The following is a 56,833-nucleotide window of genomic DNA, read 5'->3' as shown; positions in this document are numbered from 1 at the left end:
CCAGCTTGCGAGCGTGGTCTATTCCGACAAATGCGTAGGCACCAACCATACGCTGCCGACCATGGGGGCAGGGCGTTACACCGGCGGGCTTTGGGTCGGCGCCTATGCGAAGATCGCTACCCATCAGTGGCTCGACGAACGCGGGGTGAAGGCCGTGGCGCCGCCGGCGGCTCGGCAGAGCAAGTCCGAAACGCTGGAAGGGCACAGGCGGGCAGCCCAACTGCGGCTCGATCGGATGCAGGGGTAGGGGGGCAAGCTCTCGGGTGCAGTCGGCGAACCACCCCCAAGCGTGCGAGGTGCGCCGACTGCTACATCGAGCGACCTACTTAATTCCGTCCGCCTCGAGCCACGCCGCCTTGAGCTTCTCCACCGTGAACCCCGGCGCGCGCGCTGCCTTCAGGATCGGCTGTTCCTTGCGCACCACGATGTCGATGGCGGCAGGGATTCTCTCGATGTGCTGGCCGGGGATCACCACGGCACCGTGGCGGTCGGCGTGGATCAGGTCGTCCGGTTTCACCGCCATGCCGAACACCGTCACCGGGATGTCGAGCTCGGTGACATGGACGAAGGCGTGGCTGGGGCCGACGGAGCCGGCGATCACCTGGTAGCCGGCATCGAGCATGCCCAGGTCACGCAGCACGCCGTTCGTGAGGGTGCCGGCGACGCCGAGGCCCTTGTGCTGGGCCACCTGCATCTCGCCCCAGAAGCCGCCGATGCAGTGCGGCCAGTCAGTATCCTCGATGACGGCGACATTGGGGCCTTCGCCAGCCGACACATACTCGTAGTACCGCATGCGGAGCGCCCGCACTTCGGCGGCCGGTTTCTGCGCCGGCGAGCTGGCGCGGATCTTCGCGGTCCGCGCGAAACCGACGATCGGCGGCAGGGCAGGGTCGGCGCAGACCGTCGGGCACTTGGTGAAGCCCTCGGCGGTGCGCCCGCCCATGACATGCTCCAGGGCATTGCAGACGGTCGGCGTGTCGTTGCGGCGCAGCACCGCGAGCGTTTCGGCAGAAATGGCCGGCATGAAGTCCTCCCGGGAGTGAGAGGCGGGCACGCTGCGCCCGCCTAGTACTTATTCCGCAGCGACGCGGTTTTCGGCGAATACCGGGGCGGCGGGAGCAGCGGCGCCGCGGATGACGAAGGCGATGGCGTCGGCCGAGGCAGGGTTGCGATAGCCGTGCAGGAGGCCGATCGGCACGGTCAGCGTGTCGCCCGCGCCGAGGATCAGCTTGCCGCCATCCCAGTTGAACTCGAGCGTGCCGGACTGCACGAAGATCACTTCCTGCTCCGAGCGCGAGTGTGCGGGGATCGTCGCGCCCGTTTCAAGCTTCAGCCGGCGGAGGGCAAAATCGTGCTTCCAGTGGCCGATGATCGGACCGGCCTTGAAGCCGTCGTGGGCATCGACGTCGCCGATCAGCGCGTCTTCCTCGACCCCCGGGCCGGCTAGGGGCGAGTCCGGATTGGCCTTCATGTCGGCGGCCTTGATGGCATACTTGCGCAACTGGTCCATCGGCGGCGTTGCCAGTTCCTTGAGCTTGGTCGCATCAGGGGGCTGTTCCATCTCGGCGCCCTCGGGCACCTTTTCGCCGAGCGTGGTGTCGACCAGCTTACCGCCCTTGAGCAGCTTCAGCCCGAAATCCTCGGCCATCTTGAACACCGATGGAGCCCAGACCACCTTGCCCGGATCGTCGTGGCCAAGCACCACGAACAGGAAGCCCGTACCTTCGTCGCGCTTCTCGAAGCCGCGGAACATGTGCGTCGGCACGGTCGCCACGTCACCGGGCTCGACATCGATGTAGCCCTCGTCCTTGTTGGCTCCGAAGACGAAGCGCCACTTGCCGGTGTGCACCACGAAGGTTTCGGCGGTGAGATGGCTATGCTGGCTGTTGGTGCAACCGAACGGCTGGCGGGCAGCGCCGACATTGAAGCCGTGGGCTTCGGGAATGTGCACCACCTGTGCTGGGTTTTCGGACACGCCCGGTCCGATGATGGTGAAATTCTCCTTGCGGTCCGAACCCGGCGTGCGGGCGTCGATGAAGGCGTTCCGCAGGCCCTTCAGGTCGGCGTAACGGACGAGGCGCTTCCCCATCGCCTCCTGGGTCCAGTCGCTCATTGGAATTTCCTTTCCTTTTCAGATGCATTCGTATGCACAGCGCGCGCGATCTAAGCGGGGTTCATCCGGCGTTCTCGGGGCGGTAGACCCGTTGGCCATCGACCTGGACAATGCCGGCCTTGGGCAGGCGCGAGGAAGTGCGCACGATGAGTTCGCCGGACAGCACCTTGTGCTGCGGCTCGATCTCGCCGGAGTGGATCTGGTCCATCAGGATATCGACCGTGGCCTCGACCATCGAAGCGATGGGCTGAGTGACCGAGGTGATACCGTAGCTCGGCCAGCGGGCCGGACCGACATCGTCATAGCCGACGATCGACAGGTCCTCGGGGATCGAAAGCCCGAACTCGTAGCGGGCGACGTCCATCACCGCGACCGCCATATGGTCGTTGGCAACGAAGATCGCCTCCGGCCGGCGCGGCAGGGCGAGCAGCTCACGGGCCGCAGCCTCGGCCTCGATGCGGGAGTAGTTGCCGGTGCGGACCTCGATATCGGTGATGCCATGCGCAGCCAGCGCCTCGCGGAAGCCGCCGAAGCGGTCGCGGTTGGTCGAGGAGTTCTCGAGCCCGGCGATATAGCCAAAACTTGTGTGGCCGCCGGCGATCAGGAATTCGCCGAGCAGCCGCCCGCCTTCGCGGTTCCGCGTGGTGACCGAGGAGGTCTCGTCGCGCTCGGTGGTGCGGTTGAACAGCACCACCGGGATGCCGGCCACGGCGCATTCGGCGGCCAGTTCGGAGCTCAGCGAGGTCGACGCGAGGATGATACCGTCGACGCGATACTGCATTAGCTGGTCGAACACCGGGTCGCTGTCGCGGTCCTTGAAGCCGGTGAACAGCAGCATGTGGTAGTTCTCGGCCGAGAGCCTGCGGCCAAGTTCCTCGAGCACGTCGGGGTAGAACAGGTTCTCGAGATAGGCCATGACCACGGCGATGATGCGCGAGCGGTTGGTGATCAGCGAGCGGGCAATGGCATTGGGCCGATAGCCCAGTTCCTTGGCAGCGGCCAGCACCTTGGCGCGGGTTTTTGGCGAGATCGATGCGCCTGGCGTGAAGGTGCGCGACACGGCGGACTGGCTAACGCCCGCGTGCTCGGCCACCTGCGACGAGGTGACGGGGGCCTTCTTGGTTACTCCGCCGTCCATCCGCCATCCACCATCAATGCGGAACCCGTGATCATCGCCGCCCAGTCGGAGGCGAGAAACACCACCGGCCCCATGATGTCCTCGATCCGCCCCAGCCGCCCCAGCTTGATCTTGCCCAGTACCCAGCTGCGAAAATCCGGATCGCTCAGGTTTCTCGCCGTCATTTCGGTTTCGATGAAGGTCGGGCAGATCGTGTTGACGCGAATATTGTGTGCTCCCAGCTCGATGGCCATGCCCTTGCTGAGGCCTTCCACCGCAAACTTGGTGGCGGAATAGACGGCCCGGCGCGGCGCCGACACATGGCCCATCTGCGAGGAGATATGGATGATCGAGCCCGGCCGACCGGTTTCGACCAGCCGCCGCGCCACCGCCTGCGAGACGAACAGCAGCGCCTTGAGGTTGAGATCGACCACCGCGTTGTAGTCGGATTCCGAGACAGCGAGGAAATCGCCGTGGCGCGCGCCCCCGGCACTGTTCACCAGGATGTCGAATGGTGCTTCGCCGGCGACCAGCGCCTCGACCGCCGAAGTGTCGGTCACATCAAGCGCCGTGCCCGTCACGGCAAGGCCAGCGCTCCGCATCTCGGCCACGACCGCTTCGACGTCGGTTGCGGTGCGCGCGGTGATCGTCACTGCGGCGCCCGCTTCGGCCAGCGCCGCCGCCGCACCAAGCCCGATACCGCGCGTCCCGCCGGTCACCAGGGCGCGCTTGCCGTCGAGCCGGATGCTGGGGGTGCGCGGCACGCTCATGTCACTCGGCGGCCGCCTTGGGGCTGGCAGCCGTGCCGTAGGGGACGTTCCGCCCGCCATAACGGCGGACGCGGATGTTGCCCTGCTCGGCGTGGCCGGCAAAGCCTTCGAGCATTGACAGGCGCGACGCGTATTCGCCGACCATGGCCGAGGCTTCGTCGGTCTCGACGATCTGCCAGGTGCAGGTCTTGAGGAACTTGCCGACCCACAGCCCCCCCGTGTATCGGGCGGCTTTCATGGTGGGCAGCGTATGGTTGGTGCCGATGACCTTGTCGCCATAGGCGACATTGGTACGCGGCCCGAGGAACAGCGCGCCATAGTTCTGTAGCGTGTCGCGGAACCACAGGTCGCGGTCGGTCATCACCTGCACGTGCTCGGAGGCGATGCGATCGGCGACCTGGACCATCTCCTCATAGCTGTCGCTGACGATGACCTCACCGAAATCCAGCCAGGACTGCCGCGCCACTTCGCCGGTCGGCAGGATCTTCAGCAGCCGCTCGACATAGTCCATCGTCTCGCGCGCCAGCTTTTCGGAGTTGGTGAGCAGGATTGCCGGGCTGGTGGGGCCGTGCTCGGCCTGGCCGAGCAGGTCCGTGGCGCAGAGTTCACCATCGACGGTCTCGTCGGCGATCACCAGCGTCTCGGTGGGGCCGGCGAACAAGTCGATGCCGACGCGGCCGAACAGCTGGCGCTTGGCTTCGGCCACATAGGCATTGCCGGGGCCGACCAGCATGTCGACCGGCTCGATGCTTTCGGTGCCGATCGCCATGGCGCCGACGGCCTGAATGCCACCGAGCACGTAGATCTCATCGGCGCCGGCCATGTGCTGGGCCGCGACGATGGCCGGCGCGGCCTTGCCGTTGAATGGCGGGGCTGAGGTTATGACGCGGCCGCAGCCGGCGACCTTGGCAGTCAGCACGGACATATGGGCCGAGGCGAGCAGGGGATACTTGCCGCCAGGCACGTAGCAGCCCACGGCGGAGATCGGCACGTGCTTGTGGCCGAGCGTGACGCCGGGCAGCGTCTCCACCTGCAGCGGCAGCATGGTGTCCTTCTGCTTTTGCGCGAAGTTGCGCACCTGGGTCTGGGCGAAGCTGATATCGGCAAGGTCCTGGTCGCTCAGCTGCGCGATGCAGGCGTCGATCTCGGCCTTGCTCAGCCGATAGTCCGGCCGGTCCCAGCCGTCGAACTTTCGACTGAGTTCGCGCACCGCCTCGTCACCACGCTTCTCGATGTCGGCGAGGATGGTCTCAACCGTCAGGCGAACCTGCTTGTTGGCCTCGGCGCGCTCCTCGACCGTCTTGCTTTGCTTCAACCAACGCGCCATTGCCCGCTCCCAGACTGCTTCTTGAGTTGTTACGTCATCGTTGCATACGTATGCAATGAAGTAAAGGTGCAGCTTACGTCAGGCAGGCTGTAAACTGAATTCAGACGTTAGGGGAGGGCGTTGCACCGAGTAGTCGGTAGCCCGCTCGAACGCGTGACCGATGGCGCAGACTCCAGCCTCGTCCCCCAGCCGGCCGACGACCTGCATGCCGAGCGGCAGGCCCGAGGCAAAGCCGATGGGTAGCGCCAGCACCGGGTTTCGCGTCAGGTTGAACGGCAGGGTCCGCATATGCGTCCATATCGCGGTCTCGCCGTCAAAGGCCGAGAAGGGCAGCGCGGGAGTGAGCGTGTTGGCGGTCACCAGCGCATCGAAGCGCCCGAACACCTCGGCCTGCAGCCGGCGTGCCAGCTCCTCTGCGGCCTGCCGGGCGAGCGCGACGTCCTGTGCGCTCAGCGTCAGGCCGGTGAGCAGGTTGCGCCGGGCGACCACACCGTACTCGTCCTGTCGGGTTCGCAGCAGCTCGGTGTGCAACGCCAGTGCCTCGGCTTGGATGATCACCGCGCCCGCCGCCTCGTAGAGCGCGTAATCGGGTAGCTTCACCTCCTCGATCCGGGCGCCGAGCAGGGATAGCGCCGACGCCGCATCGTCCATCGCCGCGATCACCGCCGGGTTGGTTTCGGGGTCGCCGGCGAACCAATCCCGCGCATAGGCAATCCGCCGGCCCTCGATGCTTTCGCCGATCCGCGATGCCGCACCCGTGCCGGCAGCGATCGCATCAAGCGTTAGGGCCGCCTCGGCGACCGTTGCGCTGATCGGCCCGACATGGTCGAGCGTCGAGGATAGCGGGAAGATGCCGGCGCGAGACACGCGGTCGTATGTGGGTTTCAGGCCCACCACGCCGCAATAGCTCGCGGGGCTGCGAATCGAGCCCCCGGTATCGGTGCCGATGCTGGTGCGCAGCAGGCCGCCGGCCACGGCGGCTGCCGAGCCTGAGGACGACCCCCCGGTGATGTGATCGGTGTTCCACGGGTTGCGCGAGGCTGGAAAAGGCAGGTCGAAGCTTGGGCCCACCAGCGCGAACTCGTAGGTCATCAGCTTGCCGATCAGGACCGCGCCGGCCTCTTGGAGCCGCGCGGCCACGGCGGCGTCCTTCGCCGGGATGTGCGTCTCGAACAGCAGCGATCCGGCGGTGGTGCGAATGCCTGCCGTGTCGATCAGGTCCTTCAGGCCGATAGGGATGCCATGCAGCGGGCCGCGATCGACGCCCTCGCTCAACTCGCGATCGGCGCGCGCTGCATCCTCGAGCGCCCGGTCAGCCGCCACGGTGATGAACGCGTTGTACAGCGGGTCGCGCGCCTTGATCCGCGCCAGGTACGCCTCGGCCAGCGCCAGCGCGCTCAGCGAGCCGTCGCGCAGGCGTGCGCCGGCAACATCGATCGAACAGTCAGCAGCACTCAACGCACGAGGTCCGATTTCCGCAACAGGGCCACGCAATCCGCCAGCCAGCGCGCTCCGGCAAGCACAGCCGGTTGCGCATCGGCAGCAATGGTGATGCCCAGCTTCTTAGCAGCTTCTGCGAGTTCGGCAGCGGTCGGCTTGTCGCCCATCAGGCGGCCGCCTCGATGCGCTCACCGCTGGTGCGGTCGAACAGGTGGCAAGCGCCCGGCGCGATGTTGGCTCGCACCACGTCGCCGATCTGGGCGCGATAGTCCTTGGCGGTCTTGATCGACACCAACTCGCCGCCGGCCCGCATCGAAATCATCGTGGCTTCGCCCAGCAGCTCTACCGAGTAGATCGGCGTCGCGACGTTGCCGCCTTCGCTCGCGAGCGTCGCATCTTCGGCACGAAAGCCCAGCGTCACTGGTCCCTTTGCCGCGCGGGGCAGGCCGGCGACCTCGATGTTCTCGCCACGGAACACGCCGTCGGCGATGTCGCCCTGCACAAGGTTCATCGCCGGCGAGCCGATGAAGCCGGCAACGAAAGTATTGGCCGGCCGATCGTAGATCTGCATGGGCGTTCCCACCTGCTGCACCACGCCGCGGCTCATCACCACGACACGGTCGGCCAGGGTCATCGCTTCGATCTGGTCGTGCGTCACGTAAATGGTGGTGGTCTTCAGCGTGTGGTGCAGGTTCTTGATCTGCGCCCGGGTCGAGACACGCAGCTTGGCGTCGAGGTTGCTGAGCGGTTCATCCATCAGGAAAGCGTTAGGTTCGCGCACGATGGCGCGAGCCAGCGCCACGCGCTGCCGCTGCCCGCCCGAGAGGGCGGCGGGGCGGCGCTCGAGGAACTCGTCGAGCTCGACCATCTTCGAGGCCCGCATCACCCGCTCGTGGTGCTGCTCCTGCGGCACCTTCCGTACCTTCAGCGGGAAGCGGATGTTCTCATACACCGTCATGTTGGGGTAGAGCCCGTAGCTCTGGAACACCATCGAGATGTCGCGATCCTTGGGTTCCAGCTTGTTGACCAGCCGATCGCCGATCCAGATCTCGCCGTCGCTGACGTCCTCGAGCCCGGCGATCATTCGCATAGTGGTGGTCTTGCCGCAGCCGGATGGGCCGAGCAGCACCAGGAACTCCTGGTCGGGGATATCGAGGCTGAACTCCTTGACGCCGACGAAATTGGTCCAGCGCTTCGACACGTTCTTGAGTTGGATCCGGGCCATCGGGGATCAGCCTTTCACTGCGCCGGCGGTCAGGCCGCTGACGATCTGGCGTTGGAAGAAGAGTACGAGGATGAACAGCGGCACCGTGGCCGACACCACGGCCGCGACGGCGTACATGACGTTGCCCTGTTCCTGCACCGAGCCGAGGAAGCTGGAGATCTTGGGCACCATGGTCTGGTTGTCGGCGCTAAGCAGCATCGAGGTGGTGGCGAAGTCGTTGTAGGCGAGGAGGAAGCTGAACAGCCCCGTCGTCACTACGCCCGGCCACATCACGGGAATGATGACGCGGCGGAACGCCTCGAAGCGCGAACAGCCGTCGACCATGGCGCTCTCGTCGAGATCCTTGGGGATCGAGAGGAAGAACGAGTGCAGCATCCACAGCGTGAAGGGCTGGTTGATCGCGACCAGCACGATGATCGAGGTCGGCAGTACGCCCCAGATGTTGAGCTGGAAGAACGGCAGCAGGTAGCCGGAGACCAGCGTGATGTGCGGCATGGCGCGAAACACCAGCGCCGCGATCAGGATCCAGAAGGCGTAGCGCTGGCCGGAGCGGGCGAGCGCATAACCGCCCAGCGTACCGAGCGTCAGCGAGATGACGGTCACCGACACGGTGACGATCGCGGTGTTGAAGACCGCGCGCCAGAACTCACGCGTCACCCAGGCGCCGTAATAGCCGTCACCGGTAAAGGCCGAGCCGGTCTGCTTGATGGTGTTGGTGCCGAAGATGGCGTTCCACCAACTCTCGCGGGAGAAGAAGTCGACCTCGACCTTGAACGATCCCCACACCGTCCAGAGGAACGGAAAGGCGGCAAGGATCACCCACAGCAGGATGAAGGCGGAGATGATGATCTTGAGTGGCAGCGGCCGCTTGAGGGCGATGGAGTCCGACATCGTCACACCACCTTGTGGTTGAATTCGCGCCAGGTGCGCACCAGCACCGGCATGAGAAGGATGACCACACCGATGATGGTCAGGACCGAAGTCGCACCGGCCGAGCCGAACAGCTGCGCATCGCCCGACAGGTCGTTGAAGATCATCCAGCTCAGCGAGGTGGCGTTGGCCTCGGCCGAGAAGCCGACGATCGGCTCGAAGACGCGGAAATTGTCCATCAGCTGTACCAGCGCCACGAACGTGGCGAGCGGCGCGAGGTGGGGCATGATGACATAGCGGATGCGCTCCCAGCGCGAGGCGCCGTCAATCATCGCGGATTCAAGCGTATCCGCAGGCACCGTTTGCAGCCCGGCGTAGAACACCACGAATGAGAACGGTGCGTTGGTCCACACCCCGTAGAACAGCAGCGATAGCCAGGTCAGCACCGGCGAGGCGCGCAATGAGAGCCGCGGGTCGTTGAAGATGTCCTGGATGGTGGCGCCGATGATGCCCTGGGGGTGGATCATCCAGTAGAGGATCAGCGAACCGATCAGCGGGGTGATGATCATCGGGAGCAGCGAGAAGAAGATCACCGGTCCCTTAATCAGCCGGGGAATGGTGTTGACCGCCAGCGCGATCAGGAACCCCAGCGCCATGGCGAGCGGCGTCACCACGAAGCAAAACACCAGCGTGAAGGCCAGCGCCTTGTAGAAGGGCAGGTTGTAGATGCGAGTGAGGACGTCGGCGATGCCGCGATTGTCGGCAAGGATCGCGCCCACCTCCTCGACCGCGAGGTGGCCGCGGTTGAGGTAGGTGCCCAGCCCGTTGAACTGGCCGAGCGGCTGCTCCTTCTCGAGCCTGGCCGTGGCCGCGGCGTCGACCCGCACTTCCTTGGTGCAGCCGCCGAACGGCTGGCAGTTCTCGACTTCGACGAGGATGCGCCCGTGCTCGACATAGAACGATTGCACCACCACCGAGACGATCGGCAGGGCAATGAACAGCACCATCGCGATCAGCGAAGGCAGGATGAAGGCGAAGAATGTCTTGTGCGGCATCGAGCGCCTCCAGGTCGGCTGACAGAAGTCGGGAGAGGCCCGAGAACAGGCCCCTCCCGGCAAACCGGGCTTAGAGGAAGCCGCCTTCCTTGGCGGCAGTGTCGTAGGCTGCCTTCACGTCGGCAAGGGCCTGCTTGGCATCCTCCTGGCCGGACATGAACTCGGCAAGTTCGGACGACAATGCCGTATGCAGCAGGCCCATATAGGGCTGCATCGGGTAAGCGCGGGCCCCGCCCGTGGCGTTGGCGATCACGCCGACTGCTGCCGGGCCGGGAGTGTAGCCCTTGACCAGCCAGGTGGCGACGGCGGCGTTCTTGGCCACCATTTCGGGGTTGATCCCGTGCACCATGGAGCGGAACGAAGCCTCGGCGTCTTCGTCCGAGATGTTCTTGGCGATGGTGAAGCCGTCCCACCACAGCGCCGCGCCCGGGATGGACTGGCCGGCAATGGTCGGTGCGGCGGCGAGTACGGTGTTGGCGACGACGCCGTCGGCGGCGCCTTCATCGTCGAGCGTGGCGCCGGCGAGCGAACCCCACTCGTTCATGATCGCGACCTTGCCCGCCTCGTATTCCGCCTTGATCGCATTGGCATCGAAGGTCAGGTAGTCGGGGTCCATGTACTCGGTCATCGCCTTCATGACCTCCAGCACCTTGGCCCCGTTCTCGTTATCGATGGCGAGTTCGGCGCTGCCGGGGGCAAAGAACTCGGCCCCGGTACCGAGATATGCGTTGACGAATTCGGCCGCGAGGTCCCAGCCCGGCTTCACGCTGGCGGCGAGCGGGGTTTCCATCAAGCCGGCATCCTTGATCGCCTTGGCGGCGGCGAGCACGTCGTCCCAGGACTTGGGCTCGGCCACGCCGGCCTTGTCGAGGATGTCCTTGCGGTAGAACAGGTGCTGGCCGTTGCCCATGAAGGCGATCGCCATGACCTTGCCGTCGATCTTGATCAACTGGTTGGGCTGCAGGTCCTGGCCATACTTGGCGACCAGGTCGTCGAGCGGGCGGATCAGGTTGTCGTTGAGCAGCGGCACGATCGAGTTGTTGGCGACGACGGCCACCGTGTACTCGGCCGGATTGATCGAGAGGGCAGGGACCTGCAGGTTCTTGTGCTCGGCGGTGGCGTTGGCGGTAACCTTCACCGCATCGGTGGCGCACTCCTGGGCCGTGCTGTTGACGAGGCGCAGCGCCTCGAAGTCGTTCGACAATATGCGGACCGAACCTGCGGCAATCCCGCAATCGGCCAAGGCCGCGCCCGTTCCGAGGCAGAGCGCCGCGATGGACACGCCGGCCGCCAGAAAATGCTTCATCTCGTCTCTCCTGTGTTCACCGGGCCTGTTCCTCGCGCCCAAGGTGATATTCTCCCACGCAGCAACTGTGACGGGCCCGAGTGACGAAGGAGCGTTTCGGCGTCGCTGTGCCTGCGATAAGCAAACGCTATGACAATTTTGCATACGAATGCAAACTGATTCTGCATGCGTATGCATCACCCTACGGGAATGGCCATTTTTGCGCCTTGCGTCAGCGGCTTAGCGGAAGGGCCGCGGCGCCGTGGCAAGTAGGCGCCGGCCCGGTGACAGAGCCGATCTATCGGCCAGCCTCTTGCCGGCGGGGACAGTCCGATCCTGTTCGCCATGCCCGAAGAGGTCGCGGGCACGACCGCAGCAATGTGGAGCGCATTGTTGGCGCGCCGCGCTCGCGACGTCGATCAATGCCATCGACCGCTGACACATAGTACACTAAAATTATGGACTAGATGCAAAAATAGCATGGCGTTCTCAATCGGGCTCGCTCTCGCGGCACAATTTGTAAGGACTTCACCACATTAGCAACGGCTGCTCTCGCGCCAGAGCGGCCTGTCGTGGTGCAATTCGCTCAATGTCGAGAACTACGCCGCATCGCCGCTCAAGCCTGCCACAGCCAGTGTGGTTGCAGCGCGATCGTCGTTTTCGCTCGGTTGCGCCTCGTCGCTATTTGCTGACCCACGGAGTTGCGTGATGAATTTGCTTGAACCCAATGTGGCCGCCGCGGCCCCGCAAGATGCATTGGCCCGGGATGCACTTGCCGACCCGGCCGCATTCAAGCGTGCGATGCGTCACCTTGCCGGGGCGGTGAGCGTCATCACCACGGGACGTGGCGAGCAGCGCACCGGCTTCACCGCGACGTCGGTCTCGTCCTTCTCCATGGACCCGCCGGCGATGATCGTCTGCCTCAACCGCTCGTCCTCGTCCTGGCCGGCGGTGCAGGAACTTCAGGGTTTTTGCATCAACGTGCTGGCGCATGACCAGCTGCATGTCGCCGACCGCTTTACCGGCCGTGGTGGCGTCAAGGGCGTCGCCCGCTATGAGGGGGCGGTGTGGCAAGAACTGGTCACTGGCGCGCTGGGCCTTTCTGATGCCCTGACGGTCATCGACTGCGAACTCGACGAAGCGATCGAGCGTCATTCGCACGCCATCCTGATTGGCCGGGTCCGCGCCATTCGTACGCGCGAGACGGCCGAGCCGCTGCTCTACTGGCATGGCGCCTATCGTCATATCTCGAATCTGGACCGCGTACTGACCTCGGCCTGAGGTAGGGCAGGACGGTCGCCAGAGGTTGGAAACCGAGCGTATCGAGGAGCGCATCAGCGCTCATTCCGTCAATTACAGTTGAGTATCGCAAAGCGACACGTTCACGTAACGCCCACTTAACACACAATATAGGAACCTAGCCGCCAATAGGAGTGCATTGGATGGGCGCGACCGTGCTGGCTGCCTTGCTTGCCAGCGGACTAGGCCTGATAGCCGGAGGGTACTACTCAACGGTCGGTTGGATCGTGGTGGGGAACCTGTTGCTGGTGACCACCGCGACGGCGTCGTTCGCGGCACACGCCGACTTCGTCACGGCTCTGGGTTGGACTGCGCTCTCGATCGTCGCGTTCAATATTGGCCTGATGCTCGGTCTGATCATCCGGCGTCCGGTGGTCCTAAGTCCCGCGTGATTGCGTAAAGTTTTACTCAAACGCTGAACCGGGCAGCAAAGTACGGCTGTCATGGTGTTCCCAATGAACGCGCGCCAGTTGCGCCATAGGGGGATTGCATGAGCGCCCAAACAGCTACGGGTTCGAACAGGAAGATCGCAGCCGTCATCGTGGCGGCCATGGTGTCGCTGGCCGCCGGCGCAATATCCACGGCAGCGAGCGCAGGCAGTGTGCATGCGCCCCTCGGCTACCAGGTAATGTGCCTCAAGAACCCCGCCGAATGCAAAGGCGGCGGCAAGGCTAAAGTCGATCTCACCGCCGACGTCATGTCGACGCTGAAGCGCGTCAATGGCCATGTCAACCGTACCATCAAGCCGCGCTACGACAGCGGCGCCGATGTGTGGTCGGCGAGCACCAGCTCGGGCGATTGCGAAGACTATGTGCTGGCCAAGCGCAAGGCCCTGATCAAAGCGGGCATCCCGGCAAGTTCGCTCCGCATCGCCTACGTCAAGACCCGCAGGGGCGAGGGGCATGCGATCCTCGTGGTCAAGACCAGCGGCAAGGACCTGGTGCTGGACAACCTGACCGCAAGCATCAAGCCGCTCAGCCAGTCGGGCTACCGCATCATCTCGATGTCGGGCGCCAACCCGCGCAGCTGGAGCTGATCGGCAAGCCGGCTCAGGTCGGCGTGCCGCGCTTGAGCTTGTTGATGACCTTGTCGAGCAACGCCTCATGCTCTGCAAACACCCCAAAATCGTCCGGCGCGCTGGCATGGCCTTCCGTCAGCGCGCGGATACGTTCGGCTTCAACCAGCACCGGCAGCACGTCGCCACCGGTCTCGATCGCCTCGAACAACTGCCGGCGCAGATCGTCGAGCTTCGAAAGCGTGTCGTTGGCATAGACCATCTCGGCACGATCGGCGGGGAACGCCGCGCCGCCCACCTGCACCAGATAGCTGAGCGATACCAGGTAGTAGCTCGCCTCGCTGAGCAACTGCTGGTCGAGCTCGGCCAATGCCTCGGCCGGCGGGGCCGCCTTGCTCCAGCGCCGCGCCTGCTGCTCCAATGCTGCTCCCAGTTCATCGCGCGGCACGACGTCGAATGTCGTGCGGATCATCTCCAGCGACAGATAACGTGACAGCGCCTCGCGCAGCGTGAACGCGGTCGGCGCCACCTCCTCGGATGGCGTGGGGCCCAGGTCCGCCGCCTGCAGCGGCACTGCGGTTACCGGCAGGCTCAGCAGCAGGACGCCGGCCAGCGGCAATAATCTCGACGCGAAACGCAACTTCAACCTCACGCGATACAATAGCCGCATCCCTATCAGCTACCGGCCTCGAGGTGGTCGGTAACCGTTTGGTAAGGATAATTTCTGCGGCGATGCCGTCCGGTGGGGCCACCAGTTGGGCCGGCGCGGCCGATCGGACCGGTTGTCGATCGCCTCTATCTGGCAGGGCTGACGGATGCTATCGCGTTCATGGTACAGTTCTCTACCACGCCGCAACAGGACACCAGGACGGCCATCGCATCGTCGCTTCGCGCCAAGGCCGACGGCGTGCCAACCCTGTTAGATCACCAACCAACCACCTCGCATCACTTCGCGGCAAGCATGCGAGCTATTACGCCGAGGCCTAGAACCGATGACTGAAGCCAACTTGATCGTACCGGTGATCCTTGCAGGCGGGCAGGGGACCCGGCTCTGGCCGATGTCGCGTGCGGCTCGCCCCAAGCAGTTCCTGCCACTTACCGGCCCGACCTCGCTCTATCAGCAGACGTTGCTGCGTGTCGCCGACCCCTCGCGCTACCATCCTGCCGTCATCGTCACCAATGCCGAATATCGCTTCCTGGTGGCCGAGCAGGCGCAGGAGGCTGGTGTCGCGACCTCCGCCGTGTTGCTCGAACCGGTGGCCCGCAACACTGCCGCGGCCATCGCGGCGGCGGCGCTGCATGCGCAGCAGGCTTTCGGCGACAATGCGGTGATCCACGTCCTCGCCTCCGATCACGCTGTCGAGGCCGATGACAATTACTGGTGGAGCGTCGACACTGCGGCCGAGGCCGCTCGGGCCGGCCGGCTCGTCACCTTCGGCATCACCCCAACAGCGCCCGAAACCGGCTATGGTTACATCGAGGCCGGCGCCGAACTCGGCAACGGTGTTCGCTCGGTGGCGCGCTTCGTCGAAAAGCCCGACCGAGCCACCGCCGAAAGGATGCTGGCAGCCGGCGGCTACTACTGGAACTCCGGCACCTTCATGCTCGGCGTCGCAAGCTTCCTCAGCGAGGTGGAGGCCCTGGCGCCCGAAACGTTCGCTGCCGCCGCCACTGCCGTTTCGGCAGCGCGGGCCGACCTCGATTTCATCCGCCTTGATGAAGCCGGCTTCAGCACGGCGCCCAACATCTCGGTGGACTACGCCATCTTCGAAAAGTCGAAGCAGGTGGCGCTGGTGCCGGTGACCTTTCCCTGGTCGGACCTTGGCGCCTGGGATGCGGTGTGGAAGGTGTCCGGCAAGGACGCCGCCGGCAACGTCGTCAGCAACGGCAACGCCACCCTCTCCAACACCCGCAACTCGCTGATCGTGTCGGAGCGGGCGCATATTGCCGTCGAAGGGCTGGAGGATGTCGCCATCATCGCGTCGGAAGACGCCATCTATGTCGGCCGCCTGTCGGACGCGCAGCGGGTTGGGCCGATGGTCAAGGCTTTGCGGGCCAACCCCGCTACCCAGGGTCTCACCGAGATCCATCGTACCGCCTACCGTCCCTGGGGCGGCTATTCCTCGGTGCTCAACGGCGACCGCTTCCAGGTGAAGCGCCTGTTCGTGAAGCCCGGCAAGAAGCTCAGCCTGCAAAAGCACCACCATCGGGCCGAGCATTGGGTCGTGGTCAGCGGCACCGCCGAAGTGACCGTCGACGGCAAGGTGACGATGCTCACCGAGAACGAGTCCATTTACCTGCCGCTCGGCTGCGTGCACCGGCTCGCCAACCCCGGCAAGATCCTGCTCGAGTTGATCGAGGTGCAAACCGGCTCCTACCTGGGCGAAGACGATATCATCCGCATCGAGGACGAGTTCGGTCGCGCCTGACCGGACCTCTGCTTGGTTGCAGATGCGCCGGCGCGCATCGGTCAGGTGGTTGCTAGGTACCGACATTGCCGCGCATATAGGCTGCGCGTGTTCTCTTCGGGGCTGTGAATGAAAGTAACAGTGTTCGGCTCGGGTTATGTCGGACTCGTCACCGGTGCTTGCCTCGCCGATGCGGGCAACCAGGTGGTCTGCGTCGATATCGACGCAGCGAAGGTGGCGCTGCTCAACAGCGGCCACATTCCGATCTACGAGCCCGGACTCGAGGCGATCGTCGCCGGTAGCCGCGCCGCGGGGCGGCTCTCCTTCACCACCGACATCGCGGCCGGCGTCGCGCATGGCGAGGCGCTGTTCATCGCCGTCGGCACGCCACCTGATGAGACCGGGTCGGCCGATCTCAGATATGTGCTCGCCGTGGCGCGCAGTATCGGCGAGCACTTCACCGGCTTCAAAGTGGTGGCCGACAAGTCCACTGTACCGGTTGGAACCGGCGATCGCGTTGCCACAGCCATCACCGCCGAACTGGTGAAACGCGGCTTTGCCGCCGATGCGGAGGAACGGTCACGCGTCGGGCAGCCCGGTTTCACCGTCATCTCCAACCCTGAGTTTCTCAAGGAAGGCGCGGCGGTCACCGATTTCAACCGTCCGGACCGCATCATCATCGGGGCGGACGACACGCCGGCCGGCCGGCGTGGCCTCGAGCTGATGCGCCAGCTCTACGCGCCGTTCACCCTCAACCACGATCGCACCATGGTGATGGACGTCCGTTCAGCCGAGCTCACCAAGTATGCCGCCAACGCCATGCTGGCGACCCGCATCTCGTTCATGAACGAACTCGCCAATCTGGCCGAAGATCTGGGCGCCGATATCGAGCTGGTCCGCCGCGGCATCGGCTCCGATCCGCGCATCGGCTACAGTTTCCTCTATGCCGGCACCGGCTATGGCGGCAGTTGCTTCCCCAAGGATGTGCGCGCGCTCCGTCACAGTGCGGCGGAGCAGGGGCGCGAGTTGCGTGTCCTCGCCGCCGTCGAGGCGGCGAACACGGCGCAGAAGGATGTACTCGGCGCCAAGATCCGGGCTCGTTTTGGCGAAGACCTCACCGGCCTGACCTTCGCCGTCTGGGGCCTGTCGTTCAAGCCGAATACCGACGACATGCGTGATGCGCCCAGCCGCGTGCTGATCGCCGATCTCCTCCGCCGCGGCGCTGCGATCCGGGCCTACGATCCCGTGGCGGTGGAAGAGGCGAAGCGCGTCCTGTCGCTCGATCTTGATGGCGACCTCGAGGGGGTCGAGTTCGCGGCGTCTGCCATGGCGGCCGTCGCCGGCGCCGATGCGCTGGTGATCGTCACCGAGTGGAAGGTGTTCCGGAACCCGGATTTTGCCGCCCTGGCCAATAGTCTCGGGCGAAAGGCGATCTTCGACGGGCGCAACCTCTACGAACCGTCTATGGTCGAGGACGCTGGGCTCGCCTATTTCCCCATCGGGCGGCGGCAGGTGTCCTGACCTTCCACCGATACGACGACGCAAAGCTCTACTTGTATAGCTAGTCGCTGGAAATTATATCTCGTGCGCTTTTGCTGCCCGGGATGATTTTCGGCGATGCTGACTGCCAAGGGAAAATACGGCCTCAAAGCTTTGGTGCATCTGGCGCAGTTCCCCCCGGGGGAGTTGGCGCTGGTGGCCGACATTGCGTCGTCGAACAAGATTCCGAAGAAGTTCCTCGACGCCATCCTTGGCGATCTGCGCAATGCCGGCATCGTGCAGAGCCGCAAGGGCAAGGGCGGCGGCTATCGCCTGGCCCGGCCGCCCGAGGAGATCAAGGTCGGTTCCATCGTTCGCGTGCTCGATGGGCCGCTGGCGCCGATCCCCTGCGCCAGCCATACGCGCTACGAAGCGTGCGACGACTGCGATGTGGCGACCTGCCAGGTCCGCCACACCATGCTCAACGTTCGCAACGCCATCGCCGAAGTGCTCGATCGCACGACGCTTGCGCAAATGCGCGATGCGAGCGGTGAAGTCCTGCCGCTCGAGCTGCAGACCGCCTAAGGTCTAGTGCAGCTCGGCCAGCCGTTTCTCGCCCGCCTCGATGCGGAACGGCAGCACGTTTTCCGGCGGCGGCAGCGGGCACACCGCGAACTCGGTGAAGGCGCAGGGCGGGTTGATCGCCTTGTTGAAGTCGAGAACGATGCTGTTCGCCGTGACCTCTTCACCATAGAGGAAGCGTGAGGCCGGGTAGGTCGAATCCCGCGAGGTCGGGTCGCGAATCACGAATTGCGGCGCCTCCGGCGTGCCGTGCGTGGCGATCAGCTCGTAGGTCTTGCCCTCGTGGGTGAACACCGCCTTGTGCGTCACCGCGACACCGGTGCGGATATTGCCGGTGGTATCGACATCCATCTCCAGGGGGGACTCGAACGGCACCCACTGGGCGGTGATCCGCCAGTGCTGCTGTGCCGGGAAATACTCAATCCCTGGGAACGCGTCCGGCGCCGCTGAAGCGGTGTCGCGGATGCGCAGCGCGTTGTCACCGTTCACCGTGGTGATCTCGCACAGCAGGTTGCCCAACTGGAACTTCGGTGGGTGCTTCTTGTTCGGCGTGATGTGGATCGCCTCGCCATCGGTCGGCTTGAACGTCACCTTGCCGTCTGGCTCCTGCGTCACTGTCCCCAGATGCGCCGGGCCGGCGGAGAGGACGATGTCGTTGTCCTCGGCGGTCCCGACACTGGCGGTGCCGGGGTCGAGCACAAAGCGGCCGATAATGTTGAGCCAGCCGTTCGGCGCCTTGAGGTTGTCGAGGCGCTTCGCCTTCCAGGCTTCGAGCGCGGCAAGATAGTCGGCAGTCGTGGTCATTGGAGTCGTCCTTGAGTCAGGCAGGCATGCGCGGCACGCTGCCGAGCAGCTTTCGGGTGTACTGATGTTGGGGGTCGGCGAGAATTTTGCGAGTGGCGCCGGCCTCGACGATCCGGCCCCTTTCGAGGATCACCATCTCGTCGCAAAGCGCGGCCACCACGCCGAGATCGTGCGATACGAAGACCAGCGTCATGTCGGCCGCCAGCCGCTGCAGCAGTTCGACGATACGGATGCGGGTCGAGAGATCGAGCGCACTCACCGCCTCGTCGGCCAGCAGCAGTCTCGGCTTGGCGACGATGGCGCGGGCAATGGCAATGCGCTGCCGCTGCCCGCCCGAGAACTCGTGCGGGTAGCGCCCGAGGATGCCCGGCTCCAGCCCGACCGAAACCAGTGCTGCCTCGACCAGCTCGCGCCGGTTGCCTGGAATGCCCAGCGAGCGCAATGGCTCCGAGACGATGCCGAGCACATTCTGGCGCGGATCGAGCGAGGAGTAGGGGTCCTGAAACACTGCCTGAACTTGCCGGCGATAGTTGCGCATGAAGCCGCCGCTGCGCACATCGAGCGTCGCACCGTCGAAGCGGATCTGCCCCGAGCTCGGCCGGGTCAAGCCCAGCAGCAGCCGGAGCAGGGTGGTCTTGCCCGATCCGGATTCTCCCACCAGCCCGACGCTGGCGCCTGGACGGATCGCGAGCGACACGCCATCGAGCACCAGCCGGTCGCGGCTGTAGCCGAAGCTGACATTTTCGACGCTGATCAGGTTCACGGCGTGCCCTCCAGCGCGTCGTCGAACGCCTTGGCGGCCGCCACCAGGGAGCGGGTGTAGTCGTGTTGTGGCGTGCCGAACACCTCACGTACTGGCCCGGCTTCCACTGCGACCCCCGTCTTCATCACCACCACCCGCTCGACCACCTCGGCCACCACCGGCAGGTCGTGGCTGATGAACAGCAGCGCCATGCCGCGCTCCCGCACCAACCCGTCGAGCAGCTTCAGGATCTCCGCCTGCGTCGTCACATCTAGGGCCGTCGTCGGCTCGTCGGCGATCAGCAATTGCGGCCGGCATGCCAGCGCCATGGCAATCGCCACCCGCTGCCGTTGCCCGCCCGAGATCTCATGCGGATAGGAGCGGGCGATCCGTTCCGGCTGGGGCAGGGCCACCTGCTCGAGCAGCGCCAGCACCTCACGCTTGAGCGCCGCACCATCGAGCGCGCGCCCATCGCGCCGGGCCCGCCGCCGCAGCGGCTCAGCCACCTGCTGCGCCACCCGCAGCAACGGGTCGAGCGCCGTCAGCGGCTCCTGGAACACGAACGCCGCCACCGTGCCGCGCAAGCCGTTCAGTATCCGGTCCGGCGCTCCGATCACCTGTTGCCCGCCGAGCGTCACCGAGCCTCTTGCCTTGATGGTCCGCGGCAACAGCCCGGTCGCCGCCATCGCGGTGAGCGACTTGCCTGAGCCGCTCTCGCCGATCAGCCCCAACCGCTCGCCTGGCGCGATCGAGAAGGACAGGTCCGTGACCAGCGGCTTGCCGTCGACGGTTAGGTTGAGATCCTGAATTCGCAGAAGTGGTTGCATCTATGCCCCACCCACCGACGTCATCCCCGCGAAGGCGGGGACCCAGTTGCGATCCATCCGCTTCACCACTTGTTGCAGCAACCCACCAGGTTCCCGCCTTCGCGGGACTGATGGCGGTGCAAGGCGGCACAGGGTAGACGGAGCGCACCTCATCGCGAAGCCCTCCGTGTCGGATCGCCGATGTCGCGCAACCCATCGGCAAGGAGGTTCACCCCGATCACCAGCGAGACCAGCGCGATGCCCGGCGCGATCGCGCCGATAGGCGCGGTGTAGACGGTGCCTTGCGCTTCCTGCAGCAGCCGGCCCCACGAGGCGTTCGGCGGTGGGGCGCCCAGCCCGAGATAGCTGAGCGACGCCTCGGCGATCACCGCCAACCCGAACTGCAGCGCGAAATTCACCGAAAGTGTCGGCCAGATATTGGGCAGCACATGCTGGAACACGATGCCAGGCCACGAGGTGCCCGACGTGCGCGCCGCCGTGATGTAGTCCATCAGCAGCACGCGTTTGGCGAGGATGCGCGTCAGGCGGGCGACGATCGCCGACAGTGCGATGCCGAGCGCCAGGACCGCGGTACCGAGGCTCGCCGTGTCGCTTGCCGCTACCACCAGCATGGCGATCAGCAGTGTCGGGAAGGCGATGAGGATGTCGAGCGTCGCCGCCAGCGCATCGTCCAGCAGCCGCGTCGCGAACGCCGCAAGGACGCCGAGCGTCACCCCGATCAGCCCGCCGATCGCCACGGCCGAGATGCCGACGATCAGCGCGATGCGCGATCCGATCATGATCTGGGTGAAGAAATCCCGCCCCAGCCGGTCGGTCCCCGCCCAGTGCTCCCACGACGGCGGCGCCAGCCGCCCGCCGGTCAGCGCTGTCGGATCATACGGCGTCCACACCAGCGTCAGCAGCGCCACTGCGACGTGGAGGCACACCAGCAGCAGACCAAGCCACAGCGTCAGCGAACCGCGTTTGCGCGGCCCGCTTGCCACTACCGCGTTCATGGGGCACCAGCCCGACCGCGCAGCCGCGGATCGATGAAGCGCTGCAAGAGGTCAGCGGCAAAGCCGATCAGCAGCACCAGCAGCGTTGAAATGAACAGCACGCCCTGCACATTGGGGTAGTCGCGCTGCTGGATGGCGAGCAGCAGCATCGAGCCGAGCCCCGGCAGCGCGAACACTTTCTCCACCACCACTGCGCCGAGGAATGTCGTCGCGAGTTCAATGCCGAGGATCGAGATCACCGGCACCGCGCCATTGCGCACGCCGTGCCGGACCAGGGCTTCGACAAAGCCCGAACCCAGCGCCCGCGCTGTGCGGATATAGTCGCTGCCCAGGACGTCCTGGGTGGCCGAGCGCACATAGCGCAGCAGCGATGCGGCAATCACCAGCGCCACCGTCAGCACCGGCAGGGCCAGCGCCACCGCGGCTTCCCCGAAACTCGTCCATCCCTTCAGCGGGAAGCCGCCCGAGGGGAATAGCCTGAGGTTGATGGCGAAGATCGTGACGATGAGGATGCCCAGCCAGAACACCGGAATGGCGATCCCCAACTGGCTGACGATCGAGATCGCCGCCCCGTACCAGCGGTCCGCCTTCACCGCTGCGACAATCCCGAGCGGCAGCGCGATGACGATGGCGAGCAGGAACCCGAGAACGGTCAGCGGCACCGTGACGCTCAGACGGTTGCCGATCTCGCCCAGAACGCTCGCCTTGCTGACGAACGAGGTGCCGAGGTCGAAGCGCGCCAGGTTGCCGACAAAGCTGACGAACTGCGTCAGCAGCGGCTGGTCGGAACCGACCTGTGTCCGTGCCGCCGCGATCTGCGCTTCGGTCGCGCCGACGCCGAGCAGCGCATTTGCCGGGTCGCCCGGCAGCAGCCTGAGCAGCACGAACAGCACGATTGCCGCGATCAGCAGCGACAGCAGCAGGATGGCAAGGCGTCGGAGGAGGTAGGTGAGAATGGGAGTGTGGCCTTCAGTCTTGTGATTTGCCTACCATACCGTGCCCCACCCACCGGGTCATTCCCGCGCAAGCGGGAAACTCCGTCAGCTATGCCGGGCTCGCTTTGCGATGCCGCAGCAGAAAACAGAGATCCCCGCTTTCGCGGGGATGACATCGAGGTTGATGGCAGGCAGGAGGAGGGCGGTGACGTGCACCGCCCCGTTTTCTTACTTCGCCTTCTGGATTCCGTAGGCGAAGAACTGCGAGTTCAGCCCGTTCACCGGATAGCCGGTGACATTGGCAGCGGACACCACGATCTGCGGGTAGAGGTAGAGCCAGTTGCTGGCCGCGTCTTCGGCGATCAGCTTGTTGGCTTCCGTCAGCTTCGCGGTCTGCTCGTCGATCGTCGCCGCGGCTTCCGAGTCGGCGATCAGCTTCACCACTTCAGGGTTGTTGTAGCCCCAGTAGAAGTCCGGGTTGCCGTAGAACACGATATCGCGGTGGTTGACGTGCTCCTGCAGCGTCGCCTGGAAGTCGTGCGCCTTGTAGATCTTTTCGTACCACTCGTTGGCGGTGATGACGTTGATGTTCACCTTCACGCCGACCTTGGCATATTCGGCCTGCAGGAACTGCGCGACGATCGGGTGCGGGTCGTAGTCGGGCGTATCGAGCGTGAACTCGAAGCCATCGGGGTAGCCGGCTTCCGCCAGCAGGGCCTTGGCGGCATCGACATCATAGGCGTCGACGCCGGTCAGGTCGACATACCACGGGTCGGTCGGCGGCACGAACGAGCCGATCAGCGTGCCATAGTCGCCCCAGATCGAGTTGAGTAGCTTCGCCTTGTCGGTGGCCTTGGCCAGGGCCTTGCGCACCTTCACATTGTCGAACGGTGCGACGCGATCGTTCCAGGCCAGCAGTTCCTTGGTGGTCGAGGCGCCTTCGGTCACCTTGTAAGCCGGGTTACCGCTGAACTGGGCCAGGGAATCCGGGCTCTGCACCGAGGTAATCACGTCCACAGCATTGGTCAGCAGCGCGTTATTCAGCGCCGTCGCATCGGTGAAATAAGTGTAGATCACTTCGCCATTGGTCGGCGCGGTGCCCCAGTACTTGTCGTTACGGGCAAGCGCCAGCGCCGAACCGCGGCGCCACTCGCCCAGCGTGTAGGGGCCGGTGCCGTCCTCGCTCGCGGTGATGTCGGTCGCCTTGTCGTTGACGATCCACACATAGCTCAGGTTGTAGGGCAGCGAGATCGAGCGGGCCGACAGCGTGATCACCACGGTCTGATCGTCAGGCGTTTCGATGCCGGTAATGGTCGACAAGCTCTTCTTGCGCGAGCTCTTTGAGGCTTCGGCGGTGACGCGCTCGATCGAGTACTTCACATCGGCGGCCGTCAGCGGGTCGCCCGAATGGAAGGTCACGCCCGGCTTCAGCTTGAAGGTATAGGTCAGTCCGTCTTCGCTGGCGCTGTAGCTGTCGACGAGCTTGGGCTCCACTGCGCCTGCATCGGTCAACTGGAACAGCGCCTCATAGACGTTGCCGTTGAACGCCTCGTTGATGCCCTGGCCGGCGCCCGCGGTGTTGTCGAGATTCTGCGGTTCATAGAGCGAACCGATGCGGATCGTCGCATTGGCATCGTAGTCCTGCGCCATGGCGAGCGGTGCCACGGCAACACTGCCCAGCAGCGCAGCGGCGACCAGCGCGCGGCGGATGGAAATCTGGTTCATTCGGTGAACTCCTTGTTCATGGTCGGTGCCGGCGGTGGAAACCGCTTTCACTGGCCGCATAAATACCTTGCGGCGGCAAAGAAGCCTAGGATTCCAGTGTACTAATAATGCTGCGCGGCCGCGGCCGCAGCGAACGGACTTTGCTGTGTCGGCGCATAACACGAAACGGCGTTCCGCGAGCCGGGAGAATGGGCGCGATAGAGTAGGTCGAGATGTAGATGCCGGCCGGCACTCCTGAAGGTTAACCAGAGTCGTAGCAATTCCAGCAGTTTGTCGACTGACCTGCGCTAGTGCGCTATGATACTTGCAGTCGCTTGCGCATCACCGCAAGTGTTCTGGTGGTGCGGATCGAAGTCGATCTGAGGAGGTATTGGGTGAAGGGGTCACCGCGTGTTGCGCAAGGCGCCATGCTGTTTGTGACCTTGGCGCTCGCAACCTCGGGAGCCGCGGTCGCCTACGTCGAGGCCAAGGCGTACCTGTCCGCGGGCATCGTGCCGCGGGAGCGCTTCGACGCCCTCGTCGCCGACGATATCGATATCGGCCTGTCGAGTGCGTCGCACACGCTCATCCTTCGCAACTGCTACGAGGCGATAACTTCTGTTTCTTCCCGCCTTCAGCCCACAGCCCGCCGGAGCGCTGTCGCCGCAAATTGCCTGGTGACAGCTGATCGGATCAGCGCCGAAGAGCCGGCTAACTCCTTCGCCTGGTACATTGCCGCGCTGGCGGCAGCGGAAACCGGCGATATCCCGGGTATGACTCAACGCCTGCGCATGTCGCAGCTCTCCGGGCCCAGCGAGCAGTGGATCGTCGAGCTCAGGGTCAACCTTGCCGAGGATCATCTGGCTGCCCTGTCTCCTGACGCTGTGGCCGGCCATGACGGCGACCTGACACTGCTGGCCCAGAGCCAGCGCGGCGTCTCATCGATCGCGCAGCGCTACGTTCGGCAGGCAGGCTTCCGCGAACGCATCACCGCACTGGTGGAAAAACTCCCGGCCTGGCAGCAGGAGCGCTTCCTCGATTACGTCCGCGGCGCGGCAAATCAGGCAACGGGGGGCTGATATGTCGGGAATTGAAGTCACCGCCACACGCCCGTCCTCCCGTGGCGCACGCCTCGAAGCCGGTGTGAGAACCAGTCGGCAGTCGGGGCTCAACGACCTGCTTGCCCGGGTGATCCTGGTTATTGCGGCGCTGGCGCCGATTCCACTGGGGAGCAACCGGCCTTTCTTCTGGGCAGTCAATGCGCTGGTCATCGGATTGGTCGGCCTCGTCTACGTCGCGACCCTGCGGGGCGCCCGCGAACCATTCCGCATCGGCCTTGGCCGCCTGTGGCCCTCGGCTGCCCTCTATGCGGCGGTGGCGATCTACCTCGTCCTCCAGGCGCTGCCGCTCGGCCAACTGGCGCCTGGCGGTTTCGCGGTGTCGGAGCTGCCGGCTGTTCCTACCGGCGCCGGCATCCCCCTGGCCGCCGATGCGATCAGCCTCTCGCCCAACTCGACTTGGCTGATGCTGATGCGCTGGGTGACGTGTGGCGTGCTGTTTCTGCTCGTCCTGCAGGTCGGAACGCGGGCGCACCGTCGGGATTTGATGCTGAACGTCATTGTCGCGATCGTCGCCAGCTATGCGATTTTCGGCCTCGCCTCACTGCTGCAGTTCGGCGACACGCTCCTGAGCATGCCGAAATGGGCTTATGAGGGCAGCGCCACAGGCACCTTCGTCAATCGCAACTCCTTTGCGACCTTCCTCAGCTTCGGTGCAGTGGTGACCGTCACGATGCTGGCGGGCAGTTTTGTGCGTCAGGACGAGGGCGATGAGGTCGGGGACGATCGGCGGCTGCGGGTCGACCCGATTGTGTTTGTCTACCTTCTGGCGCTGGCTGCAATCGTCGCCGCACTGCTCGCCACCGAGTCTCGCATGGGCGCATTTGCCGGTGCCATGGGATGCCTGAGCGTCGTGCTCCTTACCCAGCGACGCCTGCGTTGGCGCCGCGGCTGGTACCTGCTCTGGGTCCCGGCGGCGCTGGCTGTCCTCGGCGCCGCGGTCTACTTCTACGGACAGGGCCTGGTGGAGCGCCTCGGCTCCCAGGCGGAGGCGGCCGACGTTCGTCTCGATCTCTATGTTCAGGTGATCGAGATGATCCGTGCCCGGCCGTTGTTGGGGTATGGGGGAGGGGCGTTTGAGCAGGCCTTCCAATTGTTCCACCACCTGCCGGTAAGCCCGGATCTGGTGTGGGATCGCGCCCACAACACGTACCTCGCCCTCTGGGCCGAGCTGGGCCTGGTAGTCGGGTCTATCCCAATTCTGCTGGTTGGCACGGCCGCAGTCCGGCTGGCCTGGAACAGTTCCCGTGCCGGCTCGGGTTGGACGGGGCGGGTCGCCGCGACTGGCGCAGTCGTCGTAGCCGCAACCCACTCGCTTGCTGACTTCAGCCTCGAGATTCAGGCCAACACCATTCTGTTCGTTATTCTGCTCGGCGTCGGCACCGCCGCCAGGATGAGCAGACGGAACGCGCATTCATGATGCGCGCCATGGCTGCCCTGTTTGGCAACCGCCAACCTCCGCATTCGGGGGGTAGGCAACGGCTGAGTGCCGACATCCGCCCGGCCGTCGTCTACGCGATCGGCGACGTGCACGGTTGCCTCCGTGAGTTGCGCCAGCTCGAGCAGTTGATTCAAGCCGATGCCGCTGCGGTCGAAGGCGAGAGGTGGATCGTGCTGCTCGGCGATTACATCGACCGCGGGCCCGAGTCGGCGCGGGTGATTGACCACCTGCTTGCGCCACCGCCGGATGGTTTCCGCCGCTTCACGCTGGCCGGAAACCACGAGCAGATGCTGCTCGACTTTCTTGCGTCGCCTCGCCGTCACACCGACTGGCTTGCCTATGGAGGGCTGGAGACCCTGGCATCCTACGGCATCGATGCGCGGGATGGCTTGATAGGAGCCGCAGCGGCGGCAACGGCGCTCGAAGCGCGCATGCCGCGATCGCATCTCGAGTGGTTGCGCCAGTTGCCGGTCAGCCTTGAGCTCCCCGGCTTTGTATTCGTCCACGCCGGCCTTCGGCCGGGGCAGCCATTGGCTGAGCAGGACGAGAACGACCTGCTGTGGATCCGCGAACCCTTTCTTGATGTTCCCGGTGCTCCCGGCATCGTCGTTGTGCACGGCCACACTCCGGAAACCGAGCCAGTGCTAAGATCGTGGCGCGTCGGGATCGACACTGCCGCGTTTGCGACCGGCAGGCTGACGTCTGCCCGCATAGATGCCGGGGGCAGGATCAGTTTTCTTGCCAGCCGCCCTGCTAACCCATTGGCCGCCCCGATAGCGCCAGGAACCGACTGAGGATATCGCCAGGCGATGGAAGAGACCGATTTCGAACTTCGCCGAGTGGTCGGGTTGCTGCAACGGCAGCTGCGCCTGATCCTCATCACGCTCGTCGTGGGCCTTGGTGGCACGGCGCTCGTGGTGTTTTCGCTTACCCCGATCTACCAGGCCTCGGCGTTGGTCGAGGTGAAGCCGCGCGATCGCAACCTGCTTGATCCGAGCGGCGATTTCGACACCGGTGCCAGTGATATGACCCGCATCGCCAGCGAGCTCGAAATCATGCGCTCCGACGCCATGATGCTTGGCGTCATCAAGAAGGAGGCACTGGTCTCAGACGCCGAGTTCGGGCCCCGGATCGGGTTGCTTGATCGCATTATGGCCTTCCTGCAGATCCGCCAACCCACGCTGCCCGACGGCGACGCAGCCCTGCGCCGCGTGCTGCAAAACTTCGAGCGCGCCTCTGGCGTCAGTCAGGTGGGATTGTCGAGTATCGTTTCCATGTCGGTCAGATCCGCCGATCGCAACCGTGCCGCGCAGATCGCCAACTCCTGGGCTCAGACCTACATCGACGCGCAGGTTTCCGCCAAGATCGACAGCACTCTCAACGCCCGCAACATCCTGCAGGCGCGACTCGGGCAGGCACGCGCCGCTATGGTTGCCGCCGAACAGTCGCTGGACACCTACATCGACAGCAACCTCGCCCGCATCGTTGGCGAGACAGGTCGAGCCGATGTGGCCGACCTCGGCGGCAACCTGCATGATCTGCTCGCCGAAAAGAACGTGCTGTCCGGCCGCTTCAGTCAGGCCGAGGTCGGCCTGCGCCAGAAGAACTGGGAGCTGTTGACCAACACCCTCCAATCAGACGCGCTGCGCGAACTCGAGCGGCAGCGCGAACAGGTGGCGGCAACTCTCGAGAAAGCTGCCGAGGGCCCTGCAGTCAACCTGCGCGCCGAGCTGGCCGGCATCGAGGAACGGTTGGGGCGAGTTGCCGACGAGGCGGTCGCGGACCTTCGTCGTGCTGTTTCCGACAATCAATCGCGCGAAACCGACCTTCGTCAGCGCCTGCGTACGGCGGTGTTGTCGAGTTCGCTGCCGGCCGACATGTTGGGTGAGATCTTCGAGATGCAGCAGGGCGCCGAGCTTGGTCGGCAGCAGTACCAGACGCTGATGTCGCGCACCCAGGACCTCGATGCACAGGCAACGCTGCAGATCGCCGACAGCCGCATCATCTCGCCTGCGCTGGCGCCGGAACAACCGGCGTTCCCCAATACATTGCTCTCCCTCGCCGGCGCCGGCATCATTTCGCTGGCCTTAGGGATTGGCTTGGCCTTCCTCCGTGAAAACCTCGTCGGCGGGCTCCTGACCGAGGACCAGACTGAAGCCGTGCTGAAAATCCCTGTCGCGGCCGCGGCGCCACGGCTTCGCAGTCCAGCGCAGGGCTCGCTGGCCGACCTGATACTCACCTCGCCCCTATCCCAGCTGCCTGAGGCCATCCGCCGAATTCGTGTCACCATCGATCAGCGGCTGCGGCGTTTCGGCGTACAGGCGGAAGGGCAGACCGGCGCTATCGTCGTGATGGTGACCTCGTCCACCGCCAGCGAGGGCAAAAGCACCGTCGCCCTGTCATTGGCGCGTGCATATGGGGCCTCGCACAAGAATGTATGCCTCATCGACTGCGACCTGCGTCGCCCGAGCATCGAGGCCATGGCGGGGCTGCCGTCGTCGGACCGCCTCGTCAAGTACTTGTCGGAAGAACAGCCGGTCATTGGCACTGCCGAACTGGTGGTCCGTGACAAGCAACCGGGCGTGTACATTATCGGTGCGGGGGAGCGGGCGGACGTCCCGACGGATCACCTGATCGGTGGCCCCAACTTTGCCCGCCTGCTGACCCAGGCACGCGCCCGGTTCGACGTCGTCATCCTGGATACGCCGCCGGTGGGACCGGTCGCCGACGGCCTTTACCTGGTCGGCTATGCCGATCTCATCCTGTTTGTCGTGATGTCGGGTCGCACCTCCCAGACGGAGGCCCGCCTTGCGCTGGCCCACCTGCGAGCCGCCCGCCGCGGCGACGAACCGGTTCTGGCCGTACTCAATGGCCAGGAACGCGCCAGCGCCCGGTACAAGAGCAGCTACGGGTACTCGTACTACTCGGACGCCTCCTAGGCCCTTCAGCGCCTACCCGCACGCGCTGCCCCCACGATGGGCGGAGGTCCTCGCGCCTGGTATCTGCTGCCTATCAGTCGCAGTCGGCATAGGCCGTGTCAGCGCAAAGCCGCGCTAGGCGTTGCGCCTCCAGCAGTTCCTCCGAGGTCATCGAGGTTGCCACCAGGTCGCGTTTTCGCAGCGCTTCGGCTGCCCGTTCCGGCGACATGTGGGCGCCCGCCAAGTTGAGCCACTTGTGCGACTGAATCAGGTTCTGCTCAAGCCCGCGCCCGCCAAACAACATCCAACCGAGTGCGAGCTGCGCCTCGGCGTTGGCCTTGAGAGCCGATTGCCGATAGAGCGCCACCGCGCGGTTGAGATCGCGTTCGACACCCTTGCCGGTCGCCAACATGTCTGCCAACGCCAGCGCCGCGCCGGCATCTCCCTGGTCCGCCGCCGCCCCATACCAATACGCCGCCTGTTGCGGGTTCGCAGTAAGTCCGGTTCCCGATACGAAGGCATCGGCCAGCGCCACCTGCGCCTTGGCGTAGCCTGCGCGAGCTGCCTTCTCGTACCACGAGGCGGCGAGGGCCTTGTCCTGCTGGGTTCCTTTGCCCGCGCTATACAGGCTCGCCAATTCGTACTGGGCCGCCGGGTATCCCTGGTCGGCGGCGAGTTCGAACCATCTGAACGCTTCCCCTGGTTCGGCAGACCCATCACAACCGTCCACATAGAGCTTGCCGAGGCGGAACCGGGCTTCTGGAATGGCCTGAACAGCAGCAGCAAGGAGCCAACGCGTGGCTCCACTGCAGTCCTTGGCCACGCCATCGCCATCGGCGAGCAGCTTACCCAATTCGGTCTGCGCCAGGGCGAGTCCCGCCTCGGCAGCGCCTTGGTACCATTGCGCCGCAGCGGCATGGTCACGATCCACGCCCAGCCCATCTCGATAGAGGTTGCCTAGGTTGAACTGTGCCACGGGCAGCTTCGTAGCCGCACGCCGGAACAAGTCCGCCGCCGCGACATGGTCCGCAACGCCGAGACTGCCGTTCCGGTAGAGCACGCCGAGGTCGTTGGCGGCCTGGGGCATATCCTGGACGGCAGCTTTGCGGAACCAGTCGGCTGCGGTTTTTGGGTTGCGGTCAAGCCCGATGCCGTCGAGGTAGCGCTTGCCCATCTCATATTGAGCCCCAGCGTCGCCCTGTTCCGCGGCCGCCAGATACCAGCGGGCGGCCAACTGATCGTCCCGGCTTACCATCTCACCGTCGGAATAGAGGCTGGCAAGTCGCAACTGGGCGCGCAGATCGCCGGCCTCCGCCCCTTGCTCGTAGTTGCCCACCGCCTTGTCGAGGTCCTGCAGCCCGCGTGCCGTCTCGAACATCTGGCCGACCTCGAAATACGCTCCCTTCTGGCCCTGCTGAGCCGCCGCCTCGAACAACTCGGCAGCCCTGCCGAAGTCCTGCGGCACGCCGACCCCGTCTCGATAGAGCCGGGCGAGCCCTAGCTTGGCGCCCGCATTATTGGCGTCAACCGCGCTGCGTAACCAGGCGGCCAACTGGGCTGGGTCTACATCGACGGTCGTCCCGTTGATCAGCAGGTCGCTCAAAGCAACCATCGCGCGAGCATCACCGCCTTCAGCCGCACGCCGATACCATAGCGCCGCCGCCTGCAGATCCTTGTCGACGCCACTACCTTTCTGGAGTGCAGCCCCGAGGAAGTACTGGCCTCCGACGTTTCCCTGCTCCGCAGCAAGCCTGTACCATTTGACAGCCGCGACAGGGTCGGCGACGGTCCCGGCGCCTGCCTCGAGCCGCCACCCAACACTAGCTTCGGCTACAGGGTCGCCGAGTTTTGCCGCTTGCATATACCACTTGAAGGCCTCTGCGGCGTCAGGAGCGACACCTTGGCCGGACTCGTACATCGAGCCCAGGGACAGCATGTGTGGCAAATACCCATTCTCGGCACCAGCGCGGATCCAAAGCACCGCCTCTGCGTGATCGGCAGGGACGCCCTCACCTTTCCAGTAGATCTCAGCAAGAGCAATCTGGGCGCTTAATACCTTCTGAGCAGCGGCGGCCTTGTACCAACGGATCGCCTCCTCGATAGACTGACTGACACCTTCTCCGTTCCGATAGCGATCGCCGAGAAAGGCCTGCGCTTCCGCATTGCCGGCATTTGCCGCCTCGATGGCGATGGCTACCGCGTTCGATACCGCTCCTGTTTCATATGCCTCAACGTAGTCAGCTGTGGCCGCCGTCGCTATGGGGGGCGCGAGCGTTGTCAGCGCGAAAGCAAGCAAGAGAGCATTGACGCCGCGGAGCGCAACGTTCGGAAAATGCGCATACGCTGATGAAGCGCTCATGACAGGACCGATTGGTAGGTGGCTAGGGTGATCGGATAGGCAAGCATAACCCTCAGGAGAATGGGAAGGCTCATCACCCACTTTGCTGTGAAAGGTATGTCGGGCTGGTTACGAATTGGGGCGACCCCGGTTGGTCCTTCGTTCGTAGTCTTCATCGAGCACCTCCGGTTCCTTTCCGGGTGCTTGCATCAGGGCGATCAACAGGACGAGCTGGGGCAGCATATACTGGTTCTCCAACCACGCATTGAAGGATAGACCGAAGGCGGCAACGATACCCAATACTGACACTATGGCTGTGTGTGTCGAGCGCATTGGACTCCAGAATACACCGATTGCGAACACCGCGGCACTTGGAATGCCAAGACGGAATGCAATATCGAATAGGGAATGATGGTTGGAAACGATATGGACCGCATCGAGGTCATTCAGGAGTGGGTGCCGGTAGAGGTAGGGGAAGTTGATGGGGCGGTAGGGGCCGCCAAACCCGAGTCCAAAGGCCGGCGACTGTTCAAGTAGGTGGCTTGCTCCGCGAACGAACTCGGCGCGAATGCCTGTGTTGTGATCGAACGCATAAACCTGGATCAACGTCTGGGGGTCGACCCAGAGGTAAAAGGCAATTGGCATTATCAGGATCAACGCCACCGCCAGGAGCGTGAGCCGCCGGGGCAGAGGTACCCAATATGCTACAAGGATGACGGCAAGCAGCATCGCGACGCTGGAGCGTCCGGTCGTGAATAGACCAACCGCGCCAAAACACGCGATGATCGCGTAATGCAGCAGCCGCGATCTGCGTTGGCCACGAAGAAACAGCCCTGCCAGCAACGCCAGCAGGGTGATACTGAGATCGTTCTGGTTTTCTCCCTCTCCGAGGCCGCTGAGATAACCGGAATAGACGACTGTGGCGATCCCTGCCGCAATCAGGAATGCCCGGGACGACAGGACACTCGCCCAGTTGCATCCCTGTGCGATCTTGATGAAGGCGTAGTAGTAGATCGTAAACTGGACGAGGTGATTGGATTGCGAGAGGACGAACCAGTTCAAGTCGCCGGCCAACAAGCGCAGTCCGAGCACCAAGCCGAACCAGCCGGAAAAGAACACAAGGAACGGGGAGAGCTTTGGCAGCTGGAGTGGGCGGTTGAGGAGAGCGACGATGCTCACAAGTCCAAGCGCCGCGAGCGTCACCTGCGTTGGTGCAAGTGCGTATGGCCAGAGGGTGAGGGTGAGAAGGCACGCAACATGCGTGCGCTCGCTGAGGCTCCTTGCCGCAAGCTTTGGATGGGTGCCCCTTGCCGAAGAGCTATCGCCGACAAGCTCGGTCACGGTACCTCTGCATTCGTTGCAGAACGCGGCAGGAGACCTTCAGGTGAAACAGTACGACGTCCATCGCCAAGCACGGCCGCGGCTGCCTTCTCCATGACGGCTTCGGCGAAAAAGACAGTTGTTGCCAAGGCCGACGTGAGGTGCTCCGACCCCGCGAGGCGCAGTGCAAAGTGCAAATGTGACATCGCACTTACGATGTCACGCGCTGACATGCGCGAGCTTTGGATGCGCAGATAAAGTTCTGCTACACCTTTGGCAAATATCCGTCGCTCGTCAGGTGGAAGAAAAGCCGGTGACTCGGGGTCGCGCGTTATGCTTAGGAAGAGCTCGCAGCTTCTTTGCAGTCGGTCGGTTCTTTCGGCGGCCTTTCCCGAGACGGAGTTGGGGTGAATGCGGTAGACCGCAAATGGCTCGGCGATTATGCAAGCGGCCGCGCCCTTAGTCGCACGAAGCAGAAACTCCCAGTCGGCATTCCAAATTCTTGCATCCGGCGCGGCGCTCTTTTCGACCAGGGAGCGGCGTAGCAGCATACCTGGGGTACGAAAGAATATCCTGGACAGCAGTCGCTTTCGAAATTTGCTTGCCGACATAATTTCATCGCGCACTGCAATCGGACGTAATTGCGCCAAGCCGCGCTCAATGCGGTAGTCATACACCGAGGTCACTGCAAATCCGATGTTGTTCGTGGTGGCCGCGTCCATGCGAGCGAAGTACCCCGGGAGCAGCCAGTCATCTGCATCGAGGTTGACAATGTACTCACCCGACGCCGCTGCCATTGCGCGCCCCCAAGTCGTGGGGTGACCCGAGTTGTCGGCGTTACGCATGTATCGGACGCGATCGCCGTAGCCGGCGGCGACCTCGGGCGTGTCATCGGTGCTCGCGTCGTCTAAAACTACTACCTCGACATCGTCCCGGTTCTGCAACAAAACACTGTCGATCGCGGTACCGAGCATGGCTCCATAGTTGTAGGCTGGGATCACCACACTATACCGGGGTCGGCCGCTCATCGATGTTGCTCCATTGTCCAGACCGCGTCTGTGCCGGCCGACGAAGGTGCGGGCCAGAGAGCGGCGGCAGTCAGTAGCGCCGCGGCAAGGGTGCCGCCGCCGACATCTTTTAGCTTGGCTGCGAATGCGTTCGCCATGCTGTGGCCCCTCAGGCCGATGTCTGAGTTGACGTGGCTGGACGCGTGTTGCTGGGCGACGGCAGACCGGAGCAGGCGATCGAATAGACTCGGCCAACGCGAGCCGACCAAGTTTGCTCCAGGGCCCATCGGCGAGCGGCCTTGCCCATCGCTATGCGGATGGACGCACTTGCTGTCAGATCCATGAGGCCCTGTGCCAGATCGCCGACCACCGCCGCCTCAGGGCGGTCGTTGGCCTCGACCACGATGCCGAAGCTCCGATCAACAAGTATGCCGGGAGCGCCCAACGCGAGGCAGACGATCGGTAGCCCGTTGGCTGCTGCCTCGTAGATCACGGTCGCACCGGCATCATGCAGGGAAGGGAACAGAAAGATGTCGTGGCTCGCGTACACGTCACCGATCTGCCGGTTGTCTACCCAATCAACCCAAAGGACGCTCTCCTCAATGCCGAGGTTTGTCGCCAGTTTCCTCCAGTGTCCCCGTTCAGGGCCACCGCCCACGATCGTCAGTCGTGCCTTCGGAAATCTCTCCGCAAGGTGAGCAAAGGCAGCTAGCCCCAGGTGCATTCCTTTCCAATAGAGATTCCTCCCGACATAAAGCACACGCGGCGCGTCGGGCGCCGGCAGGGTGCGCCCTGGTGCTTCATCCTCGCATTCGATACCGATCTCCCGCTCGAAGACGATCTTGGGGTGATACCGAAGCGGAACCAGCGCGGCGCACTCAGGAGTTCTCAGGACGACATACCGTGCCGTCGCGAAGGTGAGATGCATCAAGGGATCCAGTCGCACCATCCAATTGGACAGATCACGCAGACCATCGACGATCTTTCCGCGGATTGGGTAGCCTTTCCGCAGGAGCATGGGAGCACTTTCCCCGCCGCCGACTGGGCCAAAGACCAGCGGTACGCCAAGCAGTCCCAGGAAGGTCGGAAAGCGGATGCCGCCAAAAGTGATGTGATGGACCAGCTCGAAGCGCTCTGTCTTGTGCAGCCTTGCTGCGACGATGAGCGCGTGCAACTGCCACAGGTAGATGTAGACATACCCTAGAATCTTGCGAAAACCGCTCCAGCTGATCCAGGGGGCCAGGTCGAGGTAGACAAAGCGCATCGTACCGCTGTGCAATGGTATGTTGTTGCCGGCTTCGATCTCCTTCCGGTAGCAAGTGCGGGTAAGCACAGTGACTTCGTGCCCCAACTGCGCGGCCTCGACTGCCCAGTGCCAGCCGACGCTCGCCTCGGAGCTTTGAAGCGGCGAGCAGGCAAAGGCAGACATCAGGACCCGCTTGCGTTCGGTCATCCGGCAACCCTTTCCTTCCAGATACGAGCGCTTAGAAGTCCAAGCAGAATCGCCGCGACCAGCCTGACAATCAGCTGGCCGATTACCATCCCAATTTCCCCCCATTCCTGCACAATGGGAACGGAGATGAGGACCGCGAGGATCGCCGAAATAGCGAGGCTCGCCGCTATCGGTGCTGTTTTTTCCAGCGCGCGCAAAGGGAAGGTCGTTACTATGAATGCAACGTAGGGCACCCAGACGAGGCAAGTGCCGCGCATGACCCATGCATGCTCTTCGGCGCCCGGCCCAAGCATCAGCGCGAGAAGGGGCTCGGCAAACACCGCAAGGACGGCGAGCAACAGCACAATGCCGCCGGTGGCGATGCACGCGAGCCGGGCATACTCCCTCAAGGCCACGCTCCATCCCTGTTTCCTGACGGCTTGACCGATCTGTCGTGGAAAGATGTGCTCGAGCACCTGCACGAACGGATGAACCGTCCCTACGAGCGTTTGGCAAGCCCGGACGATGCCTACTGCCTCCATGCCCGCAACCAGCGAACCGGCGATCAGAAAGACGTTTTCGTGCAGCAGCTGCAGGAGCGCCGAGAGAGAGAGCCAGCGTCCGGCGGAAATGATACGCCGCGCCTGATGAGCGGACAGGAAGGGCAACGATCCGATCTTGGGCGCGAACAGCAGAGTCACGAACCCAAGAGCGACCGCATATGCCGCCGAGATCTGCAACATTGCTGAAGACGCAAGGTGCAACCCTTGCTCACCGGCTGTCCAAGCCAGCACAAGGGCCAACCCGGCAAATCGAAAGACGTCGAGGAGCCACACAAAGCGGATAGCGCCTGCGAATAGAGCCAATCTCCTGTACAGCTCATTCGCCGTATGTGCGCTCAGCATGGCCGCAAATGGCAGGACGAGCAGGTCACCGGTGCTACCGGTCGCGTACACCACCATTAACAGCGCGGCTAAGCCGCCGGTGACTGCCAACACCATGACGGCCGCCGTGCCGAGTAGCAGACGTCGCTCCTCTATACCCTTCGACGCCGCAATCGAAACCGCCGGCTGTACGGTAAGCGCCACGATCACGGCCGCGATGCTGAGCGCCGCCACGTAGTAGACTGTGAAATTTCCGAACTCGGCGAGCCCCAACAGCCGCACCAGCACCATTGTGACCAAGAAATTCGCGGCGCTGTTAAAGAGTTGGTTCCCGATGATCGACAGATTGGGCCCAATCGCTCCCGCCAATGCGCGAACTGACCACTGCTGGTAGTGCGACGGTGATGTCGGTTCGGTTGCAGGCGGGGAGTCCGCCGCTGTCGTCGGTGGCAGGTGCATATTACTCAACCGTAGCGCAGTTCCTGGCTCGGCGCCCGCTCTGCCTCTGGATGCAGTAAACCGAGTTTCTGCCTGGCGAGCAGCGTGAGGTAGAGCGGGTTCAGCAGCAGATAGCGCTTCCACAGCCGCCGTGGCTCCTGCAGCAGGCGGACCACCCACTCGAGACCGGCGGACTGTACCCACTGCGGGGCCCGTGACAACCGGCCCGCATAATAGTCATAGGCCGCCCCGACAGCGATTGTCGGACGTGCGAGCGCTTCTGCATGCTCGTAGGCGAACACTTCCTGCCTTGGGCAGCCCAGTCCCACCAGCACGATGTCGGCGCCCGAGGCACGAATCCGTTGGTCGAGCGCGCGGTTCTCGCTCTCGCTCAGCTGCCGGAAGGCCGAGGGCTCGGCGCCGGCAATGCGCAGGCTGGGAAACTCCACCGCCAGGCGCGCACGCATGGCGTCAAGCACTTCGGCACGGCTGCCGAAGAGAAAGATCGACAGTCCGAGGTCCGCCGCCCGCCTGAAGATCTCTACGGTCAGCTGCGGGCCGGTTACGCGGTCGGGCAGCACTTCACCGTGCAGCCACCGAAGCGCCCAACGCACCGGCTGCCCATCGGGCACGACAAGGCCGAAGCGATTGAGCCGGTAGCGATGCTCGGGGTCGAGCACGCCAGTCATCACCCCGTGCACGGCAAGGGCGCTGACCGCTAATGGGAGCCGGGCCTGGGCGGCTTCAATGACCTGGGCGGCGGCGCCTTCGTAGTCAACGACACTGATCCCGACGCCGAGAATGTCGCGCTTGCCCCGGTGGATCATGCGTCCATCAACCAGCGCCCGCGCCCCATCTCGTGGATGTCCTCTAACGTCGCCTCGAGGTCGTAGGTGAGCCGGTAGCCTGGATAGTCCGCTTCGAAGCGCGACATATCGCTGATCCACCACATGTGGTCACCAATCCGGTTCTGGTCCGAGTAGGTCACGTTGAGTTTGCGGCCCGCGATAGTCTGGCAAAGCTCTATCGCCTCGAGCATGGAGCAGTTGGCCGTGCGGCCGCCCCCGACATTGTAGACCTTGCCCGACCCCGGGGCCTGGGCGAACCGCCACAACGCCTGCACCAGATCGTGCGAGTGGATGTTGTCCCGCACCTGTTTGCCGCCATAGCCGTAGATTGTGTAGGGGCGACCGGTGACCGTGCATTTCATCAGGTAGGCGAGAAAGCCGTGGAGTTCCGTGCTCGAGTGGCCGCCACCGGTCAGGCAGCCGCCGCGGAAGCAGCCGGTCTTCATGCCGAAGTAGCGTCCGTATTCCTGCACCAGGGTATCAGCAGAGAGCTTGGAAACGCCGAACAAGCTGTGCGTCGACTGGTCGATGCTCATGTTCTCATCGATGCCGCGCGCGAAATACGGGTGCTCGGCAGCGACCTCCAGTCGGGTTTCATGCTCGACAAGAGGGAGCCGATTTGGCGTGTCGCCATACACCTTGTTGGTCGACATATAGAGGAAGGCCGCCTGCGGCGCGTGGTGGCGGGTCGCTTCGAGCATGTTGAGGGTGCCCAGCGCATTCACGCCGAAATCGGTGAAGGGTTCGCGAGCCGCCCAGTCATGCGAGGGCTGGGCCGCCGCGTGCAGCACCATCATCACGTCGCCGCCCAGCTCGGCAAACAACGCGTTCAGGCCATCCTGGTCCCGAACATCCACGTTGCGGTGCCGGTAGCCGCTATGCTGGCGGCGAAGTTCTTCCACTCGCCACGTGGTCGAGGCCTCCGGGCCGAAGAAGTAAGACCTCATGTCGTTGTCGATGCCGACAACGTCGAGGCCCTGTGCCACCAGAAACGTGACGGCTTCGGACCCAATCAGCCCGCCGGCGCCAGTAACGACTGCTATGCTCATGTAACTCGCGCTCGCTCGACTTCAGTACGATAAGTGGTGTCTCTTCCTGCGAGCCCGGCTGCAACTTCCTTCCGGCAGAGATCGCTAGCCTGAGGCAGGTCGATCCGCCGATCTAAGCTCACAACAGGGCCAACAAAAAGGCACTGCGGTAATTGTGACTCGCAACCGAGCGCGCGTGCACGCCTTTTGCGTCAGTATCGTGAATCAGCGGGTCCGACGAGGAAAGTCGTTCAGCAAGAAACGCGGCGCCGCAGGCAGTTAAACAAGCGCGCGAGGGTGCGGACGTCCTGGCGGGACGCTAGCGCAAGGCGGCTGTAATAACCTTGCTTGCCGCCTCCGACATGGGGCCGGCGAGGCAGGCTTCCTCTCTGCCCGCACTGGCGCAGAGCGACATTATCGCCTGGATGGTCCTCTTGGTGAGTTGCCCTGACGGGGCTTCCCCGACCAGCAGGCCTCGGTCCTGCAGTTCGGACTGCAGCAGAAAGACGTAGGCATTCTCATTCGAGCCTCGCATCTCAAGCAGCACGTCCGCCTTGCCGGCGGGCTCTAATGAGGCAAAGCCCTCGGCCAGACCTTCGGGCGACCTGGGCAGCCCGCTCGAGCCGACGGTCAGCATCAGCTTCTCGGCAATCGCCTCCTGTGCGGGCAGGGACGTTGCAATGGAATCGAACACGCGCTGCGCTTCTTTGGGCTGCGGGGGAAGTCCAGAGGCGCCCCGGCGATAGAGTTTGATCAATGCCAGCCCAGCCTCCGCGTCTCCCCTGCCGACCGCAACCTCCAGAACGGCCGCCGCAGCCGCCCCATCAGGTGGCGTCCCGCGGCCGGCGATCAGGGCCCCGGCCAGCAATGCCGCGGCGCCTCGGACGTTTGCTGAAGCAGCTTCTTTCAGCAACGCGATGCCAGGGTTCCGCACGGGCGCATCGATCTGTTGGTTGAGGTAACCATCCGCGAGGGCAAGTAGCGGCTGCGCATTGCCGGCCACGGCCGCACGAAGGAAATAGCCCGCTGCGCGCTGCGGGTCCTGCGGCACGACTTCTCCATCGCGGAACAGTCCGCCGAGGCGCACCAGCGATTGCACGTCGCCGGCATCCGCCGCACGGGACAGGTAAGTGATGCCGCGCGCTACATCCGCTGCGACATCTGTCCCGGTGACGAAGGCATCGCCCAGCTCCGCCAGAACGGCAGTTGGTGGCGCGGTCGTCGACAGATCATAGTAGCCGGCCGCGGCTTGCAGATCTCGCGGTACTAGGGCGCCCGAGAACAGCAGGTTCGCCAACCGCTCCGCAGCCTCCTGAGGGTGCGAGGGCAGGGCGGCCTCGTAGTAGCGCAAAGCCCGCTGCCCGTCGGCAGCAACGCCGCCTCCGTCCCGATAAGCGTCGCCGAAAGCCAGGTTCGCCTCATCGGGTACGCCCGAGGGCGCCAGTTCGTAATAGTGCTCCGCCTTCGCGACATCGCGATCGGTGCCTTCTCCGTGAAAGAAGATATCTCCGAGGCGATCGGCGGCCTCAGTCTGGCCGCGCTCGAGCGCCGCTTCGTAGAGCTTGCGGGCTTTCGGCTCGTCGCCTTGTCGATGTTGGAAATAGTCGGCGATCTCCAGCAGAGCTTCGTCCGGAATGCCGCCGGGAGAGCGTTCGTAGAGTTCGGCCGCCTTGCCGACATCCCTCGGCAGCAGCGATCCTGCAAAGTAGAGTTCTGCCATGCGGGCGGAAGCTTCGGCTACGCCGGCCTCGTCTGCCCGTGTGTAGTAGTCGAGCGCCTTCCGCCCATTCGGGGATCCGATGGCGCCGTCGCGGTAGACATCGCCCGCTGCCAGCAGCGCTTTGTCGGGGATCGACCCTGCGGCCTCGTAATATTGTGTCGCCTGCACGGGATCGGCCGGTAGCAGCTTGCCCTCGAAGTAAAGCTCGCCGAGCAGTTGGTTCGCCGCGACGTTGCCTGCTGCAACCGCCTTGCGATAGTATTGCGAGGCGCGCAAACCGTTCACTTCCACCCCGCCGCCGTCGCGATACGCGTTGCCGAGGGCAATCAGCGCATCTACCGGCGCGCCGGCTGGCGCCTGATCGAAATACTGTTCTGCCTTGGCGGGATCGCTTGGCCCCAGGGCTGCCGACAGGTAGAGGGCGCCGAGACGGCCGGCAGCATCTGCATTGCCTTCGCGGAGCGATCGTTCATAGAGTTTGACCGCCCGACCGAGCGCCCCCGCATCGTTGTGTGAAACGAGTGCATCTGCGATTGCCAGCAACGCACGCGAAGGTATCCCCGCAGCCGATTGTTCGTAGTAAGAGGTCGCCCGCAGCACGTCGGGTGCGCCGAGAGCACCATCAAAATACATGTTGCCCAGATGCTCGGCCGCTTCCGATATGCCGGCGCCGAGGGCCTTCTCGTAGAGCAGGGCAGCCGTCGCCGGCTCGCGTTCCTGCTGCAGTTCACCGGCGAGCAGGTACCCTCGAACCTCGCCAAGCTCGCCGGCACGCACAAAAGCCGCCGCCGCCTCGCCTTCGGCCTGTGGGTTGCCGGCAAGGGCAGCGCCAAGCTTGAGACCGGCAACGGCTACCCCACCGTTCAGGGCGCGCCGGTAGTACTCGAGGGCCGCGCTCCGATCGGCGGCAACGCCGATCCCCTCGAGACGGACATCGGCCAGGTTCAGCAGGGTCTGCGGCGGAACAGCCGCACCGGCCAATTGGTAGAACCGCTCGGCGGCCGCGACATCGCGTGCAACGACCTTGCCTTCGAAATAGATGTCACCCAGCCGAACCGCGGCTCCGTACTGCCCCGCCTGATAGGCACGCTGGTAAAGCCCGACGATCACCGATCCTTGCTGGTCGGCCCCGGCAAGAGCGGACATCGCTTCGGCGATCGTCAACGCTTGTTCCGTCGGCACGTCCTCTGGCTCGTACTGATAATATGCAGCCGCGCCGGCGATATCGCCCTGTTCGAGGAGATGTTGACCGATGCGCGCCGCCGCGCCCTCCGCTCCGAGCGCAAAGGCAGTGGCGTAGCTTTGCAGCGCCGCGCCCCCGTCCGGGGCTGCCTCGGGATGGGCAAAGTAGAGGTCGCCAAGCCGCAAACCGGCTGCAGCGTCGCCCTTTGCCAGGGCCTCCTGATACGCCTGCGCCGCAGCCGGCGCGTCGGAGTGTCCGTCGCGCTGCAGATCGCCGATGCGCAGCCAGGCTTCTGTGCTGCCCTTTGCGGCGGCCAACTGGTAGTTGGCGAGCGCCTCTTCCACGTCGGGGATACCTATCCCGCCGTCGCGGTACAGATCGCCCAGGGCCAGTGCGGCGCGGGGATTTGTGCTGGCCACGGCTCTCAGTGCCGCCACAGCGCCACCGGCATCGCCGGAAGCCAACTGCAGCAGGGCAAGCGCCACCACGGCCTCATCACTGCCCGCATCCACAGCCTGCTGCAGGTGAGATCTGGCCAGGCCAAGATCGCGGGGCACCAGTCGGCCTTCCCGATAGAGCTCGGCAAGTCGCAGGTGTGCTTCGGCGAGCCCGGCATCTGCCGCTTCCGTATAGCTCGCCGCCGCCATCGCGCCATCGTTCGCGATGACAAAGTAGTCGCCGAGCCGCAAAGCGGCCTCGACGGCGCCACGTGAACGGGCATCCTCATAATAGGCTGTGGCGGCCGCTTTGCTTGTCGCGTCGCCGATTGATCGTTTCAGATCCCCCAGCTTCAAGGCAGCCTGGGCGCTTCCGAGGTCGAAAGCCTGCAGGTAGGCGGCCTCGCTGCGTTTCAGATCGCGCTCGACAAGCACGCCGATGGCAAAGCTGTCGCCCGCCAGCATGGCGGCTTCGACGTCACCTTGTTGAACGGCGATCGCCTCGAGTGCGTCGAGGGCCGCGCATCGCGCTGCTGCATCCGCGCCCGCTGCCAAGGAGGCGGCCAGCTCCGGCACGGGCGGCAGCGGCTCGATGGCCGCTGCAGGCACGCATCGTGGGCGTAACACGCTGGGATCAGCCACTTCGGCGGCATGCGACAATGTCGCAAGCGTGACACCGACGACGATACCGACACCGACCACACGGCGTACCCAAGACTTTGCCATCGGACACCTGACCTACTCGCTGAACAGCAGCCTATCAGACCGCAATGCCAGTTCAACGTGTTGAGCGGAGGCTGTTGGCCTTGGGACCTGTCCGCCGGGATGATCGGCGGCGTGCATCACGGCCGATCACCGCTCGGCCGTTATCTATGCCGAATAGTTCCGCGGGCGCTCGCCCGGTGGATGTACTAAGCTTTTGCTGAGGCGATGATTTCTGTACTGGCGGAGGATCTATGAGAAACAGTTCTGTGCAGCGTGTGCTGGTCACCGGCGGCGCCGGGTTCCTGGGCAGTCACCTTTGCGATCGGCTTATTGCTGCCGGCCACGACGTCATTTGCGTCGACAACTTCTATACCGGCAGCAAGGACAATATCCGCCACCTCATCGGCAATCCGCGCTTTGAACTGCTCCGGCACGACGTCACGTTTCCGCTCTATGTCGAGGTCGATCGGATCTTCAATCTGGCCTGTCCAGCCTCGCCGATCCACTATCAACGTGACCCGGTGCAGACCACCAAGACCAGCGTGCACGGCGCCATCAATATGCTCGGCCTCGCCAAACGGCTCGGGGCTCGCATCCTTCAGGCGTCGACCAGCGAGGTTTATGGCGATCCCGAGGTTCACCCACAGACCGAGGATTACTGGGGCAAGGTCAACCCGATTGGCACCCGCGCCTGCTACGATGAAGGCAAGCGCTGCGCCGAGACGCTGTTCTTCGACTATCACCGCCAGCACCACCTCGAAATCAAGGTGATGCGCATCTTCAATACCTACGGCCCCCGTATGCAGCCCGACGATGGCCGGGTCGTCTCGAACTTCATCGTTCAGGCTCTAGAGGGCGAGCCGATCACCATCTATGGCGATGGCAACCAGACGCGCAGCTTTTGCTATGTCGACGACCTGATCGAGGGCATGCTGCGGCTGATGGAAACGGGCCCTGAGCTCCCTGGCCCGATCAACATCGGCAACCCCGGCGAGTTCACCATGCGGGAGCTGGCCGAGATGGTCGTTCGCCAGACCGGCAGCAAATCGCCGATCGTCTACATGCCCTTACCCTCGGACGATCCGCGCCAGCGTCGCCCTGACATTTCGCTGGCCCGCGAGAAGCTCGGCTGGGCACCGACCGTGGCGCTTGAAGAGGGGATGGCGCGAACCATCGATTATTTCCGCGCCGTGGTGGCGGCCTGAGCATGCGGGTCGCTGTCATCGGTGGCGCCGGCTATATCGGCAGTCACACCGCCAAGGCGCTCGCCCAGGCCGGTCACGAACCGGTGGTCGTCGACAACCTCTCGACCGGCCACCGGGAAGCGGTTCGATGGGGGCCGCTGCACGAGGTCGATATCCGCGACAGGGCGACCCTTGCCGCCGTTTTCGCCACCATTCGCCCTGCAGCGGTCATGCATTTTGCCGCCCTCGCCTATGTCGGGGACTCGATGCGCGATCCGCTCGCTTATTACGAAACCAACGTGGCGGGCACGCTCTCGCTGCTCGAGGCAATGCGGGCCGTTGATTGCTCGCGGATCGTCTTCTCCTCCTCCTGCGCCACCTACGGCATCCCCGACCGCCTGCCGATCACCGAGGCCACGCCGCAGCACCCGACCAACCCTTACGGCGAAACCAAGCTTGCCTGTGAGCGGCTGCTGCACTGGGCTGGCGTCGCTCACGACCTGCGGTGGATGGCGCTGCGCTACTTCAATGCTGCTGGTGCTGATCCGGATGGCGAGATCGGCGAGACGCACGAGCCGGAGCCGCACCTGATCCCTCTGGCGCTCCGCGCAGCCGCGGGCACCGGCACGCCGCTCAAGGTGATGGGCACTGACTATCCCACGCCGGACGGTACGGCCATGCGTGACTACGTGCACGTCTCCGACCTGGCGAGTGCTCACGTTCTGGCGCTTGAACATCTCGCCCGTGGTGGCGCTTCCCGGGCGGTCAACCTCGGGACCGGAACGCCTAGCAGCGTCCTTGAGGTGATGCACACCGTCCAAGCCGTCACCGGCCGTGCGGTGCCGCACGAAATGGCCGATCGTCGGCCCGGGGATCCGCCCGAACTCTGGGCCGACGCTGGCCTTGCCCGTTCGCTGCTCGGCTGGGCGCCACGCTATCCAGGGCTCGACCAGATGGTCGAAACAGCCTGGGCATGGGCCGCTGGAAAGCGCTGATTTTCCTGCATTCACACCTCGCTCGCGCTAAGCTCTCGCTCTATCCGAGCGAGTGATTCAAATGAGCATTTCCTACGACGCCATCCTTGCCGACATGGTCACTGTTGCGCGCGAGGCGGGAGCCCTGACGCTTGGCTATTTCAAGCGCTTCCGTCAGATCGAGATCGGCATCAAGGGACCGGCGGATTTCGTCTCCGATGCCGACAAGGAATCCGAGCTGCTGATCCGCAAGTTCCTGTTCGAACGCTATCCGGATTGGAGCTTTACCGGTGAGGAGTTCCCGCCCGTCGACAAGGCCGATCAGGAGTATCGCTGGCTGGTCGACCCGATCGACGGCACCACCAACTTCATCAACGGCATGCACTACACCATCTCGATCGCGCTCCGCCGCGGCAACGAGACGGTGGTCGGCGTGCTCTACAATCCGCCGGCCGACGAGATGTTCACTGCGATCGTGGGGCAGGGCAGCTTTCTCAACGGCGAGCGGCTCAAGGTCTCCGAGCAGGCCGATATCGGGCTGATGAACATCGGCACGGGCCTGCCGACGCCGGGCCTGTCGCTCTATCCCGGCGCCTACGAACGCCTCGACGCCATCCGCGCGCCGGTCGGCGCGGTGCGCATCGTCGGCAGTGCCGCCAATTCCTGCGCCTACGTCGCGATGGGTCGGCTCACCGGCTATTACGAGGAAACCGGCTTTACCGATACAGCGGCTGGCATCCTGTTCGTCCAGGAAGCCGGTGGCATCGTCACTGACTGGTGGGGCAGGGGGCCGGAATATTACGAGCAGACCGGCGCCATGATCGTCGCCAACAAGGCGACGCACGCCTACCTGATCGACAAGCTGAAGGATGTGCCGAAGAAGGAAACGAAGCACCCGAAGGGGGTGTGAGGTGCCGGCGCTCCCTCAAACTCGATGCTCATCTCCCCTTGGCGGGGAGAAAGCGAAAACTTGGGCTTAGCGCAGCTAAGTCCTTAGTTTTCGCCAGAGAGGGGGTGCGGAGCCATTGTGCCCTCCACGATCCCTCTCTTGCGATTTCCAGGACTTAGCAAACGCTAGACCCAAGAAATCGCTTTCTCTCCCGCAAGGGGAGAGATGACCGAGAGATCGAGGCTCAACCCAGCGCCGCCGCCACGCCCTCCGGATCGTCCGTGGTGATCTGATCCACTTTCAGTTCGAGCAGGCGCTCGATCACCGCCATCCCCTCGTCATCGGCCCGCCGCACCGTGTAGGCATCGATCCGCCGCCCATGCGCTTGGAACGCCCCGATGATGTCGAACCCGTCGCGGTCGGCCTCCAGCACCAGCCGATACTCGAGATAATCCAGCTCCGATTTCGGCGAAGCCGCCACCGCATCGGCAACGAACGTGGCGTAGTCGCGCGTCGCCATCAGCCGTTCCATCGCGCCCTTGTGGCAGGGGTCGTAGCCGATCCTCAGCCCTGGCGTGCTGTCGGTCAGCATCCGAACCGACTCCGCGTCGCCCGACGACAGGATGAAGTGTCGCGCCACCGGCTTGAGCGCTGCGGCGAAGTTGGCGATCACCCGCGGGTTGAGCGCCGCCGCATCTTCCTTGTAGTCGAGCTGCAATAACCCTTCCGGGTGCGCGCCGTCGCGCGCGATCAGCCCCGCCAGGTCCTCAAGCAGCATCACCTTGTCATCGATCGGCTGCCCGTCATTGTCCCTGAGATGCAAGCCGCGTAGCGTTTCCGCCGGGGTCTGCCGCACCAGCCCGCTGCCGGTCGTCTCGCGCTCCAGCGACAGGTTGTGCAGCACCGCCATGCCGTCATCGGCATGGATCACCAGATCCACCTCGACGCTGGCGCCGAGCTGCATTCCCTCAATGATCCGTCGACCGGTGAACACCGGATCGGAGCCTCTGCGGCGTCCACGGTGCCACTTGAAGAACGTGCGATGACCCTCGCGGGTCACCGAAATCGCGTCGGCCATAGTCTTAGTTGCTCCGGTGGATTGCCGCGTTGTCGCGATAGGCCGCAAACGCCCTCGGCTTCAGGTCAATCGGCTGGCCGTGCGACCAGTCCCGCGCCTCGCTGGTCATCGATTTGAGCCGCGTGCCATCGGGCAGCTCGATATCGACGATGGCATGGGTGCCGTAGTCGGTGACGCGGTGAATTTTGGCCATGCCGCCACCATTGGCCGAGACGATCTCGAGCGCCTCCGGCCGCACCGCCAGCGTCGCCGCGCCATCACCCACCGGCAGCGGCACAGTGAAGCCCGAATGAGTGAACGTGCCGTTGGCCACCGCGCCCTCCACCAGGTTCATCGTGCCGATGAACCCCGCGACGAACGGCGTCGCCGGTTCGCGATAGACCACGTCCGGCCGTGCCGCCTGCTCGGTCCGCCCATCGCGCATCACCACGATCCGGTCGGCCAAAGCCAGTGCCTCGTCCTGCCCGTGCGTCACAAACAGCGTGGTGATCTTCAGCCGCTGCTGGATGTCCCGAACCTCTTCGCGAAGTCGCTCGCGCAAGTGCTGGTCAAGACTCGCAAAAGGCTCGTCGAGCAGCAGGATTTTTGGCTCCAGCACCAGCGAGCGCGCCAGCGCCACGCGCTGCTGCTGCCCGCCCGACAGCTGGTTGGTGGCGCGATGGCCGTAGCCGGCGAGCCCCACCAACTCCAGCACCGCTTCGACCCTGCGCTTGATCTCGGCCTCCGGCAGCCGCCTGAGCTTCAGTCCGAACGCCAGGTTCTTGAACACGTTCATATGCGTCCACAACGCGTGGCTCTGGAACACCATGCCGGTCGGCCGCTTCTCGGGCGGCACGCGCGTCACGTCCTCACCGTCGATCGCCACGTGGCCGGATGTCGGCGTCTCGAAGCCACCGATCATCCTCAGCAGCGTCGATTTGCCGGAACCGGAGGGGCCGAGCAGGCACACCAGCTCGCCGTCGCCGACGGTCAGGCTGAAGCTGTCCACCGCCTTGGTGGCGCCGAAAGCCTTGGTCACATCTCTGATTTCGAGCACGGACATGCGAGAATTCCTTAACCGCCAAAGCCCTTGGCAAAACTGCCCGAACTGATGACGCGGCGCGCGAACAACAGCGCGATAAAGCTCGGCACCCAGAGCAGCACGGAAAGCACCGCGCCATACTGGATCACCGGCTGGTTGTTGATGAAGCTGATCATCAGCACCGGCAGGGTGCGGATCTGCGGCGCGCCGATCAGCCAGGCGCCCTCGGTCTCATAGAACGTGCCGACGAAGCTTAAGAGGATCGCGGCCGCGATAGTCGGTCCGGCTTGGGGCAAGGTGATCGACCAGAACACCCGGAACGGCCCGGCGCCGACGTCGCGCGCTGCTTCTTCCATCCTCCGGTCCACCGACTGGAACGCCGCCACGGGGATCCAGATCATGAACAGGAGCGTGCCCACCAGTTGGATCAGCACCACACCCCAGAACGTGCCGATCAGGTTGAGCTGCAGGAAGATGCCGGCGATGGCGACGAGCAGGCCGAACTTGGGGAAGGCGTGCCCGGCGAGGAACGAGAAGAACAGGATGCTGCGCCCCGGAAAATCCATCCGCGCGAAGGCATAGGCCGCCGGCAGGCAGATGATCGCCGAAAGCAGCGTCACCATGGTTGCTAGGCTGAGGCTCATGGTGATCGAACTCCACACGTCGGCTCGCGCCAGCGTCTGCTGCCAGAACTTGAGCCCGAACTCCTGCGGGATCACCGAGGGGTAGCGCCATACATTGGTGAAGGCCCAGGTCCCCACCACCAGCAGCGGGAAGACGATGACGATGGTCAGCGCCACCGCAAAGAAGATGCCGGTCCAGTCGATGCGTTTTTCAACCAGCTCGCGCGCCATCTCACGGGTTCCGATTTTTGGCGACAGAGCGGACGTAGAACAGCCCGAACACGATGCAGAAGCAGAAGGCGATCACCGCCTGGGTGATGGCGTTGGTCGGATCGTTCAGGTCGCGGAAGGTGCGCTGCATGAACGGCCCCATCATTTCAGGCGCCGCCGGCCCCAGCACATAGGGCAGGGTGAAGGCGGAGAAGATTCCCAGCACGGTAAAGCTCACCGCCACCAGGATGGAATTGGAAATGCGCGGCAGGATGATGTGCCACAGCACCGCCAGCCGCCCGGCGCCGACATCGCGCGCCGCCTCGATCGACTGGTTGGAGACATTGCCCAGCCCCGAAAGCAGGATCAGCACGGTCAGCGGAATATTGTCCCACACCAGCCCAATCACCGGCCCCCACGGGGTGAGATAGGGCGAGCGAATATGCGGCAGTCCGACCGAATTGAGCAGGAGGTCCACCGTGCCGTTGGGTCCCAGCACACGGATGATCGCGTAGCTCAGGATGATCGATGGCACGAACATCGGAAAGATTGCGAGACCCTGCACATATGCCGCGAGCCGCCCCTTGGCGAAGCGCAGGTAGAGCGCGATCGGCAGGCAGATCAGCACCAGGAGCAGGGCGCAGATGCCCGTGGTCCAGAGCGTTACGCTGAGGTTGTTGAGGCTGTACTGATCGGTGAAGAAGAACTTGTAGGTCTCGAGCGAGAAGCTCCTGCCCGTCCCGCCATCATTGGGCAGCCAGATGGTGCGTCCGATGGCCGAAATGATCGGCCAGATGATCATCCAGACGACCAGGAATACCGGAATGGCGACCAGCAGGAGGCCCGTGAGCCCCCTGCGAGTCTTGGTTCCGACGATGTCGCTCGTGGCCGAAAGGCTCACGCGTTGCGGTCCACGTTGGGCGCAACGTTGCGATACCAGCCATCATTGATGGCCTTTTCCCAGTCACCACCCGGGAACGCCGGAATGGTGGTCGGGATCACGTCCTTGTACTTCTCGCGCAGGTCCTGGCTGACATAGTCCCACGCAACGCCCGGGAAGCCGCCGAGCTCGCTCAGCACGGCCGACTGCACTTCCTCGGTGAGGATGAAGTCGGCGAGCTTCAGCGCTGCGTCCTTGTTGACGCCATTCGACAAGACGACTGAGCGCGAGAAGCCGCCCGGCAGCGCCAGGTCCTGCAACTGCACGAGGCCGGTGGTTTCCGGCAGCACGCCGGTGTTGATCGCCTGGATCGCCTGGTCCGACCAGGCCGGGATCATGGTGACGGCCGACTGGCCGAGCAGCTGGATCGATTGGGTATTGCCCGAGGTGTAGGCGCCGTTGTCGAACAGCGAGCCCGACAAGTCCTTGAGGATGTCCCAGGCCGGGTTCAGAGCGGCGTCGCCGGCTTCCTGCGTGTAGTTGTCGATCTTGAACTTGCCGAGGTCCTTGCCGTTCGCCTCGAGAATGGCGCGGCGGACGAAGTTACCGCCCGAACCGCCCTTGTCGGGACGGTTGTAGATGAACTGGCCGGGGTTTGCCTTGATCCAGGCGACGAGGTCGGCAAAGCTCTTGGGCGCATTGGCCGGGTCGAGCTTGGTGGTGTCATAGGCGAGCAGCACCTGCGAACCGCGATACGGCACCGAATAGTCGCCGTCGAAGGCCAGCGGGTTGATCTTGGAATAGTTCGAGAGCCCGGCTTCCTTGATATTCACATAGAGCCCGGCATCGGCCGCTCCGGCCGGCAGGCGCCAGTCGGCGGATTCGAAATAATCGGCCTGCGGGTCGGTCTTGGTCTGCATAGCGGCCAGCGCGCGCTCGCCGATTGCGGTCTGCCCGGCGGCGTCGCCGGCATCCACGAGGTTCAGGGTCACGCCCGGGTTGGCAGCCTCGAACTTCGGCTTCACCACGTTGGTCCAGAAGTCGAGAATGTTCTGGTCCGACGAGGTGTACCAGTCGATCTTGCCGGCTTCGGCAAAGGCCATCCGCGGCAGCAGCACCATGCCAGCGGCTGCGCCGCCGACCGAAAGCATAAACGCACGACGGTTCATCGTTGTCTCTCCCAGGTTCGCCTGCGGGCCATCCCGCGGCAGGTCAATCTGACGCCGACCGTAGGGACCAGACTAATCTCGGTGGGCCCGCTGGCAAGCGAAAAATGGAACGGAAATTCCATTGTGACAGCGCGCGCCTGATTTATTCCGCGCGCGTGTTCCAGCCGCTTAAACCGCACTCCCATGACATCAGGATGACAGTGGGAGAGCCCCGGGTTCCGGGGCTTTCAGGGCATTGATGACGTCAGTTTTGCGACAAGAAATGACGGCCGACTTCCGCGAACAACTCGAGGTCTTTAAGAGAGTCCGTCAGCAACGTCTTGGGCTTTTCCCCAGTTGTCACCGCATGGTGGAAGGCGCCGAGCTCCACGCGGAAAGCATCCTCGTAGAACGGCCCGATGATCTCGGTACCGGTGGAGTTGAGATCCGAGGTGGTGATCTCCAGCCGGGTGGGCAGGTTCCGCACGTAGGGGGTGTCGTAGTTGATCTTGAAGTGCTGGTTCAGCGTCAGCACTTCAATGCCCGCATCGAACCGCGCCACGTCATGGATCACCGCTTCGTAGAGCGCGGTGAAGGTGCCGTAGTCGAACATCACCAGCACGTTCTCGCCGCGATGCTGCCGCGCCGCCGCAACCGAATTCGGCGCCCCGAAAAGTTCGCGCATCGCAGAAAAGCTGTGCGACGAGAGCCCGGTCAGCACCTGGTAGGCCCGCAACTGATCCGGCTGCGCCTCGCCCATCACTGATTTCAGCAGCGCCTGCGTCTGCGTCCGGCCATCGGCAATCGCCTCCGCCGGCACGTCGGTGGGCCGGAAGATGTTGCGCGACTGGTCGACGAAGAACTGGCTCTCGCGGATCAGGTCGCGGATCCGCACGTGCCGGATTTCCTCCCGCGGCGGCAGCCGTTCCTTGAGGGCGGTGAACGCTGGCGCAAAGCGTCGCATATAGCCGACGAACACCGTCTTGGTGTTGGTCCTATCGAGCTCCAGCAACGGCTTCAGTTCCGCCGCGGTCAGCGCCGCCGGCTTCTCGATGAACACGTGCTTGCCGGCGCGGATGGATTTCTCGAGCAGCGGGGCATGAAGGAAATCCGGCGTCAGGATGAACACCGCGTCGATTGCGGGATCGGCGATCAGCGCCTCGGCAGTTGCGTGCCGGGTCTTCACTCCATAGCGCTCCGCCACATGCGCCACGAGGCTGGGGGAGACATCCGTCACCGCCGCGATCTCGAAGCGCTGGTCGTCCGCCAGCAGCGGCAGGTGCATCAGCTGCGCGACTTCGCCGAGGCCGATCAGGCCGACTCTGAGCTTTGCCATCACGCGATCGCCTGCATGTAGACGTAGTTGCGCTTGGCCAGTTCGAGCGGTGTCTCCGCTGCATGCTCGGCCACGTCCTGTTCCACCACGATCGGGCCATCGAAGCCTTTCCGGTCGAGGAAGCGCATCACTGCCTGGATGTCGACGGCGCCATCGGGCAGGGGGGCCATCACCCCGGCGCCATAGGACGCTGCCACCGAGAGCTTGCCGTCGAGCACGCGCTGCCGCACCGTCGCATCGACATTTTTGAGATGCATATAGGCGATCCGTCCCCACACCTTTTCCATGTAGGCCAGCGGGTCCTGGCCCCAGAAGGCATGGTGTCCGGTGTCGAAGCAGAGGTCGATTTCGGTCTCCTCGAGCAGCCGGTCGATCTGCCGCTCGAACTCGACCGCGGTGCCGATATGCGGGTGGAAGCTCGCCTTCAGTCCGAACTCGCCCTCGATCACGGCCTGTGCCTCGCGCACCGTGGCGGTAAGCCCGTTCCAGCCCTCGCGATCGAGCACGCCTTCCTGGCCCTCGGGGTACCAGTTGCTCTCATCCATGACGACGAGGTGTTTCGCGCCGAGGTCCTTCAAGAGTGGCGCCAGCTCACTGAGCGTCGCCATCAGCACCGGCGCGGAAGCGCGGTCGCCGAAGGTGTGAACGTGGGTCGCGCCGATCAGCGTCAGCCCGCGCTTGTCGAGTTCCGGACCGAGCACCGCCTTGTCCTTGGGCAGGAACCCGAACGGCCCCAGTTCCGTGCCGCGATAGCCGGAGGCGGCCACCTCATCGAGATATTGCTCCCAGCTGTAGGCGTTGCCGGTGGGATAGTTGATGCCCCAGGAACACGGGGCATTGCCGATAAACATGAGCTAGTCCTGATCGATGTAGATTGGGTTGGAAATGGCGCGCCGGATCGGCTCGTCCGTCAGGTGCGAGCCCTTGAGCTGCCACGGCAGTTCGCCGCGCTCACTGGCCGCCTTGGTGAACTCCTCCACCAGCCACGGCCGGCTGGCTTTGGCGATGATCTCGGCGCGCGCGAACTTTTCGGCGCCATCGAGCAGCGCCAGCTCGCCCCGCCAGTCGCCGCTGGTGATTTCCTGCTCGGTGATGGTGCCTCGCGCGTCGATCCAGTGGAGCATGTCGCCGCGCGCACCGCGGACGATCGCCTCGCAGTGGAGCGGCGCCGTCACCGCCGAGCCCATCGGCTGGCCGTTGACGGTGATCTCGAGATGCGGTCCTTTCGGCCCTTCCGTGACATAGCCGCGCCCGGCCTGCATCGCCGCGAGCACTGCGTCTTCGCTGAGCTCCGGCAGCCACAGCACCGTGGTCGGCCGCGCCAGCACCAGCGGCCCCTCCGGTAGCAGCTTCGCCGGCTGATGGAAGTCGCTGCCGCCGATGGCCGAGATACGCAAGCCCGATGCCAGCCGCTCCTGCCAGCGGCCCAGCGATACCCAGTTCCACGCCATCCAGGTCGATTGCCAGACCTCCTGGCAGTCGGCCGCCGGAAACTCGTAGTCCCAGGGAATGGTAGGCTTGTCGTGATTGATCGACAGCAGCCCGCCCTTGCGGTGCACCATCTCCGCCAGCACATGCGCGTCCGACGGCTTGGTCATGCGGAAGTCGATCCACTCATCGACCCCATAAACATTGGCGTGCCCGACGGCGGTGGTCACCTCCATGCCGCGCACGAACACCAGGTCCGGCGACGAAGCCGGATGGAAATAGCGGCGCTGCGTGATGGTGTTGTGGTCGGCGATGGCGAGAAAATCGAGCCCCGCCTGCACCGCCGCCTTGTGCAGTGTTTCGGGCGAACCGGCTGCATCGGAATGGAAGGTGTGGCAATGGAGGTCGCCGCGATACCAGCCGGCGCCGGCGCGCACCGGAAAGGTGCGTTCGGGCTGCGGGTTGGTGGGGCGCTCGGCGCTGTCGAGCTCCACCGTGACCGTCACCTCGGCCCCATCGGCCGGCACCTTGTAGAGCCCGAGGATGACGTTCCACTCACCCGCCGGCATCGGTCCGTGCACATAGCCCGGCGTCGCGCTGTCGGTCGCCACATGGAACCGATCGCGGAACCCACCGGACCAGCCGCGGAACCCGCCTTCGGACGGGTAGGGGGTCATTCCGGGATCGAACATTCCAAGGTCGATCACGCAGTCATCGGCCTTGGGATAGGCCAACGTCACATCGATCCGGGTCGTCCCCGCGGGCACGGTGACGGGGATGTAGAAATACGGGTTCTTGGCCTGATCGGCGCGGGTGACATTGACCCTTACGATCTGGGTCATGCCGGTGCGAAGCCATTGGCAGACGGCCCCCTCCCATCCTCCCCCATGAAGGGGGAGGTGCCGCATCCAGTGTCTGGCACGATCGTGCCACAGCCTCGACTCTTCACCTCCCCACTTGTGGGGGAGGTCGGGAGGGGGCCGTCTCTCTCAGTCAGTACCGCCAAGCTCACAGCGGCATCTCCCCATCCGCCGGGATGCGCTTGCCCTCCGCGTCGAACAGCGTCGCGTGCGCGCCGTCGAAGGTGAATGCCACGTTCTCCGTCGTCTCCACTGCATCGTCGGTGAAGATCCGCGCCGTCACCCGGCCGCCGTCCTGGCGCTCGAAGGTCACCAGCTTTTCGGGGCCCATGTTTTCGTTGGCGAACAGCTTGCCGCTGACCATGTTCACGTCGTTGATCGTACCCATGCTCAGGTGCTCCGGCCGCACCCCCAACGTCAGCCCGACGCCCTTGCCGAGCGCCGCCTTGATCCCCTGTGAAATCGGCAGGTCCCGCACCAGCACGCCATGCGCGCGCAGCTGCAGCCGCTCGCCCTCGATCGTGCCTTCGACCGGGATCATGTTCATCGGCGGGTTGCCGACGAAGTTGGCGACAAACGTCGTTGCCGGCCGACGATAGATCTCGATCGGCGGCGCGAACTGCACGATCCGGCCGCGATCCATCACCGCAATCCGCGTCGCAAGCGCCATGGCTTCCGCCTGGTCGTGGGTGACGTAGACCGCCGTCATCCCCATGTCGCGCTGCAGGTGGTTGAGGAAGCCGCGCGCTTCCAGCCGAAGCTTCGCGTCGAGGTTGGAGAGCGGTTCGTCGAACAGATACACCCGGCTCGGATAGACCAGCGCCCGCGCCAGCGAGGTGCGCTGCTGCTGCCCGCCCGAGATCTGGCTCGGCAGCCGGTTGAGCAGGTCGCCGATCTTCAAGACGTCTGCCACTTCCTTGGCCCGCTTGTGCCGCTTCTCGACACTCTCGCCCCGCACCTTCAGCGGGTAGGCGATGTTGTCGGCGAGGTTCATGTGCGGGTAGAGCGCATAATCCTGGAACACCATCGAGATCTGCCGATCCTTCGGGTGGAGGTGGGTCACGTCATCGGGCCCGATCATGATCTTGCCCGAACTCGGCGTCTCGAGCCCGGCGATCATCCTGAGGCTGGTGGTCTTGCCGCAGCCCGATGGGCCCAAGAGGCAGATGAACTCGCCATCCGCGACCTTGAAGCTGATGTCGGAGACGGCATTGAAGCTGCCGAAGCTCTTGGTGACGTTCTGGAATTCGACCGAGGCCATTACGCTTTGATTCCACCGAAAAAGCGGAAGCCGAACTTCCAGCTGACGAAGAGATAGAGGGCGACGACGGGCAGGGAGTAGATCAGCGAGTAGGCTGCAAGCAGCGTCACGATCGGCGTCCCCGCCTCCGAGTAGAACGAGTAGATGGCGACCGACGACGGCATCAGGTCATCCGAGCGCAACAGGATGAAGGGGATCAGGAACGAGCCCCAGATGTTGACGAAGGCCCACACCACCACGACCACGATGCCCGGCCGGATCACCGGCAGCGCCACATCGAAGAACGCCTGCACCGGTGACGCGCCGGCCACCATGGCGCTTTCCTCGTAGGTTTTGGGAATGCCGTCGATGAAATCGCGCAGGATGAACATCGCGGTCGGCAGCAGTCCGCCGGCGAACACCAGAATGACTGCGATATGGGTGTCCATCAGTCCCACCGAGGAGACGATCAGGAAGATCGGCACCATCGCCGCCGTGCCCGACACCACCGAGGAGAACAGCAGCAGCACATAGGTGATCATGCCCTTGCCGGGGATCGACGAGCGGGAAAGCGCATAGGCCGCCAGCGTCGCTGCGGCCGCGACGAGGATCACCCCGCCGACACTCTGGATCAGGCTGTTGAGCAGTCCGCGCATGGCAAAGCCATTGCCGAACACCGTCAGGAAGTTCTGCAGTGTCCACGGGTCGGGAATGGCGATGCCCAGCTCGGCCCGCGCGTTGAACGGCGCGAAGATGAACCAGATCAGCGGCAGCGCGAACAGGATGCCGATGACCGCCGCCAGCGCCGAGAACCCGATCCGGGCCAGGAGTTGTGGGAAGCTCAGCCTCATTCCTCGACCACCTTGGCTTTCTTGCGCCCGAACGACAGGTAGATCAGCGCGAACACCAGGTTGATCAGCATGATGATCACCCCCACTGCCGCACCCTTGCCGAAGTCGAACTCGCGGAAGGCGATGCGGTAGTTGTAGATCGACAGGAGTTCCGTGCGGTAGCTCGGCCCCCCATTAGTCAGGATGAACGGCGTGAACACGTTGAACGTCCACATGGTGATGAGGATCAGGTCGGTGACCACATGGCCGCGGATCAGCGGCAGCCCGATATCGCGGAACTTCTGCCAGCTCGAGGCCCCGGC

General features: G+C 64.3%; 51 protein-coding genes (2 of these 51 only partly in view). 14 read left to right on the top strand and 37 right to left on the bottom strand.

The window, feature by feature from the left end; all coding sequences use genetic code 11:
* Positions 1-247 carry the end of a histidinol dehydrogenase gene (gene hisD / locus AC1ROK_RS12745; RefSeq protein WP_492847365.1) on the top strand. 1,040 nt of this gene lie to the left of the window's left edge, so 247 of the gene's 1,287 nt are visible here — the last part of the coding sequence; the start codon falls outside the window, past its left edge; it ends in the stop codon at positions 245-247.
* 75 nt (positions 248-322) lie between these two features.
* Here hisD (AC1ROK_RS12745) and AC1ROK_RS12740 read toward each other — a convergent pair whose 3' ends face one another.
* From AC1ROK_RS12740 to AC1ROK_RS12690, 11 genes are all read right to left on the bottom strand, one after another.
* The gene (locus AC1ROK_RS12740) at positions 323-1,024 is read right to left on the bottom strand and encodes an RraA family protein (protein WP_492847363.1); all 702 of its coding nucleotides are present in this window, start codon (positions 1,022-1,024) and stop codon (positions 323-325) included.
* Between the two features lie 48 nt (positions 1,025-1,072).
* Positions 1,073-2,113 (bottom strand): cupin domain-containing protein, encoded by a 1,041-nt coding sequence (locus AC1ROK_RS12735; RefSeq protein ID WP_492847361.1) that lies wholly within the window; start codon positions 2,111-2,113, stop codon positions 1,073-1,075.
* 61 nt (positions 2,114-2,174) lie between these two features.
* Positions 2,175-3,251 carry a LacI family DNA-binding transcriptional regulator gene (locus tag AC1ROK_RS12730; protein ID WP_492847359.1) on the bottom strand — a complete coding sequence of 359 codons (1,077 nt, stop codon included), beginning with the start codon at positions 3,249-3,251 and terminating at the stop codon, positions 2,175-2,177.
* Complete coding sequence (locus AC1ROK_RS12725; protein ID WP_492847356.1) at positions 3,236-4,000, bottom strand: SDR family NAD(P)-dependent oxidoreductase; 765 nt, start codon at positions 3,998-4,000, stop codon at positions 3,236-3,238. The genes AC1ROK_RS12730 and AC1ROK_RS12725 overlap by 16 nt, the downstream gene beginning before the upstream one ends.
* A 1-nt stretch (position 4,001) precedes the next feature.
* Positions 4,002-5,327, bottom strand: coding sequence for a histidinol dehydrogenase (gene hisD / locus AC1ROK_RS12720; RefSeq protein ID WP_492847353.1), 1,326 nt, complete (start codon positions 5,325-5,327; stop codon positions 4,002-4,004).
* A 78-nt stretch (positions 5,328-5,405) separates the two neighbouring features.
* Positions 5,406-6,785, bottom strand: coding sequence for an amidase (locus AC1ROK_RS12715; protein ID WP_492847351.1), 1,380 nt, complete (start codon positions 6,783-6,785; stop codon positions 5,406-5,408).
* Complete coding sequence (locus AC1ROK_RS12710; protein ID WP_492847349.1) at positions 6,782-6,934, bottom strand: hypothetical protein; 153 nt, start codon at positions 6,932-6,934, stop codon at positions 6,782-6,784. Before AC1ROK_RS12710 ends, AC1ROK_RS12715 begins: the two co-directional genes overlap by 4 nt.
* Positions 6,934-7,992 carry an ABC transporter ATP-binding protein gene (locus tag AC1ROK_RS12705; RefSeq protein ID WP_492847346.1) on the bottom strand — a complete coding sequence of 353 codons (1,059 nt, stop codon included), beginning with the start codon at positions 7,990-7,992 and terminating at the stop codon, positions 6,934-6,936. Before AC1ROK_RS12705 ends, AC1ROK_RS12710 begins: the two co-directional genes overlap by 1 nt.
* 6 nt (positions 7,993-7,998) lie before the next feature.
* A complete protein-coding gene (locus tag AC1ROK_RS12700; RefSeq protein WP_492847344.1) occupies positions 7,999-8,883 on the bottom strand; it encodes a carbohydrate ABC transporter permease in 885 nt (294 codons plus the stop codon).
* Between the two features lie 2 nt (positions 8,884-8,885).
* Positions 8,886-9,917, bottom strand: coding sequence for a carbohydrate ABC transporter permease (locus tag AC1ROK_RS12695; protein WP_492847343.1), 1,032 nt, complete (start codon positions 9,915-9,917; stop codon positions 8,886-8,888).
* A 70-nt stretch (positions 9,918-9,987) separates the two neighbouring features.
* Entirely contained in the window at positions 9,988-11,223 is a 1,236-nt protein-coding gene (locus AC1ROK_RS12690) for an ABC transporter substrate-binding protein (protein ID WP_492847341.1), read from the bottom strand.
* Positions 11,224-11,910: 687 nt separating this feature from the next.
* On the opposite strand from AC1ROK_RS12690, the gene AC1ROK_RS12685 reads away from it, so the two are divergent.
* The 3 genes from AC1ROK_RS12685 to AC1ROK_RS12675 all read left to right on the top strand — a co-directional run bounded on the left by AC1ROK_RS12685 (position 11,911) and on the right by AC1ROK_RS12675 (position 13,537).
* A complete protein-coding gene (locus AC1ROK_RS12685) occupies positions 11,911-12,483 on the top strand; it encodes a flavin reductase family protein (protein WP_492847339.1) in 573 nt (190 codons plus the stop codon).
* 161 nt (positions 12,484-12,644) lie between these two features.
* Positions 12,645-12,893: a hypothetical protein gene (locus AC1ROK_RS12680; protein WP_492847337.1), complete on the top strand. Its 249-nt coding sequence runs from the start codon at positions 12,645-12,647 to the stop codon at positions 12,891-12,893.
* Between the two features lie 98 nt (positions 12,894-12,991).
* Entirely contained in the window at positions 12,992-13,537 is a 546-nt protein-coding gene (locus tag AC1ROK_RS12675) for a transglutaminase-like cysteine peptidase (protein WP_492847335.1), read from the top strand.
* Between the two features lie 13 nt (positions 13,538-13,550).
* Here AC1ROK_RS12675 and AC1ROK_RS12670 read toward each other — a convergent pair whose 3' ends face one another.
* Positions 13,551-14,156 carry a hypothetical protein gene (locus tag AC1ROK_RS12670; protein ID WP_492847333.1) on the bottom strand — a complete coding sequence of 202 codons (606 nt, stop codon included), beginning with the start codon at positions 14,154-14,156 and terminating at the stop codon, positions 13,551-13,553.
* Between the two features lie 352 nt (positions 14,157-14,508).
* Between AC1ROK_RS12670 and AC1ROK_RS12665 the strand changes: the two genes are divergently transcribed.
* From AC1ROK_RS12665 to AC1ROK_RS12655, 3 genes are all read left to right on the top strand, one after another.
* The gene (locus AC1ROK_RS12665; protein WP_492847331.1) at positions 14,509-15,945 is read left to right on the top strand and encodes a mannose-1-phosphate guanylyltransferase/mannose-6-phosphate isomerase; all 1,437 of its coding nucleotides are present in this window, start codon (positions 14,509-14,511) and stop codon (positions 15,943-15,945) included.
* Between the two features lie 108 nt (positions 15,946-16,053).
* Positions 16,054-17,445, top strand: a complete 1,392-nt coding sequence (locus AC1ROK_RS12660) for a UDP-glucose dehydrogenase family protein (RefSeq protein WP_492847329.1) — start codon at positions 16,054-16,056, stop codon at positions 17,443-17,445.
* Between the two features lie 96 nt (positions 17,446-17,541).
* Positions 17,542-17,988 (top strand): RrF2 family transcriptional regulator, encoded by a 447-nt coding sequence (locus AC1ROK_RS12655; RefSeq protein ID WP_069912366.1) that lies wholly within the window; start codon positions 17,542-17,544, stop codon positions 17,986-17,988.
* Between the two features lie 3 nt (positions 17,989-17,991).
* On the opposite strand, the gene AC1ROK_RS12650 is transcribed toward AC1ROK_RS12655, so the two are convergent.
* The 6 genes from AC1ROK_RS12650 to AC1ROK_RS12625 all read right to left on the bottom strand — a co-directional run bounded on the left by AC1ROK_RS12650 (position 17,992) and on the right by AC1ROK_RS12625 (position 24,013).
* Entirely contained in the window at positions 17,992-18,789 is a 798-nt protein-coding gene (locus tag AC1ROK_RS12650) for a DUF1684 domain-containing protein (protein ID WP_492847326.1), read from the bottom strand.
* Between the two features lie 16 nt (positions 18,790-18,805).
* The gene (locus AC1ROK_RS12645; RefSeq protein ID WP_492847324.1) at positions 18,806-19,552 is read right to left on the bottom strand and encodes an ATP-binding cassette domain-containing protein; all 747 of its coding nucleotides are present in this window, start codon (positions 19,550-19,552) and stop codon (positions 18,806-18,808) included.
* On the bottom strand, positions 19,549-20,358 hold the full coding sequence (locus AC1ROK_RS12640; RefSeq protein WP_492847322.1) for an ATP-binding cassette domain-containing protein: 810 nt from the start codon (positions 20,356-20,358) through the stop codon (positions 19,549-19,551). The genes AC1ROK_RS12645 and AC1ROK_RS12640 overlap by 4 nt, the downstream gene beginning before the upstream one ends.
* A gap of 149 nt (positions 20,359-20,507) precedes the next feature.
* The gene (locus AC1ROK_RS12635; RefSeq protein WP_492847320.1) at positions 20,508-21,353 is read right to left on the bottom strand and encodes an ABC transporter permease; all 846 of its coding nucleotides are present in this window, start codon (positions 21,351-21,353) and stop codon (positions 20,508-20,510) included.
* Positions 21,350-22,309: an ABC transporter permease gene (locus AC1ROK_RS12630; RefSeq protein ID WP_492847406.1), complete on the bottom strand. Its 960-nt coding sequence runs from the start codon at positions 22,307-22,309 to the stop codon at positions 21,350-21,352. Before AC1ROK_RS12630 ends, AC1ROK_RS12635 begins: the two co-directional genes overlap by 4 nt.
* Before the next feature lie 207 nt (positions 22,310-22,516).
* Positions 22,517-24,013, bottom strand: coding sequence for an ABC transporter substrate-binding protein (locus tag AC1ROK_RS12625; RefSeq protein WP_492847318.1), 1,497 nt, complete (start codon positions 24,011-24,013; stop codon positions 22,517-22,519).
* Between the two features lie 314 nt (positions 24,014-24,327).
* On the opposite strand from AC1ROK_RS12625, the gene AC1ROK_RS12620 reads away from it, so the two are divergent.
* From AC1ROK_RS12620 to AC1ROK_RS12605, 4 genes are read left to right on the top strand one after another with little or no spacing between them, the layout of a single operon-like run.
* The gene (locus AC1ROK_RS12620; RefSeq protein ID WP_492847316.1) at positions 24,328-25,071 is read left to right on the top strand and encodes a hypothetical protein; all 744 of its coding nucleotides are present in this window, start codon (positions 24,328-24,330) and stop codon (positions 25,069-25,071) included.
* A gap of 1 nt (position 25,072) precedes the next feature.
* Positions 25,073-26,530: an O-antigen ligase family protein gene (locus tag AC1ROK_RS12615; RefSeq protein WP_492847314.1), complete on the top strand. Its 1,458-nt coding sequence runs from the start codon at positions 25,073-25,075 to the stop codon at positions 26,528-26,530.
* Positions 26,527-27,345 carry a metallophosphoesterase family protein gene (locus AC1ROK_RS12610; RefSeq protein ID WP_492847312.1) on the top strand — a complete coding sequence of 273 codons (819 nt, stop codon included), beginning with the start codon at positions 26,527-26,529 and terminating at the stop codon, positions 27,343-27,345. The genes AC1ROK_RS12615 and AC1ROK_RS12610 overlap by 4 nt, the downstream gene beginning before the upstream one ends.
* 15 nt (positions 27,346-27,360) lie before the next feature.
* A complete protein-coding gene (locus AC1ROK_RS12605) occupies positions 27,361-29,490 on the top strand; it encodes a GumC family protein (protein WP_492847310.1) in 2,130 nt (709 codons plus the stop codon).
* A 73-nt stretch (positions 29,491-29,563) separates the two neighbouring features.
* On the opposite strand, the gene AC1ROK_RS12600 is transcribed toward AC1ROK_RS12605, so the two are convergent.
* The 8 genes from AC1ROK_RS12600 to AC1ROK_RS12565 form a co-directional block, all read right to left on the bottom strand.
* A complete protein-coding gene (locus tag AC1ROK_RS12600) occupies positions 29,564-31,828 on the bottom strand; it encodes an SEL1-like repeat protein (RefSeq protein WP_492847308.1) in 2,265 nt (754 codons plus the stop codon).
* A gap of 108 nt (positions 31,829-31,936) precedes the next feature.
* Positions 31,937-33,148 carry an O-antigen ligase family protein gene (locus tag AC1ROK_RS12595; protein WP_492847306.1) on the bottom strand — a complete coding sequence of 404 codons (1,212 nt, stop codon included), beginning with the start codon at positions 33,146-33,148 and terminating at the stop codon, positions 31,937-31,939.
* Positions 33,145-34,155: a glycosyltransferase family 2 protein gene (locus tag AC1ROK_RS12590; RefSeq protein ID WP_492847304.1), complete on the bottom strand. Its 1,011-nt coding sequence runs from the start codon at positions 34,153-34,155 to the stop codon at positions 33,145-33,147. Before AC1ROK_RS12590 ends, AC1ROK_RS12595 begins: the two co-directional genes overlap by 4 nt.
* A gap of 148 nt (positions 34,156-34,303) precedes the next feature.
* Positions 34,304-35,587 (bottom strand): glycosyltransferase family 4 protein, encoded by a 1,284-nt coding sequence (locus AC1ROK_RS12585; RefSeq protein WP_492847302.1) that lies wholly within the window; start codon positions 35,585-35,587, stop codon positions 34,304-34,306.
* Complete coding sequence (locus AC1ROK_RS12580; protein WP_492847300.1) at positions 35,584-36,909, bottom strand: lipopolysaccharide biosynthesis protein; 1,326 nt, start codon at positions 36,907-36,909, stop codon at positions 35,584-35,586. The genes AC1ROK_RS12585 and AC1ROK_RS12580 overlap by 4 nt, the downstream gene beginning before the upstream one ends.
* Positions 36,910-36,914: 5 nt before the next feature.
* A complete protein-coding gene (locus tag AC1ROK_RS12575; protein WP_492847298.1) occupies positions 36,915-37,715 on the bottom strand; it encodes a WecB/TagA/CpsF family glycosyltransferase in 801 nt (266 codons plus the stop codon).
* A complete protein-coding gene (locus AC1ROK_RS12570; protein ID WP_492847296.1) occupies positions 37,712-38,785 on the bottom strand; it encodes an NAD-dependent epimerase/dehydratase family protein in 1,074 nt (357 codons plus the stop codon). The genes AC1ROK_RS12575 and AC1ROK_RS12570 overlap by 4 nt, the downstream gene beginning before the upstream one ends.
* Before the next feature lie 298 nt (positions 38,786-39,083).
* Positions 39,084-42,830, bottom strand: a complete 3,747-nt coding sequence (locus AC1ROK_RS12565; protein WP_492847294.1) for a tetratricopeptide repeat protein — start codon at positions 42,828-42,830, stop codon at positions 39,084-39,086.
* 230 nt (positions 42,831-43,060) lie between these two features.
* Here AC1ROK_RS12565 and AC1ROK_RS12560 point away from each other — a divergent pair, with 230 nt between their 5' ends.
* The 3 genes from AC1ROK_RS12560 to AC1ROK_RS12550 all read left to right on the top strand — a co-directional run bounded on the left by AC1ROK_RS12560 (position 43,061) and on the right by AC1ROK_RS12550 (position 45,877).
* Positions 43,061-44,014, top strand: a complete 954-nt coding sequence (locus AC1ROK_RS12560) for a UDP-glucuronic acid decarboxylase family protein (RefSeq protein WP_492847292.1) — start codon at positions 43,061-43,063, stop codon at positions 44,012-44,014.
* Positions 44,015-44,016: 2 nt separating this feature from the next.
* Positions 44,017-44,988, top strand: a complete 972-nt coding sequence (gene galE / locus AC1ROK_RS12555) for a UDP-glucose 4-epimerase GalE (protein ID WP_492847290.1) — start codon at positions 44,017-44,019, stop codon at positions 44,986-44,988.
* Positions 44,989-45,049: 61 nt separating this feature from the next.
* The gene (locus AC1ROK_RS12550) at positions 45,050-45,877 is read left to right on the top strand and encodes an inositol monophosphatase family protein (RefSeq protein ID WP_492847287.1); all 828 of its coding nucleotides are present in this window, start codon (positions 45,050-45,052) and stop codon (positions 45,875-45,877) included.
* A gap of 223 nt (positions 45,878-46,100) precedes the next feature.
* On the opposite strand, the gene AC1ROK_RS12545 is transcribed toward AC1ROK_RS12550, so the two are convergent.
* From AC1ROK_RS12545 to AC1ROK_RS12495, 11 genes are all read right to left on the bottom strand, one after another.
* Positions 46,101-46,934, bottom strand: a complete 834-nt coding sequence (locus tag AC1ROK_RS12545) for a glycerophosphodiester phosphodiesterase (RefSeq protein WP_492847285.1) — start codon at positions 46,932-46,934, stop codon at positions 46,101-46,103.
* 4 nt (positions 46,935-46,938) lie between these two features.
* Positions 46,939-47,976 carry an ABC transporter ATP-binding protein gene (locus AC1ROK_RS12540; RefSeq protein ID WP_492847283.1) on the bottom strand — a complete coding sequence of 346 codons (1,038 nt, stop codon included), beginning with the start codon at positions 47,974-47,976 and terminating at the stop codon, positions 46,939-46,941.
* An 11-nt stretch (positions 47,977-47,987) separates the two neighbouring features.
* The gene (locus AC1ROK_RS12535) at positions 47,988-48,809 is read right to left on the bottom strand and encodes an ABC transporter permease (RefSeq protein WP_492847280.1); all 822 of its coding nucleotides are present in this window, start codon (positions 48,807-48,809) and stop codon (positions 47,988-47,990) included.
* A gap of 1 nt (position 48,810) precedes the next feature.
* The gene (locus tag AC1ROK_RS12530; protein WP_055879074.1) at positions 48,811-49,689 is read right to left on the bottom strand and encodes an ABC transporter permease; all 879 of its coding nucleotides are present in this window, start codon (positions 49,687-49,689) and stop codon (positions 48,811-48,813) included.
* Positions 49,686-50,837, bottom strand: coding sequence for an extracellular solute-binding protein (locus AC1ROK_RS12525; RefSeq protein ID WP_492847277.1), 1,152 nt, complete (start codon positions 50,835-50,837; stop codon positions 49,686-49,688). The genes AC1ROK_RS12530 and AC1ROK_RS12525 overlap by 4 nt, the downstream gene beginning before the upstream one ends.
* 244 nt (positions 50,838-51,081) lie before the next feature.
* Positions 51,082-52,152, bottom strand: a complete 1,071-nt coding sequence (locus AC1ROK_RS12520; RefSeq protein WP_492847275.1) for a Gfo/Idh/MocA family protein — start codon at positions 52,150-52,152, stop codon at positions 51,082-51,084.
* The gene (locus AC1ROK_RS12515; protein WP_492847274.1) at positions 52,152-53,003 is read right to left on the bottom strand and encodes a sugar phosphate isomerase/epimerase family protein; all 852 of its coding nucleotides are present in this window, start codon (positions 53,001-53,003) and stop codon (positions 52,152-52,154) included. The genes AC1ROK_RS12520 and AC1ROK_RS12515 overlap by 1 nt, the downstream gene beginning before the upstream one ends.
* 3 nt (positions 53,004-53,006) lie before the next feature.
* Positions 53,007-54,422: a CehA/McbA family metallohydrolase gene (locus tag AC1ROK_RS12510; RefSeq protein ID WP_492847271.1), complete on the bottom strand. Its 1,416-nt coding sequence runs from the start codon at positions 54,420-54,422 to the stop codon at positions 53,007-53,009.
* Between the two features lie 166 nt (positions 54,423-54,588).
* On the bottom strand, positions 54,589-55,701 hold the full coding sequence (locus AC1ROK_RS12505) for an ABC transporter ATP-binding protein (protein WP_492847269.1): 1,113 nt from the start codon (positions 55,699-55,701) through the stop codon (positions 54,589-54,591).
* Positions 55,701-56,531 carry a carbohydrate ABC transporter permease gene (locus AC1ROK_RS12500; protein WP_492847267.1) on the bottom strand — a complete coding sequence of 277 codons (831 nt, stop codon included), beginning with the start codon at positions 56,529-56,531 and terminating at the stop codon, positions 55,701-55,703. Before AC1ROK_RS12500 ends, AC1ROK_RS12505 begins: the two co-directional genes overlap by 1 nt.
* Positions 56,528-56,833, bottom strand: partial view of a carbohydrate ABC transporter permease gene (locus AC1ROK_RS12495; protein ID WP_492847265.1) — the 3' end only. The gene runs 612 nt beyond the window's last position; the window shows 306 of its 918 coding nt (coding positions 613-918); its start codon lies beyond the right edge, outside the window; its stop codon occupies positions 56,528-56,530. The genes AC1ROK_RS12500 and AC1ROK_RS12495 overlap by 4 nt, the downstream gene beginning before the upstream one ends.

It is taken from the genome of Devosia sp. GW821-FHT12F11 (assembly GCF_058806655.1).
The sequence above is the reverse complement of the archived record's forward strand: the minus strand, read 5'-3'. Positions and strand labels throughout refer to the sequence as shown.

What these genes read in the sequence shown, in the direction of transcription:
- AC1ROK_RS12685 (WP_492847339.1), top strand. Translation starts at nt 11,911, where the DNA reads ATGAATTTGCTTGAACCCAATGTGGCCGCCGCGGCCCCGCAAGATGCA.
- AC1ROK_RS12655 (WP_069912366.1), top strand. Translation starts at nt 17,542, where the DNA reads ATGCTGACTGCCAAGGGAAAATACGGCCTCAAAGCTTTGGTGCATCTG.
- AC1ROK_RS12525 (WP_492847277.1), bottom strand. Translation starts at nt 50,837, where the DNA reads ATGAACCGTCGTGCGTTTATGCTTTCGGTCGGCGGCGCAGCCGCTGGC.
- AC1ROK_RS12650 (WP_492847326.1), bottom strand. Translation starts at nt 18,789, where the DNA reads ATGACCACGACTGCCGACTATCTTGCCGCGCTCGAAGCCTGGAAGGCG.
- AC1ROK_RS12535 (WP_492847280.1), bottom strand. Translation starts at nt 48,809, where the DNA reads ATGGCGCGCGAGCTGGTTGAAAAACGCATCGACTGGACCGGCATCTTC.
- AC1ROK_RS12545 (WP_492847285.1), bottom strand. Translation starts at nt 46,934, where the DNA reads ATGGCCGACGCGATTTCGGTGACCCGCGAGGGTCATCGCACGTTCTTC.
- AC1ROK_RS12690 (WP_492847341.1), bottom strand. Translation starts at nt 11,223, where the DNA reads ATGAAGCATTTTCTGGCGGCCGGCGTGTCCATCGCGGCGCTCTGCCTC.
- AC1ROK_RS12565 (WP_492847294.1), bottom strand. Translation starts at nt 42,830, where the DNA reads ATGGCAAAGTCTTGGGTACGCCGTGTGGTCGGTGTCGGTATCGTCGTC.
- AC1ROK_RS12515 (WP_492847274.1), bottom strand. Translation starts at nt 53,003, where the DNA reads ATGTTTATCGGCAATGCCCCGTGTTCCTGGGGCATCAACTATCCCACC.
- AC1ROK_RS12615 (WP_492847314.1), top strand. Translation starts at nt 25,073, where the DNA reads ATGTCGGGAATTGAAGTCACCGCCACACGCCCGTCCTCCCGTGGCGCA.
- AC1ROK_RS12550 (WP_492847287.1), top strand. Translation starts at nt 45,050, where the DNA reads ATGAGCATTTCCTACGACGCCATCCTTGCCGACATGGTCACTGTTGCG.
- AC1ROK_RS12725 (WP_492847356.1), bottom strand. Translation starts at nt 4,000, where the DNA reads ATGAGCGTGCCGCGCACCCCCAGCATCCGGCTCGACGGCAAGCGCGCC.
- AC1ROK_RS12635 (WP_492847320.1), bottom strand. Translation starts at nt 21,353, where the DNA reads ATGAACGCGGTAGTGGCAAGCGGGCCGCGCAAACGCGGTTCGCTGACG.
- AC1ROK_RS12605 (WP_492847310.1), top strand. Translation starts at nt 27,361, where the DNA reads ATGGAAGAGACCGATTTCGAACTTCGCCGAGTGGTCGGGTTGCTGCAA.
- AC1ROK_RS12540 (WP_492847283.1), bottom strand. Translation starts at nt 47,976, where the DNA reads ATGTCCGTGCTCGAAATCAGAGATGTGACCAAGGCTTTCGGCGCCACC.
- AC1ROK_RS12700 (WP_492847344.1), bottom strand. Translation starts at nt 8,883, where the DNA reads ATGTCGGACTCCATCGCCCTCAAGCGGCCGCTGCCACTCAAGATCATC.
- galE (WP_492847290.1), top strand. Translation starts at nt 44,017, where the DNA reads ATGCGGGTCGCTGTCATCGGTGGCGCCGGCTATATCGGCAGTCACACC.
- AC1ROK_RS12710 (WP_492847349.1), bottom strand. Translation starts at nt 6,934, where the DNA reads ATGGGCGACAAGCCGACCGCTGCCGAACTCGCAGAAGCTGCTAAGAAG.
- AC1ROK_RS12505 (WP_492847269.1), bottom strand. Translation starts at nt 55,701, where the DNA reads ATGGCCTCGGTCGAATTCCAGAACGTCACCAAGAGCTTCGGCAGCTTC.
- AC1ROK_RS12660 (WP_492847329.1), top strand. Translation starts at nt 16,054, where the DNA reads ATGAAAGTAACAGTGTTCGGCTCGGGTTATGTCGGACTCGTCACCGGT.
- AC1ROK_RS12590 (WP_492847304.1), bottom strand. Translation starts at nt 34,155, where the DNA reads ATGAGCGGCCGACCCCGGTATAGTGTGGTGATCCCAGCCTACAACTAT.
- AC1ROK_RS12735 (WP_492847361.1), bottom strand. Translation starts at nt 2,113, where the DNA reads ATGAGCGACTGGACCCAGGAGGCGATGGGGAAGCGCCTCGTCCGTTAC.
- AC1ROK_RS12600 (WP_492847308.1), bottom strand. Translation starts at nt 31,828, where the DNA reads ATGAGCGCTTCATCAGCGTATGCGCATTTTCCGAACGTTGCGCTCCGC.
- AC1ROK_RS12560 (WP_492847292.1), top strand. Translation starts at nt 43,061, where the DNA reads ATGAGAAACAGTTCTGTGCAGCGTGTGCTGGTCACCGGCGGCGCCGGG.
- AC1ROK_RS12705 (WP_492847346.1), bottom strand. Translation starts at nt 7,992, where the DNA reads ATGGCCCGGATCCAACTCAAGAACGTGTCGAAGCGCTGGACCAATTTC.
- AC1ROK_RS12640 (WP_492847322.1), bottom strand. Translation starts at nt 20,358, where the DNA reads ATGCAACCACTTCTGCGAATTCAGGATCTCAACCTAACCGTCGACGGC.
- AC1ROK_RS12740 (WP_492847363.1), bottom strand. Translation starts at nt 1,024, where the DNA reads ATGCCGGCCATTTCTGCCGAAACGCTCGCGGTGCTGCGCCGCAACGAC.
- AC1ROK_RS12680 (WP_492847337.1), top strand. Translation starts at nt 12,645, where the DNA reads ATGGGCGCGACCGTGCTGGCTGCCTTGCTTGCCAGCGGACTAGGCCTG.
- AC1ROK_RS12575 (WP_492847298.1), bottom strand. Translation starts at nt 37,715, where the DNA reads ATGATCCACCGGGGCAAGCGCGACATTCTCGGCGTCGGGATCAGTGTC.
- AC1ROK_RS12570 (WP_492847296.1), bottom strand. Translation starts at nt 38,785, where the DNA reads ATGAGCATAGCAGTCGTTACTGGCGCCGGCGGGCTGATTGGGTCCGAA.
- AC1ROK_RS12500 (WP_492847267.1), bottom strand. Translation starts at nt 56,531, where the DNA reads ATGAGGCTGAGCTTCCCACAACTCCTGGCCCGGATCGGGTTCTCGGCG.
- hisD (WP_492847353.1), bottom strand. Translation starts at nt 5,327, where the DNA reads ATGGCGCGTTGGTTGAAGCAAAGCAAGACGGTCGAGGAGCGCGCCGAG.
- AC1ROK_RS12585 (WP_492847302.1), bottom strand. Translation starts at nt 35,587, where the DNA reads ATGACCGAACGCAAGCGGGTCCTGATGTCTGCCTTTGCCTGCTCGCCG.
- AC1ROK_RS12730 (WP_492847359.1), bottom strand. Translation starts at nt 3,251, where the DNA reads ATGGACGGCGGAGTAACCAAGAAGGCCCCCGTCACCTCGTCGCAGGTG.
- AC1ROK_RS12510 (WP_492847271.1), bottom strand. Translation starts at nt 54,422, where the DNA reads ATGACCCAGATCGTAAGGGTCAATGTCACCCGCGCCGATCAGGCCAAG.
- AC1ROK_RS12520 (WP_492847275.1), bottom strand. Translation starts at nt 52,152, where the DNA reads ATGGCAAAGCTCAGAGTCGGCCTGATCGGCCTCGGCGAAGTCGCGCAG.
- AC1ROK_RS12625 (WP_492847318.1), bottom strand. Translation starts at nt 24,013, where the DNA reads ATGAACCAGATTTCCATCCGCCGCGCGCTGGTCGCCGCTGCGCTGCTG.
- AC1ROK_RS12580 (WP_492847300.1), bottom strand. Translation starts at nt 36,909, where the DNA reads ATGCACCTGCCACCGACGACAGCGGCGGACTCCCCGCCTGCAACCGAA.
- AC1ROK_RS12610 (WP_492847312.1), top strand. Translation starts at nt 26,527, where the DNA reads ATGATGCGCGCCATGGCTGCCCTGTTTGGCAACCGCCAACCTCCGCAT.
- AC1ROK_RS12665 (WP_492847331.1), top strand. Translation starts at nt 14,509, where the DNA reads ATGACTGAAGCCAACTTGATCGTACCGGTGATCCTTGCAGGCGGGCAG.
- AC1ROK_RS12695 (WP_492847343.1), bottom strand. Translation starts at nt 9,917, where the DNA reads ATGCCGCACAAGACATTCTTCGCCTTCATCCTGCCTTCGCTGATCGCG.
- AC1ROK_RS12675 (WP_492847335.1), top strand. Translation starts at nt 12,992, where the DNA reads ATGAGCGCCCAAACAGCTACGGGTTCGAACAGGAAGATCGCAGCCGTC.